The organism is Citrobacter sp. wls710 (assembly GCF_005281115.1).
In the GTDB taxonomy this organism is placed as follows: domain Bacteria; phylum Pseudomonadota; class Gammaproteobacteria; order Enterobacterales; family Enterobacteriaceae; genus Citrobacter; species Citrobacter werkmanii.
Genome location: NZ_SZXD01000062.1, coordinates 1 through 56,299 on the forward strand (window position 1 = coordinate 1; position 56,299 = coordinate 56,299).

The 56,299-nt window shown below is 50.7% G+C and carries 58 protein-coding genes, 1 tRNA gene, 1 other RNA gene and 2 pseudogenes (1 of these 62 cut by a window edge); 36 read left to right on the top strand and 26 right to left on the bottom strand.

The genetic code is table 11. The annotated features are described in order from the left end of the window. Nucleotides 1-179: 179 nt before the first annotated feature. Nucleotides 180-416, top strand: a complete 237-nt coding sequence (locus tag FDX14_RS25825; protein ID WP_473709598.1) for an AcrVA2 family anti-CRISPR protein — start codon at nucleotides 180-182, stop codon at nucleotides 414-416. On the opposite strand, the gene FDX14_RS23635 is transcribed toward FDX14_RS25825, so the two are convergent. The 3 genes from FDX14_RS23635 to FDX14_RS23645 form a co-directional block, all read right to left on the bottom strand. Then, on the bottom strand, nucleotides 410-1,171 hold the full coding sequence (locus tag FDX14_RS23635) for a lipoprotein YafT (RefSeq protein ID WP_137350368.1): 762 nt from the start codon (nucleotides 1,169-1,171) through the stop codon (nucleotides 410-412). The two genes, FDX14_RS25825 and FDX14_RS23635, sit on opposite strands and share 7 nt — an antisense overlap. 444 nt (nucleotides 1,172-1,615) lie before the next feature. Continuing rightward, nucleotides 1,616-1,753, bottom strand: a non-coding RNA gene (locus tag FDX14_RS23640) — RtT sRNA. 232 nt (nucleotides 1,754-1,985) lie between these two features. Next, a tRNA-Ser gene (locus FDX14_RS23645) sits at nucleotides 1,986-2,073 on the bottom strand. A 235-nt stretch (nucleotides 2,074-2,308) separates the two neighbouring features. Here FDX14_RS23645 and ghrA point away from each other — a divergent pair. From ghrA to FDX14_RS23670, 4 genes are all read left to right on the top strand, one after another. Then, nucleotides 2,309-3,247 (top strand): glyoxylate/hydroxypyruvate reductase GhrA, encoded by a 939-nt coding sequence (gene ghrA, locus FDX14_RS23655; RefSeq protein ID WP_137350369.1) that lies wholly within the window; start codon nucleotides 2,309-2,311, stop codon nucleotides 3,245-3,247. 86 nt (nucleotides 3,248-3,333) lie between these two features. Beyond that, nucleotides 3,334-4,071, top strand: coding sequence for a phosphatase (locus FDX14_RS23660; protein ID WP_042309259.1), 738 nt, complete (start codon nucleotides 3,334-3,336; stop codon nucleotides 4,069-4,071). Nucleotides 4,072-4,094: 23 nt separating this feature from the next. Next, nucleotides 4,095-4,649 (top strand): TorD/DmsD family molecular chaperone, encoded by a 555-nt coding sequence (locus tag FDX14_RS23665; RefSeq protein WP_042309256.1) that lies wholly within the window; start codon nucleotides 4,095-4,097, stop codon nucleotides 4,647-4,649. 101 nt (nucleotides 4,650-4,750) lie between these two features. Beyond that, nucleotides 4,751-5,233: a DUF1097 domain-containing protein gene (locus FDX14_RS23670; RefSeq protein WP_042309254.1), complete on the top strand. Its 483-nt coding sequence runs from the start codon at nucleotides 4,751-4,753 to the stop codon at nucleotides 5,231-5,233. A gap of 44 nt (nucleotides 5,234-5,277) precedes the next feature. On the opposite strand, the gene csgG is transcribed toward FDX14_RS23670, so the two are convergent. Genes csgG through csgD form a run of 4 tightly spaced genes read right to left on the bottom strand, consistent with a single transcriptional unit; the run spans nucleotide 5,278 to nucleotide 7,623 of the window. Beyond that, entirely contained in the window at nucleotides 5,278-6,111 is an 834-nt protein-coding gene (csgG, locus tag FDX14_RS23675) for a curli production assembly/transport protein CsgG (protein ID WP_003036082.1), read from the bottom strand. A 25-nt stretch (nucleotides 6,112-6,136) separates the two neighbouring features. Next, nucleotides 6,137-6,550, bottom strand: a complete 414-nt coding sequence (gene csgF / locus FDX14_RS23680; protein WP_042309252.1) for a curli production assembly/transport protein CsgF — start codon at nucleotides 6,548-6,550, stop codon at nucleotides 6,137-6,139. A gap of 25 nt (nucleotides 6,551-6,575) precedes the next feature. Continuing rightward, nucleotides 6,576-6,968 carry a curli production assembly/transport protein CsgE gene (csgE, locus tag FDX14_RS23685; RefSeq protein WP_042309250.1) on the bottom strand — a complete coding sequence of 131 codons (393 nt, stop codon included), beginning with the start codon at nucleotides 6,966-6,968 and terminating at the stop codon, nucleotides 6,576-6,578. A 4-nt stretch (nucleotides 6,969-6,972) separates the two neighbouring features. Continuing rightward, a complete protein-coding gene (gene csgD / locus FDX14_RS23690; RefSeq protein ID WP_042309248.1) occupies nucleotides 6,973-7,623 on the bottom strand; it encodes a biofilm master transcriptional regulator CsgD in 651 nt (216 codons plus the stop codon). Between the two features lie 762 nt (nucleotides 7,624-8,385). Here csgD and csgB point away from each other — a divergent pair. From csgB to FDX14_RS23720, 6 genes and pseudogenes are all read left to right on the top strand, one after another. Further along, a complete protein-coding gene (gene csgB / locus FDX14_RS23695) occupies nucleotides 8,386-8,841 on the top strand; it encodes a curli minor subunit CsgB (RefSeq protein WP_079224689.1) in 456 nt (151 codons plus the stop codon). A 40-nt stretch (nucleotides 8,842-8,881) separates the two neighbouring features. After that, on the top strand, nucleotides 8,882-9,331 hold the full coding sequence (gene csgA, locus FDX14_RS23700) for a curli major subunit CsgA (protein WP_042309244.1): 450 nt from the start codon (nucleotides 8,882-8,884) through the stop codon (nucleotides 9,329-9,331). Between the two features lie 60 nt (nucleotides 9,332-9,391). After that, the gene (gene csgC, locus FDX14_RS23705) at nucleotides 9,392-9,724 is read left to right on the top strand and encodes a curli assembly chaperone CsgC (RefSeq protein WP_042309242.1); all 333 of its coding nucleotides are present in this window, start codon (nucleotides 9,392-9,394) and stop codon (nucleotides 9,722-9,724) included. A gap of 148 nt (nucleotides 9,725-9,872) precedes the next feature. After that, nucleotides 9,873-10,193, top strand: a complete 321-nt coding sequence (locus FDX14_RS25680) for a YmdA family protein (RefSeq protein ID WP_137350370.1) — start codon at nucleotides 9,873-9,875, stop codon at nucleotides 10,191-10,193. Between the two features lie 100 nt (nucleotides 10,194-10,293). Next, a pseudogene (gene ymdB / locus FDX14_RS23715) lies at nucleotides 10,294-10,821 on the top strand (O-acetyl-ADP-ribose deacetylase); the annotation flags it as partial. Further along, nucleotides 10,769-12,257, top strand: a pseudogene (locus FDX14_RS23720) (phospholipase D family protein). The pseudogenes ymdB and FDX14_RS23720, both read left to right, overlap by 53 nt. 20 nt (nucleotides 12,258-12,277) lie before the next feature. Here the strand turns inward: FDX14_RS23720 and mdoC are convergent. Then, nucleotides 12,278-13,438, bottom strand: coding sequence for a glucans biosynthesis protein MdoC (gene mdoC, locus FDX14_RS23725; RefSeq protein ID WP_137350373.1), 1,161 nt, complete (start codon nucleotides 13,436-13,438; stop codon nucleotides 12,278-12,280). Between the two features lie 270 nt (nucleotides 13,439-13,708). Between mdoC and mdoG the strand changes: the two genes are divergently transcribed. The 3 genes from mdoG (at nucleotide 13,709) to FDX14_RS23740 (ending at nucleotide 18,069) form a co-directional block, all read left to right on the top strand. After that, a complete protein-coding gene (mdoG, locus tag FDX14_RS23730) occupies nucleotides 13,709-15,244 on the top strand; it encodes a glucans biosynthesis protein MdoG (protein WP_137350383.1) in 1,536 nt (511 codons plus the stop codon). Further along, the gene (mdoH, locus tag FDX14_RS23735) at nucleotides 15,237-17,765 is read left to right on the top strand and encodes a glucans biosynthesis glucosyltransferase MdoH (protein WP_042309231.1); all 2,529 of its coding nucleotides are present in this window, start codon (nucleotides 15,237-15,239) and stop codon (nucleotides 17,763-17,765) included. Before mdoG ends, mdoH begins: the two co-directional genes overlap by 8 nt. Before the next feature lie 76 nt (nucleotides 17,766-17,841). Then, the gene (locus FDX14_RS23740; RefSeq protein ID WP_038639644.1) at nucleotides 17,842-18,069 is read left to right on the top strand and encodes a YceK/YidQ family lipoprotein; all 228 of its coding nucleotides are present in this window, start codon (nucleotides 17,842-17,844) and stop codon (nucleotides 18,067-18,069) included. Here the strand turns inward: FDX14_RS23740 and FDX14_RS23745 are convergent, their stop codons facing one another. Beyond that, nucleotides 18,070-18,447 (bottom strand): MysB family protein, encoded by a 378-nt coding sequence (locus FDX14_RS23745; RefSeq protein WP_038643106.1) that lies wholly within the window; start codon nucleotides 18,445-18,447, stop codon nucleotides 18,070-18,072. A 689-nt stretch (nucleotides 18,448-19,136) separates the two neighbouring features. On the opposite strand from FDX14_RS23745, the gene FDX14_RS23750 reads away from it, so the two are divergent. Beyond that, on the top strand, nucleotides 19,137-20,468 hold the full coding sequence (locus tag FDX14_RS23750) for a sensor domain-containing diguanylate cyclase (RefSeq protein ID WP_079226180.1): 1,332 nt from the start codon (nucleotides 19,137-19,139) through the stop codon (nucleotides 20,466-20,468). Between the two features lie 64 nt (nucleotides 20,469-20,532). Here FDX14_RS23750 and mdtG read toward each other — a convergent pair whose 3' ends face one another. Then, nucleotides 20,533-21,753 carry a multidrug efflux MFS transporter MdtG gene (mdtG, locus tag FDX14_RS23755; RefSeq protein WP_042309229.1) on the bottom strand — a complete coding sequence of 407 codons (1,221 nt, stop codon included), beginning with the start codon at nucleotides 21,751-21,753 and terminating at the stop codon, nucleotides 20,533-20,535. Nucleotides 21,754-21,907: 154 nt separating this feature from the next. Next, the gene (locus FDX14_RS23760; protein ID WP_038639653.1) at nucleotides 21,908-22,828 is read right to left on the bottom strand and encodes a Kdo(2)-lipid IV(A) acyltransferase; all 921 of its coding nucleotides are present in this window, start codon (nucleotides 22,826-22,828) and stop codon (nucleotides 21,908-21,910) included. A gap of 220 nt (nucleotides 22,829-23,048) precedes the next feature. Here FDX14_RS23760 and trhO point away from each other — a divergent pair, with 220 nt between their 5' ends. Beyond that, nucleotides 23,049-24,101, top strand: a complete 1,053-nt coding sequence (gene trhO / locus FDX14_RS23765; RefSeq protein WP_079224684.1) for an oxygen-dependent tRNA uridine(34) hydroxylase TrhO — start codon at nucleotides 23,049-23,051, stop codon at nucleotides 24,099-24,101. Nucleotides 24,102-24,148: 47 nt separating this feature from the next. Here the strand turns inward: trhO and FDX14_RS23770 are convergent, their stop codons facing one another. From FDX14_RS23770 to mdtH, 9 genes are all read right to left on the bottom strand, one after another. Further along, nucleotides 24,149-24,724 carry a YceI family protein gene (locus FDX14_RS23770; protein WP_079224682.1) on the bottom strand — a complete coding sequence of 192 codons (576 nt, stop codon included), beginning with the start codon at nucleotides 24,722-24,724 and terminating at the stop codon, nucleotides 24,149-24,151. 1 nt (nucleotide 24,725) lies between these two features. After that, entirely contained in the window at nucleotides 24,726-25,292 is a 567-nt protein-coding gene (locus FDX14_RS23775) for a cytochrome b (protein ID WP_061381779.1), read from the bottom strand. A 262-nt stretch (nucleotides 25,293-25,554) separates the two neighbouring features. Continuing rightward, nucleotides 25,555-25,668: a YceO family protein gene (locus FDX14_RS23780; protein WP_137350374.1), complete on the bottom strand. Its 114-nt coding sequence runs from the start codon at nucleotides 25,666-25,668 to the stop codon at nucleotides 25,555-25,557. A gap of 54 nt (nucleotides 25,669-25,722) precedes the next feature. Then, the gene (gene solA, locus FDX14_RS23785; protein ID WP_137350375.1) at nucleotides 25,723-26,838 is read right to left on the bottom strand and encodes an N-methyl-L-tryptophan oxidase; all 1,116 of its coding nucleotides are present in this window, start codon (nucleotides 26,836-26,838) and stop codon (nucleotides 25,723-25,725) included. A gap of 114 nt (nucleotides 26,839-26,952) precedes the next feature. Further along, nucleotides 26,953-27,207 (bottom strand): biofilm formation regulator BssS, encoded by a 255-nt coding sequence (bssS, locus tag FDX14_RS23790; protein WP_003036154.1) that lies wholly within the window; start codon nucleotides 27,205-27,207, stop codon nucleotides 26,953-26,955. 341 nt (nucleotides 27,208-27,548) lie between these two features. Further along, nucleotides 27,549-27,794: a DNA damage-inducible protein I gene (gene dinI, locus FDX14_RS23795; protein WP_006685106.1), complete on the bottom strand. Its 246-nt coding sequence runs from the start codon at nucleotides 27,792-27,794 to the stop codon at nucleotides 27,549-27,551. 65 nt (nucleotides 27,795-27,859) lie between these two features. Further along, complete coding sequence (pyrC, locus tag FDX14_RS23800) at nucleotides 27,860-28,906, bottom strand: dihydroorotase (RefSeq protein ID WP_137350376.1); 1,047 nt, start codon at nucleotides 28,904-28,906, stop codon at nucleotides 27,860-27,862. A 105-nt stretch (nucleotides 28,907-29,011) separates the two neighbouring features. Continuing rightward, nucleotides 29,012-29,572 (bottom strand): lipoprotein, encoded by a 561-nt coding sequence (locus tag FDX14_RS23805; protein WP_079224678.1) that lies wholly within the window; start codon nucleotides 29,570-29,572, stop codon nucleotides 29,012-29,014. Between the two features lie 114 nt (nucleotides 29,573-29,686). Beyond that, nucleotides 29,687-30,895, bottom strand: a complete 1,209-nt coding sequence (mdtH, locus tag FDX14_RS23810) for a multidrug efflux MFS transporter MdtH (RefSeq protein ID WP_038639676.1) — start codon at nucleotides 30,893-30,895, stop codon at nucleotides 29,687-29,689. Between the two features lie 259 nt (nucleotides 30,896-31,154). Between mdtH and rimJ the strand changes: the two genes are divergently transcribed. The 4 genes from rimJ to murJ all read left to right on the top strand — a co-directional run bounded on the left by rimJ (nucleotide 31,155) and on the right by murJ (nucleotide 35,086). Continuing rightward, nucleotides 31,155-31,739, top strand: coding sequence for a ribosomal protein S5-alanine N-acetyltransferase (rimJ, locus tag FDX14_RS23815; RefSeq protein WP_006685101.1), 585 nt, complete (start codon nucleotides 31,155-31,157; stop codon nucleotides 31,737-31,739). A 32-nt stretch (nucleotides 31,740-31,771) separates the two neighbouring features. Next, nucleotides 31,772-32,419 (top strand): YceH family protein, encoded by a 648-nt coding sequence (locus tag FDX14_RS23820; protein ID WP_042309211.1) that lies wholly within the window; start codon nucleotides 31,772-31,774, stop codon nucleotides 32,417-32,419. A gap of 1 nt (nucleotide 32,420) precedes the next feature. Next, a complete protein-coding gene (locus FDX14_RS23825; RefSeq protein ID WP_061381776.1) occupies nucleotides 32,421-33,344 on the top strand; it encodes a Gfo/Idh/MocA family protein in 924 nt (307 codons plus the stop codon). Nucleotides 33,345-33,550: 206 nt separating this feature from the next. Next, nucleotides 33,551-35,086 carry a murein biosynthesis integral membrane protein MurJ gene (murJ, locus tag FDX14_RS23830; RefSeq protein ID WP_061381775.1) on the top strand — a complete coding sequence of 512 codons (1,536 nt, stop codon included), beginning with the start codon at nucleotides 33,551-33,553 and terminating at the stop codon, nucleotides 35,084-35,086. Nucleotides 35,087-35,169: 83 nt separating this feature from the next. Here the strand turns inward: murJ and flgN are convergent, their stop codons facing one another. From flgN to flgA, 3 genes are all read right to left on the bottom strand, one after another. Beyond that, the gene (flgN, locus tag FDX14_RS23835; RefSeq protein ID WP_069323314.1) at nucleotides 35,170-35,592 is read right to left on the bottom strand and encodes a flagella biosynthesis chaperone FlgN; all 423 of its coding nucleotides are present in this window, start codon (nucleotides 35,590-35,592) and stop codon (nucleotides 35,170-35,172) included. A 3-nt stretch (nucleotides 35,593-35,595) separates the two neighbouring features. Next, nucleotides 35,596-35,889: a flagellar biosynthesis anti-sigma factor FlgM gene (flgM, locus tag FDX14_RS23840; protein ID WP_042309206.1), complete on the bottom strand. Its 294-nt coding sequence runs from the start codon at nucleotides 35,887-35,889 to the stop codon at nucleotides 35,596-35,598. A gap of 93 nt (nucleotides 35,890-35,982) precedes the next feature. Beyond that, nucleotides 35,983-36,642 (bottom strand): flagellar basal body P-ring formation chaperone FlgA, encoded by a 660-nt coding sequence (flgA, locus tag FDX14_RS23845; protein ID WP_042309340.1) that lies wholly within the window; start codon nucleotides 36,640-36,642, stop codon nucleotides 35,983-35,985. A 157-nt stretch (nucleotides 36,643-36,799) separates the two neighbouring features. Between flgA and flgB the strand changes: the two genes are divergently transcribed. From flgB to flgL, 11 genes are all read left to right on the top strand, one after another. Further along, nucleotides 36,800-37,216 (top strand): flagellar basal body rod protein FlgB, encoded by a 417-nt coding sequence (flgB, locus tag FDX14_RS23850; RefSeq protein WP_038639692.1) that lies wholly within the window; start codon nucleotides 36,800-36,802, stop codon nucleotides 37,214-37,216. 3 nt (nucleotides 37,217-37,219) lie between these two features. Then, nucleotides 37,220-37,624, top strand: a complete 405-nt coding sequence (flgC, locus tag FDX14_RS23855) for a flagellar basal body rod protein FlgC (RefSeq protein ID WP_006685091.1) — start codon at nucleotides 37,220-37,222, stop codon at nucleotides 37,622-37,624. An 11-nt stretch (nucleotides 37,625-37,635) separates the two neighbouring features. After that, nucleotides 37,636-38,334, top strand: a complete 699-nt coding sequence (gene flgD, locus FDX14_RS23860; RefSeq protein ID WP_042309204.1) for a flagellar hook assembly protein FlgD — start codon at nucleotides 37,636-37,638, stop codon at nucleotides 38,332-38,334. Between the two features lie 26 nt (nucleotides 38,335-38,360). Continuing rightward, nucleotides 38,361-39,596, top strand: coding sequence for a flagellar hook protein FlgE (gene flgE / locus FDX14_RS23865; RefSeq protein ID WP_042309201.1), 1,236 nt, complete (start codon nucleotides 38,361-38,363; stop codon nucleotides 39,594-39,596). 20 nt (nucleotides 39,597-39,616) lie between these two features. Beyond that, complete coding sequence (locus FDX14_RS23870) at nucleotides 39,617-40,372, top strand: flagellar basal body rod protein FlgF (protein ID WP_038639704.1); 756 nt, start codon at nucleotides 39,617-39,619, stop codon at nucleotides 40,370-40,372. A gap of 13 nt (nucleotides 40,373-40,385) precedes the next feature. After that, entirely contained in the window at nucleotides 40,386-41,168 is a 783-nt protein-coding gene (gene flgG, locus FDX14_RS23875) for a flagellar basal-body rod protein FlgG (RefSeq protein WP_006685087.1), read from the top strand. A 57-nt stretch (nucleotides 41,169-41,225) separates the two neighbouring features. After that, nucleotides 41,226-41,924: a flagellar basal body L-ring protein FlgH gene (gene flgH / locus FDX14_RS23880; protein ID WP_016152630.1), complete on the top strand. Its 699-nt coding sequence runs from the start codon at nucleotides 41,226-41,228 to the stop codon at nucleotides 41,922-41,924. 33 nt (nucleotides 41,925-41,957) lie between these two features. Next, on the top strand, nucleotides 41,958-43,034 hold the full coding sequence (locus FDX14_RS23885) for a flagellar basal body P-ring protein FlgI (protein ID WP_087857787.1): 1,077 nt from the start codon (nucleotides 41,958-41,960) through the stop codon (nucleotides 43,032-43,034). Beyond that, on the top strand, nucleotides 43,034-43,984 hold the full coding sequence (gene flgJ, locus FDX14_RS23890) for a flagellar assembly peptidoglycan hydrolase FlgJ (protein ID WP_137350377.1): 951 nt from the start codon (nucleotides 43,034-43,036) through the stop codon (nucleotides 43,982-43,984). The genes FDX14_RS23885 and flgJ overlap by 1 nt, the downstream gene beginning before the upstream one ends. A 64-nt stretch (nucleotides 43,985-44,048) precedes the next feature. Beyond that, nucleotides 44,049-45,701, top strand: a complete 1,653-nt coding sequence (gene flgK, locus FDX14_RS23895) for a flagellar hook-associated protein FlgK (protein ID WP_042309197.1) — start codon at nucleotides 44,049-44,051, stop codon at nucleotides 45,699-45,701. Between the two features lie 14 nt (nucleotides 45,702-45,715). Further along, a complete protein-coding gene (gene flgL, locus FDX14_RS23900) occupies nucleotides 45,716-46,669 on the top strand; it encodes a flagellar hook-associated protein FlgL (RefSeq protein WP_061381769.1) in 954 nt (317 codons plus the stop codon). Nucleotides 46,670-46,746: 77 nt separating this feature from the next. Here flgL and FDX14_RS23905 read toward each other — a convergent pair whose 3' ends face one another. After that, nucleotides 46,747-47,946, bottom strand: coding sequence for an MFS transporter (locus FDX14_RS23905; protein ID WP_137350378.1), 1,200 nt, complete (start codon nucleotides 47,944-47,946; stop codon nucleotides 46,747-46,749). Between the two features lie 110 nt (nucleotides 47,947-48,056). Between FDX14_RS23905 and FDX14_RS23910 the strand changes: the two genes are divergently transcribed. Next, nucleotides 48,057-48,992, top strand: a complete 936-nt coding sequence (locus FDX14_RS23910) for a LysR family transcriptional regulator (RefSeq protein WP_038639724.1) — start codon at nucleotides 48,057-48,059, stop codon at nucleotides 48,990-48,992. Nucleotides 48,993-49,032: 40 nt separating this feature from the next. Here the strand turns inward: FDX14_RS23910 and rne are convergent, their stop codons facing one another. Next, nucleotides 49,033-52,260 carry a ribonuclease E gene (gene rne / locus FDX14_RS23915; RefSeq protein ID WP_137350379.1) on the bottom strand — a complete coding sequence of 1,076 codons (3,228 nt, stop codon included), beginning with the start codon at nucleotides 52,258-52,260 and terminating at the stop codon, nucleotides 49,033-49,035. A gap of 574 nt (nucleotides 52,261-52,834) precedes the next feature. On the opposite strand from rne, the gene rluC reads away from it, so the two are divergent. Next, nucleotides 52,835-53,788, top strand: coding sequence for a 23S rRNA pseudouridine(955/2504/2580) synthase RluC (gene rluC, locus FDX14_RS23920; protein ID WP_170973616.1), 954 nt, complete (start codon nucleotides 52,835-52,837; stop codon nucleotides 53,786-53,788). Between the two features lie 82 nt (nucleotides 53,789-53,870). Here the strand turns inward: rluC and FDX14_RS23925 are convergent, their stop codons facing one another. Next, nucleotides 53,871-54,455 carry a Maf family protein gene (locus tag FDX14_RS23925; protein WP_042309189.1) on the bottom strand — a complete coding sequence of 195 codons (585 nt, stop codon included), beginning with the start codon at nucleotides 54,453-54,455 and terminating at the stop codon, nucleotides 53,871-53,873. 197 nt (nucleotides 54,456-54,652) lie between these two features. Between FDX14_RS23925 and yceD the strand changes: the two genes are divergently transcribed. The 3 genes from yceD to plsX form a co-directional block, all read left to right on the top strand. Beyond that, entirely contained in the window at nucleotides 54,653-55,174 is a 522-nt protein-coding gene (yceD, locus tag FDX14_RS23930; RefSeq protein ID WP_003036239.1) for a 23S rRNA accumulation protein YceD, read from the top strand. A gap of 16 nt (nucleotides 55,175-55,190) precedes the next feature. Further along, nucleotides 55,191-55,364: a 50S ribosomal protein L32 gene (gene rpmF, locus FDX14_RS23935; protein WP_003036242.1), complete on the top strand. Its 174-nt coding sequence runs from the start codon at nucleotides 55,191-55,193 to the stop codon at nucleotides 55,362-55,364. A 122-nt stretch (nucleotides 55,365-55,486) separates the two neighbouring features. Next, on the top strand, nucleotides 55,487-56,299 hold the 5' portion of the coding sequence (gene plsX / locus FDX14_RS23940) for a phosphate acyltransferase PlsX (protein WP_072014758.1). The gene runs 267 nt beyond the window's last position; 813 of the gene's 1,080 nt are visible here — the first part of the coding sequence; it begins with the start codon at nucleotides 55,487-55,489; its stop codon lies off the right edge, out of view.

Consider the following 56,299-nt stretch of genomic DNA (forward strand, 5'->3'; position numbering starts at 1 on the left):
GGTGTCTGGAAATATAGGGGCAAATCCATTCTGATGGCGGTATCTGGAGAACATCACATATCGGATCCTGCGGGGATTGCTGATACTTTTTATAAATGCTATCCGGATGCTGTCAGTGGAATTGAAAATGTCCGCTTAATGAAGGGGAAAGAAATTCCTGACTGGCGGTAAATCAGGGTATGGCTGATAATAAGAAACGTCTTTGCCTGTTACTTAACAGTCAGAGCGGAATTGATATCGCAGGAGTCAGTTCCATTAACGGGCGGCAGGTCAGGGCCCATTTGCGTCGCGGGCAATGGCACGGTTTCTGGTCCGGAAAAAGAGATGGGTTAGAGGACAGGATATTTTCATACCGCTGGCTGCCGCCACAGGTAATTGGCGGCAGACAACGTAAAGGTGTGGCATCTGGTTACTGATAGCGATTTACCATATCCTTAACCACCGCAGCGAATGTTTTTTGCTTTAACTGAACTATTTGCTGGTCTGTCACTGATGTTTTTCCGGCTAGCGGCTGAAGGGTATTGTATTCATAGTTGACCGGAGACCAGGTCGCCCATTCTCCGGTTGCCACATCTACCAGAGCGAAACGCACCAGGTAACGCAGCGAGTCTGTACTGGACAATTTTTCGTTTCGATAATCTGACCAGACCAGGGTTTTGGTTGTGGTGTCATATTTACCTGACTGTAGTGTGTCCCAGTATACGATGACTACCTTTTGTTGTCCTTTTGCCGCAATATAGCGTAGTGCTTGCATATAGTTCATATTTTCGCTGGTGGCGGCTTCCCCTTCCTCATTTTTTACCTTATTACAGGAAATCGCTTTTTGCCGGTCCGGGATACCTGAAAATGTCGATATCCGGTAATACCGACTCATTTCCTGTTGCATAACCATCTCTGGAGCGCGGTTGCCGGACTGGACCAGGATGACAGCGGAGTTCAGCGGTACGCTGAATTTCTCACCTTCCAGTGCGGCCTGGATATCTTCTTCTGAAACGGCAAGTGTGGTCTCGTTGCCAAAGATATCTTTATCTGTTAACTGGTTGGAAGCATTTTTACTGATGCCACTCTCCTTTATGGAAACATCCTTTTTCTTTGCGTCAATTGGGGAGCGAACACAGCCACTCAATAAAAATATTGCTGCGCATAAATATATTATTGAACAGGTTTTCATATATTTTCCTGGAATGTATGATGGGAATTCATGTACTTATAAAACTCCGATTGTTATTATATCCTGTTATTGATAAATTCAGGAGGATTGTTTTTATATTCATAGGTCATATAAAATGATCTTATTTAATATTTATTGTTTATCTTTGATGTGTTTTGGGATAATTCTATTACCCGATTTTTATTTGTCTGTGGTGTTCTTGTGTGTATTAACTAACGACGATGTTGAGTTCCTCTGGAAGATAAAACAGGAGAATGTGATATGAGTTTTCTTCCTTATCATAGTAACAATTCCGTCATGCCTGCCTGGGTAACGATTGATGAAACCGTTAATAGTATAAAAAGAAAGCAAATGACGGAATTTCAGACAGTGAGATATGGCGTTATGCGCTATATGGGAACCCAGCGTCGCACTGTGGAGTGCGTACGAGCTCTTCTTAAAATATAGCGGTGAGGGGGGGGATTGACTCGCTTCGCTCGCCCTGCGGGTAGATTCCTCGCGGGCTCGTCATCTGTCCAGCTGGCTGCGCCAGCAGTCGAACCCCGGTCGGGGCTTCTCATCCCCCCCCCGCAGGCGTGCAATATGCGAAAAAAAAGCCCGTACTTGCGTACGAGCTCTTCTTAAAATATGGCGGTGAGGGGGGGGGATTGACTCGCTTTGCTCGCCCCTTCGGGGCAGCCCGTTCGCGACGCTCCCAGTCTGTCCAGCTGGCTGCGCCAGTTGTCGAACACAGGTCGGGGCTTCTCATCCCCCCGCAGGTGTGCAATATGCGAAAAAAAAAGCCCGTACTTGCGTACGAGCTCTTCTTAAAATATGGCGGTGAGGCGGGGATTCGAACCCCGGATACGTTGCCGTATACACACTTTCCAGGCGTGCTCCTTCAGCCACTCGGACACCTCACCATATTGTTGTTCCTGTGCTACCGGAACGGGCGCTAATTTAGGGAAATACCGCCCCGACGTCAATCAACTTTTTGAAAAAAGCGTGCATTTACACAAACTTCAAACAATCTGGAGCTTAAATAAGCGGGAATTGTTTTTTTTGCCAGCACCCTAAAATTTGCTACTCTGAGGTTCCCTCGAAAAATGATGATAATAAGTGCGAGAAAGTTCCGCATAGCAATGCTCAGGAGAAAAGATGGACATAATTTTTTATCACCCAACATTCGATACAAGCTGGTGGATTAATGCGCTGGCAAAAGCAATACCAGGCGCGAACGTCCGTGAGTGGAAAGCGGGTGATAATGCGCATGCTGACTATGCGCTGGTTTGGCATCCGCCGGTTGAAATGCTCGCGGGGCGAAAATTAAAAGCCGTATTTGCACTGGGTGCGGGCGTCGATTCCATTCTCAGTAAACTAAACGCTCACCCGGAGATGTTGGATACCTCGATCCCGCTTTTTCGTCTGGAAGATACGGGTATGGGCCTGCAAATGCAGGAATATGCGGTAAGTCAGGTGCTGCACTGGTTTCGTCGCTTTGATGATTACCAGGCATTAAAAAACCAGGCGAAATGGCAACCTTTACCAGAGTATACCCGCGATGAGTTCACCATCGGGATTATGGGGGCTGGGGTTTTAGGTGCGAAAGTTGCCGAGAGTTTACAGTCATGGGGGTTCCCGCTGCGCTGCTGGAGTCGTACGCGTAAATCCTGGCCTGGCGTGGAAAGCTTTGCTGGTACCGAAGAGCTGGGCGCGTTTTTGAGCCAAACTCGCGTGCTTATCAACCTTCTACCCAATACGGCAGAAACCGTGGGCATCATTAACGCAGGTTTACTCAGCCAGTTACAGGATGGCGCTTATGTGCTGAACCTGGCGCGCGGCGTTCATCTCAAAGAAGACGATCTTCTGGCATCGCTGGACAGCGGCAAGGTGAAAGGCGCCATGCTGGATGTCTATAGCCGTGAACCGCTGCCGGAAACCAGCCCGCTATGGAAACATCCGCGAGTGGCGATGACACCGCACATCGCCGCTGTTACCCGTCCGGCGGAAGCGGTGGATTATATCTCCCGTACGATTTTGAGTCTGGAAAGTGGCAAAGCCGTTACGGGTCAGGTCGATCGCGTACGGGGGTACTAATGCTAACCCGGCAAGTGCCGGGTTTCCGCTAATAAATGGCGGCGATACCTGCTATCCTTGACGGAAAATGACTACAGGAGAGAGTTATGTATCCCGTTGACCTGCATATGCATACCGTCGCCAGCACCCACGCCTACAGCACCTTAAGTGATTACATCGCTGAAGCCCGTCGCAAAGGCATCAAGCTGTTTGCCATTACCGATCATGGACCGGACATGGCGGATGCGCCTCACCACTGGCACTTTATTAATATGCGCATTTGGCCTCGAATCGTGGACGGCGTAGGGATCCTGCGCGGAATTGAAGCGAATATTAAAAATATTGAAGGTGAAATTGACTGCTCAGGTCCGATGTTTACTTCCCTGGATTTGATTATCGCAGGCTTTCATGAGCCGGTTTTCGCTCCACACGATAAAGACACGAATACGCAGGCGATGATAGCCACCATGGCCAGTGGCAACGTACACATTATCAGCCATCCCGGGAATCCGAAATATCCCGTCGATATCACTGCGATTGCTCAGGCCGCGGCAAAATATCAGGTTGCGTTGGAAATCAACAACTCTTCGTTTTTGCATTCACGTAAGGGCAGTGAGGACAATTGCCGCGCGGTTGCTGCGGCTGTGCGTGATGCCGGCGGCTGGGTCGCGTTAGGGTCAGATTCACATACCGCTTTCACCTTAGGAGATTTCGGTGAATGCCGTAAAATTCTGGATGATGTGAATTTCCCGGAAGACCGAATTTTAAACGTTACGCCAAAACGCCTGCTGACGTTTCTGGAATCGCGAGGCATGGAGCCGATCGCGGAATTTGCTGAACTGTAATTGTTACTAACTGGAATATATCAATGAATGAGTTTTCTATCCTGTGTCGTGTACTGGGCTCGCTGTTTTACCGCCAACCTCAGGACCCTATACTGGTTCCTCTGTTTACCCTGATTAGCGAAGGTAAACTTTCCGCCAACTGGCCGCTGGAACAGGACGAACTGTTGGCTCGTCTGCAGAAGAGTTGCGATATGCCTCAGTTGGCTGCGGATTACAACGCGTTATTTGTGGGAGACGATTGTGCGGTGCCGCCTTATCGTAGCGCCTGGGTAGAAGGGGCGAAAGAATCGGATGTGCGTGCATTCCTTTCTGCCCGGGGAATGCCGCTGGCAGATACGCCGGCAGATCATATTGGCACGCTGTTGCTGGCGGCTTCATGGCTTGAAGATCAGTCTGCGGAAGATGAAAGCGAAGCGCTTGAAACCTTGTTTGTGGACTACCTGTTACCCTGGTGCGGCACGTTTCTGGGGAAAGTTGAAGCGCATGCGAATACCCCATTCTGGCGTACTATAGCGCCTCTGACGCGCGATGCGATTGGTGCGATGTGGGACGAATTGCAGGAAGATACAGACGAATAAATGTGATTTTAATCACATTAAACTGCAACTCAATTTATCAACTTGCATAAATTGTGTGCGCGATCGCATTCCCATGCCGTTTTTCTGCTAAGATGCGCGGCATGAATATACTTCTCTCAATTGCAATCACAACGGGCATTCTCTCCGGGATCTGGGGATGGGTGGCCGTTTCTCTCGGTTTACTCAGCTGGGCTGGTTTTCTGGGCTGCACAGCCTACTTTGCCTGTCCGCAAGGTGGGTTGAAAGGGCTGTGGATCTCGGCGTGTACGCTGCTAAGCGGTGTTGTGTGGGCGTTGGTGATTATTAACGGCAGTGCGCTTGCCCCACATATGGATATTGTTGGCTATGTCATGACGGGAATTGTCGCGTTTATGATGTGTATACAGGCAAAGCAATGGTTGCTTTCATTTGTGCCGGGCACATTTATTGGTGCTTGTGCAACGTTTGCAGGGCAGGGAGACTGGCGACTGGTCGTGCCATCTTTGGCGTTGGGCCTGGTATTCGGCTATGCGATGAAAAATAGCGGATTGTGGCTGGCGTCACGCCGTGAAAGTCGGATATCGCCGACGTTGACCAATAAATAAAAAGCGTGAGGATCCCCTCACGCTTTTTATGCCGTAACGATCTATCAGGATTCTGGCGGTACCGACATATGGCGGTATTTAACCAGGATGTCATTATCAACTTGTTTCTTATCCTGCAAATCCCACAATCCGCGATCTATCCCGTCATTAATCAGGAAGATAACGCCGGTTTCAATTGCTGACATCAGGCAAAGCATAACCGGTTCGTTAGAGGTATAACCAATTTCACCCTCCAACAGACGCTGGTAGTCAATGAAGCGGAACACCCCAGCCTGCACTTCATAAGACAGAATGGTTTTGCTGGTATTCACCGATGAGAGGATTTCACCGGTACTGACGTTAACCACGCGCAGGTTTACCGCTATCTGGTCAAGCTGGTATTGCGTATCGGCGCCAATACCGAAATAGCGCGCGCCGACTCCCCCTGATTTAACGTTGCTTTCATAACCGATAATTGACCCTTCCACCATGACGTTTGCAGCGGTCAGGGACTGGAGTGGGATCCGGTTATTAATGGCAACCGTACCGTTTTCCTGAGCCGCGCGAATGATTTTTCGTTCGTTAAGCAAGTTCTGTAACCCCTGACGTTCCAGCGGGACGAACCAACGAGAATCTTTCAATGCGGTGACTAGCATAGCCGTGGCGCTTTGCGGAACGGCGGTAGAGAAGTTACTTGCCGGGTAAGGTTTAAACTGGCCAGTCTCATCCTGAATGTTGTATACCGACACAAATATCTTACCTGTAGGCATAGGTAGATGCGTCAAATCTTTATAGCTTTGGGCTCGGGGCATTAACGTCGGCTTAGCGGCCTCTTGAGGCGGGGCGGTTAAGCATCCGCTGAGTAAAATTACTGCCACCATGATAAGTAAGCGCTGCATGATTTTTTCCTTTCGTGGCTATAATTTAGAAATCGGTTGACTGATTTTGCAAACCCGAAACTTCAATAGTCGACGTTTTCCCTGTTTTCCTGTCCGTGACATTCAATTGCAGTTGCCCATCCCGGTTGGCGATATCAATGATAAAATCATTGGTTACCATCCTCCCCGGTTTACCGGTATTGATATTAGTGAGTAAACCACCGAGTATTTGCGACTGAATAGCTTGAGTAAAATTATCCAGTGCTGATGGGACTTCAACCCCGAAATCATCACCACTCGGATCTTTATACGAGTTCTGCGCCTGGGCGCTATTTAATAAAAAAGAACCGTTGTTTGGATTGCCACCAAAGTTTGGGTTGCGGAACTGGAACGTCATGTTTCCGGCCCAACTTAATGGTGAAATTAGCATGAGCAAAACCACTGCATGTTTGACACGCATGAAAGCCTCCGGACAAAATCATGTTTTAGAATTCATCACGCGCTAAATCGCTTGTGCTTAATAGTGTTTGATCTATTTGCCGGCGATTTAATGCTTCCTCAGTTTCTGCCAATGCGAAGACCACTATTTTGTCGAAGTCTCTTTTCGTCGGGAATAAAAAGGTCTGGAAGATAACGTCCTGATTGACCGTTATAGTAATCCAACTTCCCCAACGTGCACTGGGCCTTTCATTAATGGTTAAGTTTCCTGTGTACTCGCTTTCCCACTTGTCACTAAAGGCCCTATAAAAATCATGGCCAATGGAAGAGACCGTGTGGTCAGTCAATAGTCCGGGAACCTCCACTTCTACAGCCGCGTGTAGATTCCCGGCAGCAAGGACTAAATTTGCTGCCACAATCCAGGTCAAATAGCGTTTCATGGCTTTATCGCCTGAGGTTATCATTGGCCCACGAAACCGCCTGCGTACGATTTTTGACAGCTATCTTTTTGAAAAGGTTATAAAGATGTGTTTTCACCGTATTTTCACTGATAAATAGTGAGCGCGCGATTTCAATATTTGAGGCACCGATACGTAATTTATTAAGGATCTCTTTTTCACGGTGAGTCAGTAATGCCGACTCCGTGCTGTTGTAACGATAGTTACCGGAATGTGTGATCAGGTAGCTGGCGAGCTTTTGCGAAAAGTAGCATTCGCCGCGCAGCACACCTTGCAAGCCGCTGACTACACGTTGTTCATCTTCGGTTGCGTAAAATACACCATTGATATGCGGCCAGTTTTCAATATCCCGATAGGGATAATCATCTGGGGTATTCAACAATAAAGTCTTTATATTGTTGTTTTTTCTGCTCAAATTATCTTGCCAGTAATGGATCAGTTTTTTATCTGCCTCCATCATATCCATTAAAACAATGCAGCTGGAGGAAATATCATCCAGAGATCGTTGAATATTATGCAATTTTCCGGTTAGCGCCAGTGATTGCTTTAAGTGCTGTAATAACGCAGTTGCCTGCAGCGAAGGTTTAGTGATCAACAATAATGTATGACCATGAATACTATGGACTTCATTAAACATGATGAAACTCCACTTTTTTTAGTCGCACACCTGACAGCTGTCTCTACTAAAATAGAGGCACCAGAAGTACTGACAGATGTTGCACTGCTGTGTAGAAATAAAATATCGACCCAACGGGGTAAAAATATCAAAATAAATGGACTTCAACTGTTTTCAATCTAGCTATTACAAATCTTAAAGCAAGTGTTAAACATGTTACATAATGTAAATTTATATATTAAAATGTGATTTTGGGGTTTTAATTGAGTTTAGATTTGATAGTAAAGTTGTACATTTTAGGCTTATTGCATAGATTTAAAAAATCATACAAATTATAATATCTCATTGATTTAAAATAAAAAAAATTAAAATTTTTCGGCTTTGAATTCCTGATGAATTCAGGTTGTCTCGCCTGAGTTTAAGTTGGACAATTTTAGATTGAAAAAAATGACGCTTGTCACGACTTGTACCGATGTCTATCGCAGCACGATGCTACGAAGCCCGGAAATGGAGGGGGATGCGCTTTTTCTGCCTCTGCATAGAAATTCACTCTTAAGGCTTTAAAAGAAATTAAATTCAAGGCGGTAACGGTATTGTTTGTTGTTAATTAATACTTTGGGGTGAATCCAAATATAAAAATACCACTGGCGGGTGAGTTATTTAAAATGTTTCAGCGGACATACTCTTCATCGTAACGTGGCGTTAACAAATGTAAGTCATGTTAACAACAATTTGAGTGGTAACTAATTTAACTTCATGTACGACCAGGTCCAGGGTGACAACATGAAAAACAAGTTGTTATTTATGATGTTTACAATACTGGGTGTGCCTGGGATTGCATCCGCAGCAAGTTATGATTTAGCTAATTCAGAATATAACTTTGCGGTAAATGAATTAAGTAAGTCTTCATTTAATCAGGCAGCCATTATTGGTCAGGTCGGCACTGCGAACAGTGCAAATATTCGTCAGGGCGGCTCGAAGCTACTGTCGGTCATTTCGCAAGAAGGTTCTGGTAACCGGGCGAAAACAGACCAGACGGGATCATATAACTTTGCATATATTGATCAGGTGGGTAGTTCCAATGACGCGAGTATTAAACAAGGTTCTTATGGTAATACAGCGGTAATTATCCAGAAAGGCTCTGGTAATAAAGCAAATATTACCCAGTATGGTACACAAAAAACAGCAGTTGTGGTGCAGAGACAGTCGCATATGGCAATTCGCGTAACTCAACGCTAATCCATTAACGACTTTTAAATCAATCCGATGGGGGTTTACCATGAAACTTTTAAAAGTGGCAGCATTCGCAGCAATCGTAGTTTCTGGCAGTGCTCTGGCTGGTGTTGTTCCGCAATGGGGCGGCAATCATCATGGCGGCGGTAATAACTATGGCCCAGATTCTTCAATGAGCATCTACCAATATGGGACAGGCAACGTAGCGAATGCTCTGCAAAGTGATGCGCGTAAATCAGATGTCACCATCACACAACACGGGCGTGGAAACGGGGCTGTTGTAGGTCAAGGTGCTGATGACAGTACCATTAACCTGAAACAGACCGGCTTCCAGAACAGCGCCACTATCGATCAGTGGAATGCAAAAAATGCTGATATTAGCGTGACCCAGTTCGGTGGCCGTAACGGTGCGTTGGTTAATCAGACCGCTTCTGATTCCAATGTGCTGATTCGTCAAGTTGGCTTTGGCAACAACGCCACAGCTAACCAACACTAATTCAGTTTTCTGACTGATAATAAACAGGGCGTGAGCCCTGTTTTTTTTCGGGAGAATATGATGCATACATTATTACTCATTGCCGCGCTGGCAAATCAAATAACATTCAATACGACCCAGCAAGGCGATATGTACACCATTATTCCACAGGTGACGTTAACTCAACCCTGCGTATGTGAGGTACAAGTTCTTGCCGTCCGTAAGGGGGAGGGGGGACAAAGCCAATCGCAGCAGAAAACAAGCCTTTCGGTCCCCGCTAATCGGCCGATTGAACTAACTAAACTGAGCTTTAATATTTCACCTGGGGATTCGGTCAAAATTATCGTTACCGTTTCGGATGGGCAGTCTCTGCATCTGTCACAACAATGGCCTGACTCAACCAGTCAGCCATAATTTTTGCTGTATTTGCATTAAGGGTGTGGCTGGGAATGCGGTGCTGTTCTATGAATATAGAAACGTACAACGTTTTATTTGATCGTAGCTCGCAGCGGTGAAGGATCATTCAGATCCCTCAAGGATGACTAATCATTGAGGAACCCTTATGTGTACATTTTTTAAACGTATTTTTATCGCCAGTTTTTGTACGTTATCTTTTTTTACTCTCCCCGCAGTGGCACAGCAAATCTCGTCCGGAGGGGTTATTCATTTTCGCGGAGCAATAGTTGAAGCGCCCTGCGACGTTAGCACTCGACAACAACAGATCGAATTGTCTTGTATACGTAATGGCTCTACCCGTAATACCCTCTACAACCATCAACAGGTCACGACAGCCCCTCAGAATGTGCAGCAAATTGCCACTGTGAAAATGCATTACCTCAATGAACAGAAAAACATGGCGATTCTGAACATTGAATATAAATGAACCATTCTGGCTTAGACATGCAAACTTGTGGTTAAAAAGTGAGATTTCAAGGAAATCCCTGCTGTACACTTGATGAATCGTGTTTTGTCAGGGGGAATTTATGCATTCACGCGTGCATGTGTTACACGGCGATATTACGACGATCGCTGTTGATGTGATCGTCAACGCGGCGAATTCATCGCTACTGGGAGGTGGTGGTGTTGATGGCGCAATCCATCGCGCCGCCGGACCCGCATTGCTGGAAGCCTGCAAACAGGTTATCCAGCAACAGGGAGAATGCCCGACCGGGCATGCCGTTATCACGCTGGCGGGGGCACTTCCTGCAAAAGCGGTTATTCACACCGTAGGACCCGTCTGGCAAGGTGGAGAGCATCATGAGGCTGAACGTCTCGAAGAGGCCTATCGGAATACGCTGCAACTGGCCCTGGCCAATGGGTATCAATCCATTTCATTTCCGGCAATCAGTACCGGAGCCTACGGCTATCCCCGCGCAGCAGCGGCAGAAATAGCGGTAAACACGGTGTTGAAATTTATTACCCGTCGTACGCTTCCTGATCAAATATACTTTGTTTGTTTTGACGAAGAAAACGCTCAACTCTACAAGAGACTACTTGCCCAGCAAGGTGACAATAACGGACTGATATGACACGACTTGAGCGGGCTATCACGCCACTTTGCGCTAACCACCCTGGAGACTGTGGCATTCTTACGTTGGATGACAGCCTGGATGCCTTTGCTGCTCGTTATCGGCTGACAGAAATGGCGGAACGTACACTGGATGTGCAGTACTACATCTGGGAGAACGATATGTCCGGGCTATTGCTGTTTTCTGTCCTGTTGGCGGCGGCGAAACGTGGAGTGAAGGTCCGCTTGCTGTTGGATGACAACAACACGCCGGGTCTTGATGACACGCTGCGGCTACTGGACAGCCATCCTAATATACAAGTTCGTCTGTTTAATCCCTTTTCCTTTCGTATCCTGCGCGCCCTCGGCTATTTGACCGATTTTGCCCGGCTTAATCGGCGTATGCACAATAAAAGTTATACCGCTGACGGTGTGGTGACCATCGTGGGCGGGCGTAATATTGGTGATGCCTATTTTGGGGCGGGTGAGCAACCGCTGTTTTCCGATCTGGACGTCATGGCTATTGGGCCAGTTGTCAAAGATGTTGCGGATGATTTTGAGCGTTACTGGCACTGCCGTTCTGTTTCAACGTTACAAAACGTACTTGAGATGTCGGAGTCAGATTCCTTGCAGCGTATCGAACTGCCTGAATCCTGGTATAACGATGATATTACTCGCCGCTATCTGCACAAGCTGGAGACCAGCCAGTTTATGACCAGTCTTGATCAACAGTCGCTGCCGCTGATTTGGGCGAAAACGCGTTTGCTGAGTGATGATCCAGCCAAAGGTGAAGGGAAAGCGCCGCGCCATTCGTTATTACCGCAGCGTTTGTTTGATGTGATGGGGTCGCCTGGCGAGCGAATTGATATTATTTCCGCCTACTTTGTGCCAACTCGCGCCGGGGTAGCACAGCTTTTGAGAATGGTAAGGAAAGGCGTCAAGATTGCTATTTTAACCAATTCGCTGGCGGCGAATGATGTGGCTATTGTTCATGCGGGCTATGCGCGATGGCGAAAGAAACTGCTGCGCTACGGCGTAGAATTATACGAACTTAAACCTACCCGCGAACACGTTTCAGTGGTCCACGACCGCGGATTAACCGGTAATTCAGGGTCCAGCCTGCATGCAAAAACCTTCAGTATTGACGGCCGAAAAGTATTTATCGGCTCGCTTAATTTTGATCCCCGTTCAACGCTGCTTAATACGGAAATGGGGTTTGTGATTGAGAGTGAAGTGCTGGCTGAAGTGATCCATAAACGTTTTATGCAGAGCCAGCGTGACATGGCCTGGCAACTACGCCTCGACCGCTGGGGCAGAATTAATTGGGTGGATCGCGCTTCCGGCAGCGAACAGGTACTGAAAAAAGAACCCGCCACAGGATTCTGGAAGCGGGTTCTGGTGAAGCTTGCATCTGTGTTACCCATTGAGTGGCTGCTCTGAACCACGTAATGAGAGAAAAATTAACCGGCCACAGCTTTATTTTTATCTTGCTTAACGGGCGGTTTACCCGAGAAGAGAAACTTCAGCACCGGTATGCGTAAATGGATTTCGTACAGTATCACCGCAATCCCGACCACAAACAGCAGGCCGCAGAAAAAGCCCAGCAGATTCGATGAGATATGCGGTGTGATATACGCGCCAAAAAGCAGCGTCAAAGGGTGGTGCACTAAATAGATAAACAGCGACGCGTTGACAAAATAGGTTACGCGGGCCGACTGGAAATTCAGCAAACGGTGGCCAAGTGAAAAGACGACGTTCACCATCCACAGTCCCATGACCATGGTGATGACATATTCGGTTTCATACATCCACGCGTCGCCATTGCCATAACGTTGATTGAGCAGGTAGGCGACAAACGCCAATGCGGCGCCTATCGTACAGCCGCGCGATGGCGTGGTGAACAGCGCTTTCAGAGTAGGATTGATAAACGCCAGTGCGCCGAGCATAAAGAAAGGCACATAGAACAGCGTCTGCATAACAATAAAATTAAACATGCCATCGCTGAGAATTGAAGGGTAGAGGATGAAAATCGCCCTCCTGACGGCGGCATAACCGACACCCAATAAAATAAAAATCAGCGTTAATTTGCTCATCGACACAGAAGAGGGGTTCGCACCTTCGCTACGCATTGTCTTATTTTTCATCTGGGTAAATACCCACATGCTTACGGTCGTTAAAACTACCAGAACCAGTAAAAACCACAGATGGGAAATAAGCTCCCAGGCCAGCGTGTTGTACTTTTCGTACCCGCTGAGAGTATGCCAGCTGTCTGCTTTGCCCTTCACGTATTGCAGCATGATAAATTGCGGCAGCGTCAGCAATGGAATCGCCGTCAGCATGGGGATTCCCACGCGTTCTACACGTACCTTCCACCACCGCTTTAGCGGATAGCGCAAAAATAACATGTACGAAAAGTAACCCGAAATAACAAAGAAGACCTGCATGCGAAACGCATGGATAAAATCGTTAAAAAGGGTCAACCACCACGACGGCTCTGCGCTGTTCACGTGCCAGGTATGGGTGGAATAGATCAGAGAAATATGGAAGGGGATCCCTAACAACATTAGCCAGGCACGGATGGAGTCAAGAAAATATTCACGTGGTGGTGATACAGAGCTCATAGACAGTTACGTATTCTCAGACTTTTCGTCTTATCCCTAAGACGAATAATGGTTACATTCGAGGCCAACCCTACACGAAGTCCAACAACCTGTCTCCAGGATAAGCACGCAAAGTGAAAACAGCAGACAAAGCTGCTTAAAGCATGAGCCAGCGCGCGAACAATACAGGGATTCAGTTGTCGGAATGCCCGATTATCCATTAAAATGGATCGGATCAATATAAGCACACAAAGGGGGAAGTGCTTACTAATTATGAAACATAAACTACAAATGATGAAAATGCGTTGGTTGGGTGCAGCAGTCATGTTAACGCTGTACACATCATCGAGCTGGGCGTTCAGCATTGATGATGTTGCAAAACAAGCTCAATCCTTAGCCGGTAAAGGCTATGAGGCGCCAAAAAGTAACTTGCCCTCCGTTTTCCGCGACATGAAATATGCGGATTATCAGCAGATCCAGTTTAATCGCGATAAAGCCTACTGGAGCAATCTCAAGACCCCATTTAAGCTCGAATTCTACCACCAGGGTATGTACTTCGACACGCCGGTCAAAATCAACGAAGTTACCGCCACTGCGGTGAAAAGAATCAAATATAGCCCGGATTACTTTAATTTTGGCGATGTTCAGCATGATAAAGACACGGTAAAAGATCTCGGTTTCGCCGGGTTCAAGGTGCTGTATCCGATCAACAGCAAAGATAAAAACGATGAAATCGTCAGCATGCTCGGTGCCAGCTATTTCCGTGTTCTCGGCGCAGGCCAGGTCTACGGTCTTTCTGCGCGCGGTCTCGCGATCGATACCGCTCTGCCTTCTGGTGAAGAATTTCCCCGCTTCCGTGAGTTTTGGATCGAACGTCCGAAACCGACTGACAAACGTTTAACCATCTACGCCTTGCTGGATTCTCCGCGCGCAACCGGAGCGTATCGCTTTGTCATTATTCCGGGGCGCGACACGGTTGTTGATGTTCAGTCCAAAGTTTACCTGCGCGACAAAGTGGGCAAGCTGGGCGTGGCGCCGTTAACCAGTATGTTCCTGTTCGGCCCAAACCAGCCATCTCCGGCAACGAACTATCGTCCGGAACTGCATGACTCTAATGGTTTGTCTATTCACGCTGGCAACGGCGAGTGGATTTGGCGTCCGCTGAACAACCCGAAACATCTCGCGGTGAGCAGCTTTACCATGGAAAACCCGCAAGGTTTCGGTCTGTTGCAGCGTGGTCGTCAGTTCTCGCGTTTTGAAGATATTGACGATCGTTACGACCTGCGTCCGAGCGCCTGGATCACGCCAAAAGGTGACTGGGGCAAAGGTAAGATTGAGTTAGTTGAAATTCCGACTAACGATGAAACGAACGATAATATCGTCGCGTACTGGACGCCGGATCAACTGCCTGAAGCGGGCAAAGAGATGAACTTCAAGTACTCCCTGACGTTCACGCGTGATGAAGACAAGCTTCATGCGCCGGAAAATGCCTGGGTACAGCAGACTCGTCGTTCTACGGGTGATGTTAAACAATCCAATCTGATTCGTCAGCCAGACGGTACTATCGCGTTTGTGGTGGATTTTACCGGCGCAGACATGAAAAAGCTGCCGCAGGATACCCCGGTTACCGCACAAACCAGCATTGGCGACAACGGCGAGATCGTTGAAAACACCGTGCGTTACAACCCGGTCACTAAAGGTTGGCGTTTGATGCTGCGCGTGAAGGTGAAAGACGTGAAGAAAACCACTGAAATGCGAGCAGCTCTGGTCAATGCCGATCAGACGTTGAGTGAAACCTGGAGCTACCAGTTACCTGCCAATGAATAAGACAACTGAGTATATTGACGCAATGCCGCTTTCGGATATCGAAAAAGCGGCACTGCCGAAAACTGACATCCGCGCCGTTCATCAGGCGCTGGATGCCGAGCATCGTACTTACTCGCGCGAAGATGATTCACCGCAGGGTTCAGTGAAAGCTCGCCTTGAGCAAGCATGGCCAGATTCTCTGGCGAAAGAACAGTTGGTTAAGGACGATGAAGGACGCGATCAGCTTCAGGCGATGCCAAAAGCAACGCGTACTTCGATGTTCCCCGATCCCTGGCGTACCAACCCGGTTGGTCGTTTTTGGGATCGTCTGCGTGGACGTGATGTGACTCCGCGTTATCTTTCGCGTTTGACGAAAGAAGAACAAGAGAGCGAGCAAAAATGGCGTACCGTTGGCACAATCCGCCGCTATACGCTGTTGATCTTAACGCTGGCGCAAACGGTCGTAGCAACCTGGTATATGAAGACAATCCTTCCGTACCAGGGTTGGGCATTCATAAATCCGGTCGACATGATGGGGCAGGACCTGTGGGTGTCCTTTATGCAACTGCTGCCCTACATGCTACAGACCGGCATTCTGATTTTGTTTGCCGTACTTTTCTGTTGGGTCTCTGCGGGGTTCTGGACCGCGCTGATGGGCTTCCTGCAACTGCTGATTGGGCGAGATAAGTACAGTATCTCCGCCTCAACGGTAGGGGATGAACCACTGAATCCTGAACACCGTACCGCACTGATTATGCCTATCTGTAACGAGGACGTTGACCGCGTATTCGCGGGGCTGCGCGCCACGTGGGAGTCGGTTAAAGCAACGGGCAACGCTGAGCATTTTGATGTTTACATCCTGAGCGACAGCTACAACCCAGATATCTGCGTAGCGGAACAAAAAGCGTGGATGGAACTGATTGCTGAAGTGCAGGGCGAAGGGCAGATTTTCTACCGTCGTCGTCGTCGTCGTGTGAAGCGCAAAAGCGGGAACATCGATGACTTCTGCCGCCGTTGGGGGAATCAGTACAGCTATATGGTAGTGCTCGACGCTGACTCCGTGATGAGCGGAGACTGTCTCAGCGGTCTGGTACGTCTGATGGAAGCAAATCCGAACGCCGGGATTATCCAGTCTTCGCCGAAGGCTTCCGGTATGGATACGCTGTATGCGCGTTGCCAGCAGTTCGCGACCCGTGTTTATGGCCCGTTGTTTACCGCCGGGCTTCACTTCTGGCAGTTGGGTGAATCGCACTACTGGGGTCATAACGCCATCATTCGCGTGAAGCCGTTTATTGAACACTGTGCGCTGGCGCCGTTACCAGGTGAAGGCTCATTTGCCGGTTCGATCCTCTCCCATGACTTCGTGGAAGCGGCATTAATGCGTCGTGCCGGCTGGGGCGTGTGGATCGCTTACGATCTGCCGGGTTCTTATGAAGAGCTGCCGCCAAACCTGTTGGATGAACTCAAGCGTGACCGTCGCTGGTGCCACGGTAACCTGATGAACTTCCGTCTGTTCCTGGTCAAGGGGATGCACCCGGTTCACCGCGCGGTGTTCCTGACCGGCGTTATGTCCTATCTGTCAGCGCCGTTATGGTTCATGTTCCTCGCGCTGTCTACCGCCTTGCAGGTAGTCCATGCGTTGACGGAGCCGCAGTATTTCCTGCAACCGCGGCAGCTATTCCCGGTATGGCCGCAATGGCGACCTGAACTGGCGATCGCGCTGTTTGCCTCCACCATGGTGCTGCTGTTCCTGCCGAAGCTGCTGAGCATTTTGCTTATCTGGTGTAAAGGGACGAAAGAGTACGGTGGATTTATTCGCGTCACGCTGTCGCTGCTGCTGGAGGTTCTGTTCTCTGTGCTGCTGGCGCCGGTGCGTATGCTGTTCCATACCGTTTTCGTGGTGAGCGCATTCCTCGGTTGGGAAGTGGTGTGGAATTCGCCGCAGCGTGATGACGATTCAACCCCGTGGGGGGAAGCGTTTATGCGTCACGGTTCTCAGCTACTGCTGGGGCTGGTGTGGGCTGTGGGTATGGCCTGGCTGGATCTGCGTTTTCTGTTCTGGCTGGCGCCGATTGTCTTCTCGCTGATCCTCTCGCCGTTTGTTTCCGTAATTTCCAGTCGTTCTACGGTTGGGTTACGAACCAAACGTTGGAAGCTGTTCCTGATCCCGGAAGAGTACTCTCCGCCACAGGTGTTGGTGGATACAGATAATTACCTGGTGATGAACCGTAATCGTACGCTGGACGACGGCTTTATGCATGCGGTGTTTAACCCGTCGTTTAACGCGCTGGCGACGGCAATGGCGACTGCGCGCCACCGCGCCAGTAACGTTCTTGAGATTGCACGCGACCGTCATGTGGAGCAGGCGCTGAACGAAACGCCGGAGAAACTGAATCGCGATCGTCGCCTTGTGCTGTTAAGCGATCCGGTGACCATGGCGCGTTTACATTATCGCGTCTGGAATTCACCTGATAAGTATTCTTCGTGGGTGAATTACTATCAGGGTCTGACCCTGAATCCGTTAGCGCTCAGGAAAAAATAAGCGTTCTGTAATGTGAAAATACCGGCCTGGTGCCGGTATTTTTTTATACTTAATAAAAAGAGTCATGGGGTACCAGATGCGAATAGTGGCAGTGGCGATAATGGTCTTGTTCCTGAGCGGATGCGGCAGCATTATTAGCCGGACCATCCCAGGACAAGGGCACGGCAACCAATACTATCCAGGCGTACAGTGGGATGTCCGGGATTCCGCATGGCGCTACGTCACCATCCTCGACCTGCCGTTTTCGCTGGTGTTTGATACGCTGCTGTTACCGCTCGACATTCACCATGGACCTTACGAGTAATTATCGCTCATCCCATTCATCGGCTGCGGTCTGACCCTCTTCGGTATCAAGGGGAGGCTCCAGCTGAAATTCACCTTCGTCCCATTCGTGAAGCGTGTTTTCTTCCTGCCACTCCTGACGAATTTCAATCTCATCATAATCACCATCAAAAACGCTTTGCGCCGCTTCACCGCTTAGCATTGGCAGACATTCACCATCGACATCATCCTCATCGGCAAAGAATTCTGCTTGCCACATAATGTCGCCATCCTGTAGCACGTATTTTTGTACGCTTAGCTGCTGAACACTGGCATCGTCAGCCTCCAGCCCCGGGTTATCTGCCAGAAACACTTCACGAGCAGCATCAATAGCCTCTTCCAGCGTGGCATAAAAATACATGTCATTCTTTGCCATAATCTTCTCCTAAGGTGAACAATAAATGGTGATGATTCAATCTATAGACCTCGATCCGCGGAGCGTCAAACCCATTGACTGCAGAGCTAACCCAAATGAATGCCAGCCGTTGGTAGCGACGACAAGGTTTTATGATGACGTCTTCGATTGGTATGGAAAAATTTACAATGCGAGATACTGAAGTTGGCGTAATGGACGACCGCGAATTTGAGAAAAAAAGGTAATGTGTGTGGTTAGCTGTGGCGTAATGAAAATCAAATAAATAAACGATACTGTTATATAAATGAATCTTCAGATTTAATACGTATTTATTCGAGTTTTTGATTGTGCCAATGCCCATTGTTCTGATGAGAGGATGTCTAACCTTATTAAAATAAAGGAAAAAATATTTATTAATGTGAAAAAATCACAGAGGTAATTATTGAGGGGTACTGAACTCAAGAAGCGTAAAAGTAATGACTAAGTATCCGCCATGTGCAACATCTGTTAATGGCGTGAGGCGTTTTAAAAAAAGATACTTAATAATAGATGATTAATACCGGGTGTTATAAATGGATAAAAAATCATTAAATAATAAATGAATAAATATCACTGAAGTTGTACGGCTATATAGATTGCAAATGCTTATGCTTTATTATATAAAATGCCAACTCAAGAATACTCCTAAGGATGTTATGGAAAACAGTAATTCAAATAACAGGAAGTTGATGGCGTTCTATATAACTTGCTTAATCAGCTATATTCTTGGTGGGTTATGTCTTACGCAGTTTAAATTAACAATACAGAGCGTTCCGCAAACAATATATTTGATTATCATAGTAGGCTTGTTCTTTTTATATGGAATTATTTTCCTTTTTATGTTGTTTCAGTATTTATGCAGGAAAGATCTAACGTGTCTTATGATCTTAGGCATGGCGTTTCTTAGCAATAATATTTTCTTTGTGGAAACTATTTATATCGTTCAGGATTTAATTAATGATCACACTTCGATAGAAAAAAGAACTAACGATATCGCTATATTCTATTATTTTCGCCAACTTAGTTTTATTGCCTTGTTATTTGTATCCTTGAAATCTTATAAAGCATCTTCGACAGTAATTGAAACTAAAGAAAGAGAACCATGCTATATAGCGGTAGCGTTTTTAATAATGTTGGCTATCGCTGTACTGGCGCATAGCCTGGCCAGTTATAATCCGGGCATGACCCTTGAGATTACGAGCTTAAAACCCGACAACGTAACCGTACACTGGCATATTGGCTACATTTATTCACTGATTGTTGCCTGGGGGATGGTTCTGCTATATTTGGTCATTAAAACTAAAACACATAATATTTTATGGAAAAGTATCGGCTTACTGTGTTGCTCAGGAATATTAACTAATGTACTGCTATTAAGCTTAGATGAATATAGTATGTATATTTGGTATATCAGCAGAGGGATTGAGGTGATCAGTACCCTTTGTATAATATCGATATTAATGTATAACACTTTTATTATTCTAAAAAAAGAAACGGATTCGGCTATCAAAGATGCCATGACCAAAATATACAACCGAAAGCTGTTCTATAGATCGTTAAAAACATCGCTAGCGAAAGGCGTGGTTTGCGTAATGGTCCTGGATATCGACAAATTTAAACGAATTAACGATACCTATGGGCATCAGGAGGGGGATCGGGTAATAATAAGTATTGTTGATATAATCAACAAGTCAATTAGAGACTCGGATATCTTTGCACGCATTGGCGGTGAAGAGTTTGCTATTCTTCTTAAGTGCAAGGATAAAGATGAAGTTCTTGTCGTTGCAGAACGAATCAGAAGAAATGTTGAGCATGGAACGACCATACCCAATGCCTATGATTTAAAAGAAAAGATGACGATCAGCATCGGTGTATATTGTAGCAAAGCTGATGATGATTCGGCGGATAAAGTTGTTTCTTATGCCGATGCTGCGTTGTATGACGCCAAAAACTCTGGCAGGAATAAGGTGTGTTACTATTATCATTAAAAGTAAAATGAATACTGCCTGAAAACGCAAAGTTTACTCTTCGGATTCAGGCAATATAGACAAATCATCCAGCGAGCTCAACGCTTCGGCGACGGCGCAGGCTATTCCACGAGTAGATCGCGTTAAACAGTACAACCCCCGCGGTCACGCAGAAAACCGCGCGAAAGCCGTAATTGGCGGATATTGCCGCCCCCATTAATGGTCCCGTTACGTTACCGATGTCGCGAAATGACTGGTTGTAACTGAAAATACGCCCGGCAACTTGATTGGTTGAGTTATAGACCAGCAGCGTTTGCACCGCCGGGAGCAGAGCGCCATCGGCAGCACCCAATAAAAAACGCAGAACGCCCAATTGCCAGGGCGTATGTACAAATGACATTGGAATCAGCAATAGCACGGAAATAATCAGTGCGACGATCAGGATCTTCTCCGGGCCAATCCGGTCACCGAGTTTGCCAAGCCTTGGGGCACTGATTAACGCCGCTACGCCGGGTACGGAGGCAATCATCCCACTAATGAACGCGATATTACTGACGTTTCCGGCTAATTCCCGCACGTATAACGTCAGGATTGGCGCAATGGAACCGGTCGCCACCTGAATGATTAAGGTGGTGACAAACAGGCTCAGCACCAATTTGGGATTTTTTAACGAGGCCACGACTTCACGTATGTGCAGCATCTCTTTCTTGCTTACCGGCTGAAAACGCTCGCGGATAAAAAATAGCGTCAGGATAAAACAGACCAGCAGTACGCTGGCGGTAATGAAGAATACGGGACGCAATCCATACTGGTCAGCGAGTAGTCCACCTGCCAGCGGCCCGAGCAGTGCGCCACTGACGCCGCCGGTAGAGAGCGTTCCCAGCGCCCAGCCGCTTTTATTGCGTGGAACCTGGGTGGCGATCAACGCATTGGCGTTGGGAATGAAACCGCCGAGCAGACCCAACAGCGCGCGCAAAACCAGGAACTGCCAGATATTTTGCGCCAGCCCCATCAGCAGCATCACAATAGCCATACCCAACGCGGAACGCAGCAGCATGATTTTTCGCCCTTTGCGGTCGGCAAGGCCACCCCAGAAAGGGGAGGCGATAGCTGAAAACAAAAAGGTGATGCTGAACACCAGACCTGACCACATGTTCAGGGCGCTATGGCCCGTGACGCCGAGACTCTCAACGTACAAGGGCAAAAAGGGCATGACCAGGCTAAATGCTGCGCCGGTTAAAAAACAACCCAACCAGGCAACGGTGAGGTTGCGTTTCCAGTTTATGGGGGCATCTGAGGGTGACATAACGATCCGCAGTGTGAGGCGCTGTATGCGCTATCGATTGAATATAAGTAAGCAGACTAATTATGCGCCCGGTTGATAGTTGCTGCAATGCGGATAGCAGTTAAACCTAAAGCGAGTAAGGAGGGGTTGCAGCCCACTGGACTGCAACCGCGTGTTAGTACAGGGAAGGGGCGCCTTCAGGACGAGTCTTGAAGCGACGATGCAGCCACATATACTGTTCTGGGGCCATCATGATGCATTGTTCAACGATCTTATTCATCCATGCAGCCGTGGTTTCCGCGTCGTCTAACGGCGGTGAACACTCTGGCGGTAGCATAATCAGTTGATACCCTTTACCGTCGGGCTTACGGCGAGGAACAAATGGCACCAGGCAGGCATTCGACATGCGTGAAAGCATCCAGGTCCCGGAGGTCGTAGCGGCCTGTTCAACGGCAAACAGCGGTACAAACACGCTGGCGCGAGGGCCGTAGTCATGATCCGGTGCGTACCAGACCACTTCGCCTTTTTTCAACGCTTTAATCATTCCTTTCAGGTCTTTACGATCAAGCATTGATTTATTAGAGCGCATGCGGCCCCAGGTCTGTAACCAGTCGAGCAGTGGGTTGTCATTAGGACGATACACACCGATACCTGGCTCCTGCAAACCAAACTGACGCGCACCCAGTTCCAGGGTCAGAAAGTGTAGGCCGACTAACAGGATCCCCCGCTTTTGCGCCTGAACGTCACGGATATGTTCCATACCAATCACTTCTGTCCAGCGTGAAATGCGCTTATCGGACCAAAACCAGGCCATCCCGGTTTCCATCACGCCCATGCCGACGGACTCGAAGTTCCTGACGACCATCTGCTGGCGTTCCTGCTCACTCATCTGCGGGAAGCACAGCTCCAGATTACGTGAAACGATTTTTGCCCGGCGTTTCATCAAACGTAACGCCAGACGACCTAATGCACAGCCCAACTTATAAAGTACCGGGTAGGGTAACTGCACGATTAACCAAAGGATGCCAATACCCAGCCAGGTTAACCAATAACGTGGATGCAGTAGTGCAGCCGAAAACTTGGGTAAATTCGTCATGTCTATCCTGTCTTCAAACGACCAATTCCCTGTATTGTCGCATTTTTTCGCGCGTATCAAAAATTTGTGACGGGAGAACGGTGATTAAATCGGCAATTGTTGTTGTGTTTTTATCGTGAAGTATGAAATGTAGCGTAAAATGTGTGGATGTAAATTGGCGATATTTGCTTTATGATGCCGCCGATTTTCATTTACTCCCAATTTGCAGGATACGTACACCATGCCAGTGTTACACAACCGCATTTCGAACGACGCGCTCAAAGCCAAAATGCTGGCCGAGACTGAGCCGCGCACGACGATCTCGTTTTATAAATATTTCACCATCGATGACCCGCAACATACGCGTGATGCGCTGTACCAACTGTTCACTGCGTTGAATGTGTTCGGGCGTGTATATCTTGCCCATGAAGGCATTAACGCGCAAATTAGCGTGCCGCAAAGCAACGTGGATGCATTCCGCCAACAGCTGTATGCGTTCGATCCTGCCCTGGATGGATTACGCCTTAATATCGCCCTGGACGATGACGGAAAATCATTCTGGGTGCTACGCATGAAAGTTCGCGAACGCATTGTGGCGGATGGGATTGATGATCCTGACTTTAACGCCAGCGACGTGGGTGACTACCTGAAGGCGGCTGAAGTGAACGCCATGTTGGACGACCCTGACGCGGTATTCATTGATATGCGCAACCACTATGAATATGAAGTGGGGCACTTCGAGAATGCGCTGGAGATCCCGGCAGACACGTTCCGTGACCAGTTGCCGAAAGCGGTTGAAATGATGCAGGAGCATAAAGATAAAAAGATCGTTATGTACTGCACGGGCGGGATCCGCTGTGAGAAGGCCAGCGCCTGGATGAAGCACAACGGATTTAGCAAAGTCTGGCACATTGAGGGGGGTATTATTGAATATGCCCGCAAGGCGCGTGAACAGGGGCTTCCGGTACGTTTCATCGGCAAAAATTTCGTTTTTGATGAGCGTATGGGCGAAAGGATCTCTGAAGATGTTATCGCGCATTGTCATCAGTGCGGAACCGCATGCGACAGCCACACTAATTGTAAAAATGATGGCTGCCATCTGCTGTTTATTCAGTGCCCGGCTTGCGCGCAGCAGTATAAAGGCTGCTGCAGTGAGCTGTGCTGCGAAGAGAGTGAGTTGCCAGAAGAAGAGCAACGACGTCGTCGCGCCGGGCGTGAAAATGGCAACAAAATCTTTAATAAATCCCGCGGTCGTCTGAATACCAAACTGGGTATTCCGGATCCCGCGCAATAAAATTTTGCCGGATGATGGCTGTCACCTCATCCGGCAACACTCATACGTTACTTCTGCTGCACACCTTCCACTGAGATGATTAAATCGACTTCCTGCGAAGCAGGGCCGAGATCGGTGGTGATGTTGAAGTCCTTCAGCTTAATTTTGCCTTGCGCTTCAAAACCGGCGCGCGTGCCACCCCATGGATCGCCACCCTGACCGATCAGTTTCGCATCCAGTGTAACCGGTTTGGTGACGCCGTTCAGGGTCAGATTACCGGTGATATCGAGGTCGTTCCCCTCTTTCTTCACGCTGGTGGAGCTAAAGGTCGCCTGCGGGAATTTGGCCACGTTAAGGAACTCTGCGCTGCGCAGGTGTTTGTCACGTTCGGCGTGATTGGTGTCAACACTGTTGGTGTTGATGGTGACGTTGACCTTATCGGCAGCAGGATTTTTTTCATCAAAGGTGAATGTACCGTCGAAATCTTTAAACGTGCCATACAACCAGCTGTAACCCAGGTGCTGAATACGGAAATTAACAAAGGCATGCTGTCCCTCTTTGTCAATTTTGTAATCTGCCGCCATGGCTGAGCCGGCCGTGAATAACAGAGAGGCGAGTGTCAATCCCAGCAGGTTTTTTTTCATTTTAAGCTCCATAGTCAGATGACGATTTTCCCAACATGCGCTTCAGGGTATCGTCGTGATCGATAAAGTGATGTTTCAGGGCCATAAGCCCATGAAGAAGCGATAAAACCACCACGCTCCATGCAAGCCACAGGTGCAAGCTGCCGGCAAGGTCGGCCTGAGCGCCCGCGTTGGCAAGAGTGGCGGGAATATCGAACCAACCAAATACGCTTATCGCTTTGCCATCTGCGGTCGAGATCAGATAACCGCTGATAACAATCGAAAAGAGCAGGGCGTACAGTGTAAGGTGGCCCATTGCCGCTGCGATGCGGGTTAAGCGGGAATAGCTTGTCAGCGCAGCAGGAGGAGGGGAGAACAACCGCCAGACAACGCGGATGACCAGCCCCATCATGAGCAGGATTCCGATGCTTTTATGCAGTTCAGGGGCCTGGTGATACCAGCCATCGTAATAGCTGAGCGTGACCATCCATAAACCCAACGCAAACATGCCATATACAGCAATCGCAACCAGCCAATGTAACGCGACTGACACCACGCCATAGCGCTGTGGACTATTAGTGTATTGCATAAGAACACCGCGAGATATTTCAGGAGTGAATAAAAATGGCGTGTAAAAGACATTAATGCAACTAATAAATAACAATGGTGATGATATTTATTTTTAAATCAATTAAATTGATTGAGTATGAACATAATCATCAAATGATTAGAGGGAATGTGCGAGGGGATGGCTTTATTACACGGTGCGAATGGGGTTTTTCTTGTTCAGTTTATTGCAATGAAAATTAAGTAAGCATCAGTTTTTGTCAATTAATGTCAGCGAGCTACGATCAGAAAAACATAATATATATCACATCCATCATTGCCAGCAGCGACCATAAAATAATGTAGAGCATAAGATGCTCACGAATATTATTTACCAGATAATGAAAGATGCGCCGCATCAATGTTATTCCTGTCATTAAAAATGGCCTCACCATGAGGCCATTAATGCATTATTACTTAAAGCGACTCAACCTGAATGGCGTCAGGTCAAAGGCTGGCGCTTTGTCCTGCGCAAAATCTGCTGCGATTTCCCCCAGTACGGAGGCAAACTTAAAGCCATGCCCGCTCAGTCCGGTGATGATCAGGGTATTGTCATGCTCAGGTAGCGTATCAATGATAAAGTCTTCATCCGGCGAATTATCGTAAGTGCAGGATGCGCCGTGCAGACAACAGCCAATGCCTGGCAGAACTGTACGCAGGAATGGGAAAGCTTCGGAGCCATCGCTGGCCACAGCGGCAAACGGCTTGCGCTCTTCGGCAGCGTGAATTACCTGTCCGCCATTGTGCTTACCAATTTTCAGTTCGTCGTTTTCTGCCGGAAAACCGTAGTACTGATCGCCATTTGGCAACTCGCCGGTAAAGGCCGGGAAGTTATTTTTAACGCTATAGCGGCCATCGGCCTGATACCATGCGAACACTTTGCGCACTGGCTGTATCGGCAGTTCCGGTACTAATGCCTGCACCCATGTCCCGGCACTGACCAGGGCTTTTTTGGCGTGGTAGTCACCGTCGGCGGTTTCTACCGTGACGCCATCATCACTATGATGAATAGCCGTGACCGGGCATTTAAACAGCTGTGCGCAGCCAGCTTCTTCAGCCAGGCGGATCCAGCTTTTAATCGCTAACTCACTACGCAAAAAGCCCGACTCAGCTTCAAACAGACCAATATAATTTTCAGGTACGCGAATCTCGGGCCAGCGAGCCATGATGGCGGCGGCATCAAGATGTTCGACGTTGAGTTGCCACTGTTTCGCGCTTTGCGCTGCGGTAGCTAAGAAGGTTGAATCAGCCGGACCTAGGTTGATCACACCGGAGCGAACAAAAATCGGTTCTTCATTTTGGGTCGAAAGTTCATCCCACAATGTCTGCGCGCGCAGCACTAGCGGAACGTATTTTTCACCTTCGCCATATGCATGACGAATTAATCGTGTGTCGCCGTGGTGGCTCCCCTGTTGATGCGGTGGCATATGCGCATCGATCATCAGAACGTTCAGACCGGCGCGAGTGGCATAGTATCCGGCTGCGGCACCCACGGAACCGCTGCCAATAATGATTAAGTCGTATTTCATCCGCTTCTCTCTGCAATCGCGATAGTAGCAGGGTAAATAACTGACCCGGAATATTCAACCTGGAAATAAGAAAGGCACCGTTAAGGTGCCTTTTGATGGTTGGATGTATCAGATTTAATGGCGCTGATACTCATTTACCTGGTAATCGCCGGATTCAATTTTGGCGATTCCTGCTTCTAATATCGAAATAAATTGCCTGGCAACATCAGTGGTTAACCAGAGCGTTTGTCCAACTTCAGTCCCATCCGGGTCCGGTCGATTCGGGGTCTGGTAGTGCAAACGCAGCATCAGCGCATCGTAGCTATCAACGGTGCTGATGTCCCATCCTACAAGCGGATGAGTCTGAATGACTTCATTATTCTTTTCCATCATGCCCCCTAATTCGTGTTACTAGACAACGGTTTTCGAGGTTCAATGCATTTTTTTTCTGAAGCAACTTCAGTATATCAATAAATAAGGGTATTCATTGAAAATTTAAAGAGGGCTGCGCATAAATTTTTGGTTTTCAGCGTTATCTGACTAATAAAACAACATGTCATTCATTTTTTTTTAGCAAGTTGCACAATTATTTTGTTGTTCTGGTTAAAAGATGACCAGGAAATTAATATTAAATTAAATGCCGGCAAGGTTGAATCTGCATTTGTTTTAAAAACTGTGCGTATAAAAAAGCCGGGGCGACCCGGCAAACAAACATCACTGCATATCATTATTTATTCGTTGATAAACCAGTCATCCGCGCTTTCCCAGGTCTCCTGCAGGATCTCGCTGATGCGTTCTTTATCCTCTTTGGTCGCGCCAATTACCGACAGATTGTTAGCCCCGGCATAACGGACAGTAACGTTACCTTCGTTATCCGGAAAATGATGATGAATACGACGGGAGAGTTCACCTGCCAGTGCGTCAATCGCACCGGCAGGCAAAGGTGAAGTTTTGGCAATAGTGACTTCAATACGCATAATAGCCCCCTGTTGAATATACTGTTTATTTATACAGTTATTCAAATCAGTTGGCTACACTTTTTTTAGCTTTTTACTGACCAGTGTACCATTTCGCCACCCAGGAAAGGCACCAGTGTGTCATCTGCCAGCGCAATGCTCTCCGGGACATGGTGCTCCACGCGTTCAAGCTCAATAAAAGTCTCATTCACCGGCAGACCATAGAATTGCGGACCATTGAGTGAGCAGAAGGCTTCAAAATGGCTCAGCGCATTCATCTCTTCAAATACGGTGGCATAGCTGCCCAGCGCGGTCGGGGCGTTAAAACACCCGGCACAGCCGCAACTGGATTCTTTGCGATGACGCGCATGTGGCGCTGAGTCGGTACCAAGGAATGCACGGCTAAATCCGCTGGCGACCAGTTCACGCAGCGCCTGTTGGTGGACGTTACGTTTAAGGATTGGCAGACAATACAGGTGCGGGCGAATGCCGCCGACCAGCATGTGGTTGCGGTTAAACATTAAATGCTGTGGCGTAATAGTGGCGGCGAGAAGCTCGTTACCGTCGCGCACATATTCGGCAGCATCTTTAGTGGTGATATGTTCAAACACCACTTTCAGCGCAGTCAAACGCTGACGCAGCGGTTCCATCACTGTCTCAATAAAGCGTGCTTCGCGATCGAAAATATCAATATCCGCATGCGTCACTTCACCATGCACCAACAGCGGCATACCCAATTTTTCCATCCGTTCCAGCACCGGCATGATGGCGTCAATAGAGGTTACGCCATGCGTTGAGTTGGTGGTGGCATTAGCCGGGTAGAGTTTCGCGGCGGTGAACACGCCTTCGTTGAAACCACGCTCCAGCTCATTGGGATCCAGCGTATCCGTTAAGTAGCAGGTCATTAAAGGTGTGAAGTCGTGTCCGGCAGGTACCGCGTCAAGAATGCGTTGGCGATAAGCGATAGCTGCATCTACTGTGGTGACGGGCGGTGCCAGGTTCGGCATGACAATGGCGCGGCCGTAAATTTCACTGGTATAGGGCACGACAGTTTTTAACATGTCGCCATCGCGAAAGTGAAGATGCCAGTCGTCTGGGCGGCGGATCTTTAAAACCTGGGATGGTGCAGTCATCAATATGCTCCGGCTGAGGATTGTCTTTTTTGCCGGAAACAAAGGATAAGCGGAAACGTTTTCGTTTGCACGAAAAAAAAGGGCGCATCAGCGCCCTCTGGTTTATTAGTCGGTGAAGGGGATAATGATTTCGCCCGGTTTCACTTCTATACCTTTCGCCAGTTTTTTCGCCAGCGCTTCACCCTGGCTGCTGTCATCCTGCAGAATGTAGGCAGGTTGTTGGTTAAAGTAATTACGCAGCGATTGGTTTAAATACGGCATCAGCGTTTGCAGTACCGACTGCATTTTTTCTGGTGTCACGGTCGCGTCCACGACTTCCATCTCTTGCAAATAAATCGCGCCTTTCTCTTTATTGAAGACCGGTAAGGCTTTGAGCTTCAGCTTCATGGTGGCTTTCTGACTGCCAAACAGGGAATTCATGTCCAGGTTGGCATCACCCGTCAGAGTCACTTTATTAGGCTCTTCACGCCCTATCTGACTGGCCAGATTGCTCAGTACGATGTGTGCTTCAGCAACGCCGGGCAAACCGATATCTTTTGAAAAGTTATTATGCTTCGCCAGCGCCTGATTAATCTCTTGCTCGCTAACCGTGTATTGCGTAAGTTGATTACAACCAACCAACAGGCCGCCGACAATCAGTGCAGCGGCAAAAAAAAGCTTTTTCATGGGGTTCCTCAACATGATGCTTGTGGCGTAATCGTGACACAAAGCATCATCGAGTACCAGCGCCCCGGGCACCAGCAGAAAAAACTGAAAAGTGCCCGAGCGTCGGATTAGCTATCAGGCGTCGGGTTCCAGCATGCCGCGCGTTGGGCGTTTGTGGCTGAATTGCCAGCCCAAAGCCAGGAAGGTGATGAAGCCGATAATACCGAGCATCATCCATGGCAATTCAGGCTGCGCCAGGGCTTTGCCCATATCAAACAGCCAGCCGCCGCCGACATAACCAATTGCGCCGCCGATGGCGAGGCCCAGTCGGCTGAAGCCCATGTAACTTCCTCGAGCCCGTGCATTGGCCAGCGAGGCGCTCAGGGTCTCACGCGCCGGTTCGGCGATGATCGAGCCAATATAGAAGGTGCAGATCAGCGTGAATAGCTGCTGTAGATTGCCGACCAGACCGATGGGCATCATGCTGAGAGACATTACCAGCAGACCGGCCATCAGGCGATGTTCAAGGCGAAAACGTTTTTCACTCCAGCGGGCAATCGGGTAGAGCAGCGTTAACGAGAGGCATGCTTCGATGGCATACATCCATTTCACCGCGGCAGGCGAGCCAGCGATGTCGTTCACCATGATTGGCAGCATTAACATCACCTGTACCGCCAGCATGTAATAACCCGCCAGCGTCAGAACATAGGTGACAAAACGTTTGTCATGCATCACGTGGCCCATCCCTTCGCGCACCGGAATTTTCACCGTCGACAATTTCCATGCCGGGAGTAGCCAGGCGTTAAACGCCGCGCACAGAACAAACAAAATGGCTCCTGTCGCGCAGACCAGGCGAAAATCGTACTGTAGCAGCCAACTGCCAAGTAATGCGCCAACCACGGCGCCTGCGCTATCCTGCATCATCAGGATAGAGAAAAAACGCCCGCGCTTTTCCGGGCGGATCAGTTTGACCACCAGCGCCGAGCGGGGAGGGTCGAACAGCGTGCCGCCCAATCCGGAGAGAAAACAGGAAAACCATAGCAGCCACGGCTCGTGGGCAATACCCATGGTGGCGAACCCGGCGGCGCGCATCAGCATACCGGTGACGATCATTGGTTTTGCGCCGAAACGGTCAGCAATAGCGCCGCCAAAAATACCCAGACCCTGCTGAATAAATTGACGCAATCCTAACGCGATCCCGACCATAACGGCAGCCCAGCCCATTTGGTCGACGAAGCGAATTGAGATCAGCGGGAAAACGACGAAGAAACCCAGCACGACCAGCATATTATCGATGAGAAGGAAGTATTTACCCAGGTTCCTTGCCTGCGAGACTTGCGACATTTCCCCTCCCGGGAAAAACTCGTCACTCTGGTTAGAGTTTAAAAGATAAGCACCTCCTATTCTGCGGTGTCGTCATCGCTTTTCCCACCCTTGGCGGGACAATATTTTTTTATCAAAAGTCCGTCTTGATAGAGAGTTTTCATCAAAATGTGTGAATAATTCAAAAAATGGCAATTTGCTCTTTTCAAAGGGCATATTTGCACAGGTATAGTATCGCGAATAGCGTATTGAAGACGTTACGGGAAGGAGTAGGTATAGAATGTTTGGCTATCGCAGTAACGTGCCAAAAGTGCGCTTAACCACGGACCGCCTGGTCGTGCGTTTGGTGCACGAGCGTGATGCCTGGCGTCTGGCAGATTATTACGCAGAAAATCGTCATTTCTTAAAACCCTGGGAACCTATTCGCGATGAAAGCCACTGTTATCCCTCCGGCTGGCAGGCGCGTCTGAGTATGATCTCTGAGTTTCATAAACAAGGCACCGCGTATTATTTTGCGCTGCTCGATCCGGAAGAAAAAGAGATTATCGGCGTCGCGAATTTCTCGAACGTAGTGCGGGGATCTTTCCACGCCTGTTATCTCGGCTATTCCATTGCGCAAAAGTGGCAGGGGCAGGGGCTGATGTACGAAGCCTTAACCTCGGCCATTCGTTATATGCAGCGCACGCAGCATATTCACCGCATTATGGCGAACTATATGCCACACAATAAACGTAGTGGTGACTTGCTGGCCCGACTGGGTTTTGAAAAAGAAGGGTATGCCAAAGATTACCTGCTGATTGACGGGCAGTGGCGTGATCACGTGCTGACGGCGTTGACCACATCAGAATGGACCCCTGGCCGCTAAGTTTCAGGTTAGCCTGAGTAATGGAGAAAACGATGAAATACGAATTAACCGCCACCGAAGCACGCGTGATTGGCTGTTTGTTAGAGAAACAGGTCACCACGCCGGAACAATACCCGCTTTCTGTCAATGGCGTCGTCACCGCCTGCAATCAAAAAACGAATCGTGAACCGGTGATGAATCTATCGGAATCGGAAGTGCAGGATCAGCTTGATAACCTGGTGAAGCGGCATTTTCTGCGTACGGTGAGCGGCTTTGGAAATCGCGTCACGAAATATGAGCAGCGTTTCTGCAACTCTGAATTTGGCAATCTGAAACTCAGTGCGGGCGAGGTGGCGCTGGTTACCACGCTGTTGCTGCGTGGCGCGCAAACGCCGGGCGAACTGCGAAGCCGTGCATCGCGAATGTACGAATTCAGCGATATGGCTGAAGTGGAGTCGACGCTGGAAAAACTGGCGACCCGTGAAGATGGTCCTTATGTGATCCGTCTGGCGCGCGAGCCGGGTAAACGTGAAAGTCGCTATATGCACCTGTTTTGCGGTGATGTTGATGAGCCCATCGCTGCGGCAGATGAACTCCCGGTTGCGTCTGGCGATCTGCAGGCGCGCGTTGAAGCCCTGGAAACAGAAGTCGCGGAACTTAAGCAGCGGCTGGATTCTTTGTTGGCGCACCTGGGAGACTAACGTGAATAAATTACGTATCGGCGTTGTCGGTCTGGGTGGCATTGCACAAAAAGCCTGGCTGCCCGTACTGGGCAGTTCCGCTGACTGGACGCTGCAAGGCGCGTTTTCGCCTTCGCAGGAAAAAGCGCTGCGTGTCTGTGAGACCTGGCGCATACCCTACGTTGACTCCCTGGTGAATCTGGCGAAAACCTGCGACGCGGTTTTCGTCCATTCCAGCACCGCGACGCACTTTGCGGTAGTCAGTGAACTCCTGAATGCCGGGGTCCATGTGTGTGTGGATAAACCGCTGGCGGAAAACCTGCGTGAGGCTGAACAACTGGTCGAGCTGGCCGCGCGGAAAAAACTGACGTTGATGGTCGGCTTTAACCGCCGATTTGCGCCACTGTATCAGGATCTTAAGGCGCATCTGGGCAATGCAGCGTCTGTACGTATGGATAAGCATCGTTCGGACAGCGTGGGACCGCATGACCTGCGTTTCACCCTGCTGGACGATTATCTGCACGTGGTCGATACCGCGCTGTGGCTGGCGGGCGGGAACGCGCAGTTAAATAGCGGCACTCTGCTGACTAATGACTCTGGCGCAATGCTTTATGCCGAGCACCATTTTTCTGTCGATCAGCTACAGATTACAACCAGCATGCATCGCCGGGCCGGTAGCCAGCGTGAGAGCGTTCAGGCGGTGACCGATGGGGGCCTGATTGACGTCACGGATATGCGGGAATGGCGGGAAGAACGCGGGCAAGGTGTTGTACACAAGCCGATAGCAGGCTGGCAAACGACCTTAGAACAGCGAGGTTTTGCCGGATGTGCGCGGCATTTCATTGAGTGTGTGCAAAATCAGACGGTTCCTCAGACGACAGGCGAGCAGGCGCTACTGGCCCAGCGTGTTGTCGAAAAGCTATGGCGGGAGGCGATGGCTGAATAACCCCCTGTAACAACTGGCGGTAGTAATTCATTGTAATCCAGGTACTATATGCCAACTCAAAATAACACCTCTTTTCAACCATAGGCTGGCTTGTAGGCCTGATAAGACGCTGCGGCGTCGCCATCAGGCACAGTGACATAGTGACATTGCCGGATGGCGATGTTGGTTATACGGGGATTTGCCTCAGGGTCTGGAATACAACATAGATGAATTTATTAAAGTCGCTGGCAGCCGTCAGCTCGATGACGATGTTTTCACGTGTGCTGGGTTTTGCGCGTGATGCGATTGTCGCCAGAATCTTTGGCGCAGGGATGGCGACCGATGCCTTTTTTGTGGCCTTCAAACTTCCAAACCTGCTGCGCCGAATTTTTGCTGAAGGCGCATTTTCTCAGGCGTTTGTGCCTATTCTGGCTGAATACAAAAGTAAGCAGGGTGAAGATGCTACCCGCGTGTTTGTTGCCTATGTATCCGGGCTGCTGACGCTGGCGCTGGCCGTGGTGACGGTTGCCGGGATGCTGGCTGCGCCGTGGGTGATTTTAGTCACTGCACCTGGGTTTGCCGACACCGCTGACAAATTTGCGTTGACTACCCAACTGCTGCGGATCACCTTTCCTTATATCCTGCTGATTTCACTGGCCTCGCTGGTCGGCGCAATCCTTAACACCTGGAACCGCTTTTCTATTCCGGCGTTTGCGCCGACCTTTTTGAATATCAGCATGATCGGTTTTGCGCTGTTTGCCGCGCCTTATTTTAATCCTCCGGTGCTGGCGCTGGCGTGGGCCGTGACCGTTGGTGGCGTGCTGCAGCTGGTTTATCAACTGCCACATCTGAAGAAAATTGGCATGCTGGTGCTGCCCCGCGTGAACTTCCGCGATGCGGGGGCGATGCGCGTCGTCAAGCAAATGGGGCCGGCGATACTCGGGGTTTCCGTCAGCCAGATTTCACTGATCATCAATACCATATTCGCCTCGTTTCTGGCCTCCGGCTCGGTTTCATGGATGTACTATGCCGATCGTCTGATGGAGTTTCCGTCCGGCGTGCTTGGCGTGGCGCTGGGGACCATTCTGCTGCCATCGCTGTCCAAAAGCTTTTCCAGCGGGAATCATGATGAGTATTGTCGTCTGATGGACTGGGGGCTGCGTCTGTGTTTTCTGCTGGCATTACCCAGCGCCGTGGCATTGGGCATTTTGGCTAAACCGCTGACGGTTTCTCTGTTCCAGTACGGTAAATTTACCGCCTTTGATGCCGCCATGACCCAGCGCGCGCTGGTGGCATACTCGGTCGGTTTGATTGGTTTGATCGTGGTGAAAGTTTTGGCCCCTGGCTTTTACTCGCGCCAGGATATTAAAACGCCGGTGAAAATTGCGATAGTGACGCTGATTATGACTCAGGTGATGAACCTGGCGTTTATCGGGCCGCTGAAGCATGCCGGGCTGTCGCTGTCGATTGGTCTGGCGGCATGTCTGAACGCTTCACTGCTTTACTGGCAACTGCGTAAACAGAAAATCTTTACCCCGCAACCGGGCTGGGCCTGGTTCCTGGCGCGTCTGGTGATTTCCGTACTGGTGATGTCAGCGGTGCTGTTCGGGATGCTCAATATTATGCCGGACTGGTCGCAGGGAACGATGTTGTGGCGTTTACTGCGTCTGATGGCCGTCGTGGTGGCTGGGATTGCAGCTTACTTCGCCGCACTTGCTGTGCTGGGCTTTAAAGTGAAAGAGTTTGTGCGCCGGACGGCGTAACAGACATTGCCGGATGGCGGCGTTACGCCGTATCCGGCCTGCAGAACGCGCTGGCCTGAAAGCTGCGAACGATCAGGCTGGCATTAAATAGAGAATTTTTTCCCGCCGCGGTGCGCAGCAGAGGTTTGACCGTTTGCGCCATACAGCGCCGGTTCCTGGTGCGGTTTCAGCACTTGAATCGCTTGTTGATTACGCTCAATCTGCCCTTCCAGCAGCCAACCGTTGTGCTGGTTGAGGTCACGCAAATGCTGCGTTTTTTGGGTGATCGTCTGCCAGCGTTCAGCAATCTCATCGTTGGCGCTGCGCGTGGCGTCATGCTCCAGACGGCGCTGCTGCTCCAGATAATCAAGGGTTGCCAGCAAAGAGCTTTTTTCTTCTGTAATACGCTGTAGCTGGCTGCCGTTGATATATCCTGCGGAAAGCTGCTGCTGCTCAGCATCCATTACCGTTTTCAGGTCATTGAGGACGGTTGTCATCTGATCAAGTATTTCTGACAAACGAGTCATACTTTATTTACTCTGTAAGTAGCTCTGTGCCTCGCGAATAAGCGAGTCGGCAATTTTTCCGGTATCCATTTTCAACTCACCGTTACGGATCGCAGTTTTCAATGCTTCGACGCGTTCCATATTGATGTCATTGGTGCCGGGCTGCATCAGTTTGGCCTGGGCGTCGCTCAGCATGACGCTGGTGCTGTTTGTCGCGGTGGTTTTTTCCTTCCGCGCTTTTTGTACCGGCGCATCGCTGGTTTCACGTGGCTGAACGGTACTGACTGGCTTCAATGGTGAGGTACGATCAATGCTCATTTTGTTTATCCTCATCGAGGGGTTACGCTATAGCGGCCCGCTGTAATCATTGGTTGTTTATCTATCGGCACACGCTAAAAAATCTTTAACCTATTATAGGTTAATAAGAATATTCCCATCAGAATCGACGATGCCGCTCACCACCTGGCCTGAAATCATCCGCACTCGCGCATTCTGTGCGACGGCGGCATTATTCAGCGCTTTACCTTCGGCATTCACCCGAAAACCATCGCCGTTGGCGATAACCAGTACGCGTTGACCGGCTTTGATCCGCCAGGCCTGGCGCAACATTGAAAGCTGTATCGGCTGACCTGGAACGAGATCGCGTAGACTCACCGCGTCCTGCACCTGATTCAAATCTAACACGGCGCGCGGCGGCAGTTGGTCCAGCCGACCTCGCTTTAACGTCACGCTGGCCGAGGTCAGCGCGCTGCCCCGAGCGACGGGCGCGGCGGCAACCACGTAGTTTCCCGTGGCCTGCACATTCACCTGCAGATAACGTTTCTCGTTGGCGCAGCGGGCCAGCACGTTCACATTCCCCCACAGTTTCGCGTTGCCTGACACGCTTAATGCGGGTTGTTCGCAGCTGGGCAGTAGGTTAGGCGACGTACGGATAGTGACGACCACCTCATCGCTAAATCCGGCCAGACGTTGGGAAAACCATGTCGTCAGCTGTGAATTCAGGTCTTGCGCCAGCGTCATAGGGCTGAACAGCAGTGCTGCCACAACTATTCCACGTTTAAACGTTTGCATCAAAACCTCGCGCTTTTTCAGGTAGTGGCAGGATTTTACCTGTGTGACGCAGTCATCAACGCAACAAATAGCGACGCATTTTGCGTTTATTCCGGCGATAACGCGCGCGTAATGGGATTTAAGCTGTCGGCTGAATTTTGTCATTTGCGGAGGAGATATGCTCGATAAGCTCGACGCCGCCTTACGTTTTCAACAGGAAGCGCTGAATTTGCGCGCCCAGCGCCAGGAAATATTGGCCGCCAACATTGCCAATGCCGACACGCCGGGGTATCAGGCGCGCGACCTGGATTTCGCCAGTGAATTGAAAAAAGTCATGGTGCGTGGACGGGAACAAACCGGCGGCGTCTCGTTGACGCTGACCTCTGCACAACATATTCCGGCCCAAACCGCTTCTGCTCCCGCTACGGAATTGCTCTATCGCATTCCTGACCAGCCGTCTCTGGATGGCAATACGGTGGATATGGACCGGGAGCGTACGCAATTTGCCGACAACAGTCTCAAATATCAAATGGGGCTGACCGCGCTGGGTGGACAAATCAAAGGCATGATGAATGTGCTGCAAGGAGGGAACTAATTCGTGGCGCTGTTAAATATTTTTGATATCGCAGGCTCTGCGCTGACGGCGCAGTCTAAGCGCCTGAACGTGGCGGCCAGCAACATGGCGAATGCGGATAGCGTTACCGGACCCGACGGTCAGCCGTATCGCGCCAAGCAGGTTGTTTTTCAGGTTGATGCCGCGCCAGGTGCAGCTACAGGCGGCGTAAAAGTGGCTGACGTTATCGAAAGCCAGGCGCCGGATAAGCTGGTCTATGAGCCGGGTAACCCGCTGGCCGATGCGAACGGCTACGTAAAAATGCCGAATGTGGACGTCGTCGGCGAGATGGTTAACACCATGTCAGCCTCGCGTAGCTACCAGGCAAACGTCGAAGTGCTCAACACCGTGAAAAGCTTGATGCTCAAAACGCTTACGTTAGGCCAGTAAAGGAGGCGCATATGTCTATTGCTGTAACCATGAATGACCCGAGCAATACAGGCGTTAAAGCCGCCACCGGGAATAGCTCCCTGACGGGCAGTAATGCCGCTGACCTGCAAAGCAGTTTTCTGACGCTGCTGGTCGCACAGTTGAAAAACCAGGACCCAACCAATCCGCTGCAAAACAACGAACTGACCACCCAACTGGCGCAAATCAGTACCGTAAGTGGGATTGAGAAACTGAACACCACGCTGGGGTCTATTTCCGGGCAGATCGATAACAGTCAGTCGCTGCAGGCCAGTACGCTGATTGGTCACGGCGTAATGATCCCCGGCACCACCATCCTGACCGGTAAAGGTACGGAAGAGGGTGCGAAAACGACCACGACGCCGTTTGGCGTTGAGCTGCAACAGCCGGCAGATAAGGTCACCGCAACGATTACCGATAAAGACGGCAAAGTGATACGCACTATTGATATCGGCGGCTTGAAAGCCGGTGTTCATACCTTTACCTGGGACGGCACCATGACCGATGGCACGGATGCGCCAAGCGGTTCTTATAACGTCTCAATTGCTGCCAGCAATGGCGGAACGCAACTGGTGGCGCAGCCGCTTCAGTTTGCGCTGGTGCAGGGTGTTATTCGCAGTAACGGCGGTAATACGCTGGACCTGGGCACCTATGGAACCACCACCCTCGACGAAGTACGGCAAATAATCTAAGCCCACACACTTATCAGGAGTAAGTCATGGCCTTTTCTCAAGCGGTCAGCGGTCTGAACGCTGCAGCGACCAACCTCGATGTCATTGGTAATAACATCGCCAACTCCGCTACCTACGGTTTTAAATCTGGTACGGCTTCTTTTGCCGATATGTTCGCCGGTTCTAAAGTGGGACTGGGGGTTAAAGTTGCGGGTATTACCCAGGATTTTACCGATGGTACTACCACCAACACCGGACGCGGACTGGATGTGGCTATCAGCCAGAACGGATTTTTCCGCATGGTAGACAGCAACGGCTCTGTATTCTACAGCCGTAACGGTCAGTTCAAGCTCGATGAAAACCGCAATATCGTCAACATGCAGGGGCTGCAACTGACAGGTTATCCTGCTACCGGTACACCGCCGACAATACAGCAAGGTGCTAACCCGGCGCCGATCACTATTCCGAATACGCTGATGGCGGCGAAAACCACGACTACCGCGTCAATGCAGATCAACCTGAACTCCACTGACAAGGTGCCAACCAAAACTCCGTTTAGTCCAAGCGACGCGGACTCCTACAACAAAAAAGGCACCGTTACCGTTTTCGATAGCCAGGGTAACGCCCATGACATGAACATTTTTTATGTCAAAAACGCAGAGAGCAACACCTGGGAAATTCATACTCAGGATGCTTCAACTGGCGAAGCTGCAAAACCAGCCGGGTTTATGAAGTTTAACAACAATGGTGCGTTTTTAGGGATTAGCGCCACGGCAACTGGTACGCCAGGAGCAACGGACATCAACATCGAAACAGGGCAGATTAACGGTGCAGATACCGCAAAATTCTCCCTGAGCTTCCTGAACTCCATGCAGCAGAACACCGGCGCCAACAACATCGTCGCCACGAATCAGAACGGCTACAAGCCGGGCGATCTGGTCAGCTATCAGATTAACAATGACGGTACCGTGGTCGGTAATTACTCCAACGAACAGCAACAGGTACTGGGCCAGATCGTGCTGGCAAACTTTGCCAACAACGAGGGGCTGGCGTCTCAGGGCGACAACGTCTGGGCTGCTACACAGGCTTCTGGCGTGGCGCTGCTGGGTACCGCAGGCGAAGGTAACTTCGGCAAACTGACCAACGGTGCGCTGGAAGCATCAAACGTGGATTTGAGTAAAGAACTGGTGAATATGATCGTCGCTCAGCGTAACTATCAGTCGAACGCGCAGACTATCAAAACCCAGGATCAGATCCTCAACACGCTGGTCAACCTGCGCTAAGCGCCTGACGGGATGGCTTAATGGATCACGCAATTTATACCGCTATGGGCGCGGCCAGTCAGACGCTGAATCAACAGGCGGTGACGGCCAGCAACCTGGCAAACGCCTCCACGCCAGGGTTTCGTGCGCAGCTCAATGCGCTGCGTGCGGTTCCTGTAGAAGGATTGTCTTTACCGACGCGTACGCTGGTAGTGGCCTCCACGCCAGGGGCCGACATGACGCCGGGCCAGATGGACTATACCTCCCGCCCGCTGGACGTGGCGTTGCAACAGGACGGCTGGTTGGCTGTCCAGACCGCGGACGGTAGCGAAGGGTATACCCGTAATGGTGCCATTCAGGTAAGCCCTACGGGTGAACTGACTATTCAGGGGCATCCGGTAATCGGTGAAGCCGGGCCGATAGCCGTACCGGAAGGTTCCGAAGTCACCATTGCGGCTGACGGGACGATCTCGGCGCTTAACCCTGGCGATCCGGCCAATACGGTTGCGCCTGTTGGGCGTTTGAAACTGGTCAAGGCGACGGGGAATGAAGTGCAACGTGGTGATGACGGTATGTTTCGTCTGACCCAGGCCGCGCAGGCTACCCGTGGTGCGACGTTACAGGCCGACCCCAGCATTCGCGTTATGTCGGGCGTGCTGGAAGGCAGTAACGTTAAGCCGGTTGCCGCGATGAGCGACATGATCGCCAACGCTCGCCGTTTCGAAATGCAAATGAAGATTATCAGTAGCGTGGATGATAACGCGGGCCGCGCCAACCAACTGCTGTCGATGAGTTAACACAGGACATTTTATGATCAGTTCATTATGGATCGCCAAAACCGGCCTGGATGCGCAGCAAACCAACATGGATGTGATTGCCAACAACCTGGCAAACGTCAGCACCAACGGATTTAAGCGCCAACGTGCGGTGTTTGAAGATCTGTTGTATCAGACGATTCGCCAGCCTGGCGCCCAGTCTTCTGAACAAACAACACTGCCTTCCGGTTTGCAGATTGGTACCGGTGTGCGTCCGGTGGCAACCGAGCGTTTACACAGCCAGGGTAACCTGTCGCAAACCAATAACAGTAAAGATGTGGCGATTAAAGGCCAGGGCTTTTTCCAGGTCATGCTGCCTGATGGTACGTCAGCTTATACCCGTGACGGTTCTTTCCAGGTGGATCAGAACGGTCAACTGGTGACCGCGGGTGGTTTTCAGGTTCAGCCTGCCATCACTATCCCGGCTAACGCGCTCAGCATCACCATTGGACGTGACGGGATAGTCAGTGTGACCCAACAGGGTCAGGCTGCGCCTGTTCAGGTCGGGCAGCTTAACCTGACCACCTTTATGAACGACACCGGCCTGGAAAGTATTGGTGAGAATCTGTACACCGAAACGCAGTCATCCGGCGCGCCAAATGAGAGTACACCGGGGCTGAACGGCGCGGGTCTGCTGTACCAAGGGTATGTTGAAACCTCTAACGTCAACGTGGCGGAAGAGCTGGTAAACATGATCCAGGTTCAGCGCGCTTACGAAATCAACAGTAAAGCGGTATCGACTACCGATCAGATGCTGCAAAAACTGACGCAACTCTAAAGTGGGGTCCGGTGGGTTGAGAGCCTCACCGGCACACGGATTTTGAAGATGACCGCAATGCGAAAATACGCGCTTCACCCATACCCAATTTTAGCCCTGCTGGTGGTTTCACTGACAGGGTGCGCCTGGATCCCAGCCACGCCGCTCGTGCAGGGCGCGACGTCTGCTCAACCCGTTCCAGGCCCGACGCCGGTGGCGAATGGCTCAATCTTCCAGTCGGCGCAGCCGATTAACTACGGTTATCAGCCGCTCTTCGAAGACCGCCGTCCGCGCAATATTGGCGATACGCTGACCATCGTATTGCAGGAAAACGTCAGCGCGAGCAAAAGTTCCTCGGCAAACGCCAGCCGCGACGGCAAGACCAACTTTGGTTTTGATACAGTACCGCGCTACCTGCAAGGGCTGTTTGGTAACGAACGTGCCGACGTAGAAGCCTCCGGTGGGAACACCTTTAACGGTAAAGGCGGCGCGAACGCCAGCAATACCTTCAGCGGTACGTTGACCGTGACGGTCGATCAGGTACTGGTGAATGGCAATTTACATGTCGTGGGTGAAAAACAGATCGCCATTAATCAGGGCACTGAGTTCATTCGCTTCTCCGGGGTTGTTAACCCACGCACCATCAGTGGCAGCAACTCCGTACCGTCAACTCAGGTTGCGGATGCGCGTATTGAGTACGTCGGCAACGGCTACATCAATGAAGCGCAAAATATGGGCTGGTTGCAGCGTTTCTTCCTTAACTTGTCGCCGATGTAAGCGAGGTACCCGGTGTTTAAATCTCTTGTTGGAATGGTACTGGTACTGGCAACCGCCTTTGCGCATGCCGACCGTATTCGTGACCTGACCAGCGTGCAGGGCGTGCGGGAAAACTCGTTGATAGGTTACGGGCTGGTGGTCGGGCTGGATGGTACTGGTGACCAGACCACACAGACGCCGTTTACGACGCAAACGCTCAATAACATGCTGTCGCAGTTGGGGATCACCGTACCAACCGGCACCAATATGCAGCTGAAAAACGTGGCGGCGGTGATGGTTACCGCGCAGTTCCCAGCTTTTGGTCGCCAGGGGCAAACCATTGACGTGGTGGTCTCTTCCATGGGTAACGCCAAAAGCCTGCGCGGCGGCACGCTGCTGATGACCCCGCTGAAAGGGGTCGATAGTCAGGTATATGCCTTGGCGCAGGGGAATATTCTGGTTGGCGGTGCGGGCGCGGCTGCGGGTGGCAGTAGCGTGCAGGTTAACCAGCTCAATGGTGGACGCATCACCAATGGCGCGACCATCGAACGTGAGTTGCCCAGCCAGTTCGGCGGTGGCAACACCATTAATCTGCAGCTCAATAATGAAGATTTTACTATGGCGCAGCAGATTACCGACACCATTAACCGCTCGCGTGGCTTTGGTAGTGCAACGGCGCTGGATGCCAGGACCATACAAGTGCGTGTGCCAAGCGGCAACAGTTCGCAGGTACGTTTCCTTGCCGACATCCAGAATATGGAGGTGAACGTCACGCCGCAGGACGCGAAAGTCATTATCAACTCGCGTACGGGATCTGTGGTCATGAACCGTGAAGTCACGCTGGATAGCTGTGCCGTGGCGCAGGGTAACTTGTCGATTACGGTAAACCGCCAGGCAAACGTCAGCCAGCCGGATACGCCGTTTGGCGGCGGACAGACCGTGGTGACGCCACAAACGCAGATCGATCTGCGCCAAAGCGGCGGCTCGCTGCAAAGCGTACGTTCCAGCGCCAATCTGAACAACGTCGTGCGCGCGCTGAATGCGCTGGGGGCGACGCCGATGGATCTGATGTCCATTCTGCAATCGATGCAGAGCGCGGGTTGCTTACGCGCCAAACTGGAAATCATCTGATGATTGGTGACAGCAAACTGCTGACCAGCGCCGCCTGGGATGCGCAAGCACTGAACGAACTGAAAGCGAAAGCTGGTCAGGATCCGGCGGCGAATATTCGCCCCGTGGCCCGTCAGGTTGAAGGGATGTTCGTACAGATGATGCTGAAAAGCATGCGTGAAGCGTTGCCGAAAGATGGCGTGTTTAGCAGCGATTCAACGCGTTTGTATACCAGCATGTATGACCAACAAATTGCGCAGCAGATGACCGCAGGTAAAGGTCTGGGACTGGCTGAAATGATGGTTAAGCAGATGACGCAAGGGCAAGCGCAACCTGCTGATGATGTGCCACAGGTGCCGATGAAGTTCCCGCTGGAAACGGTGACCAGTTATCAAAACCAGGCGCTGACGCAACTGGTACGCAAAGCCATCCCGAGGGCGACGGAAAGTAATGATGAGCCGCTATCGGGCGACAGTAAAGACTTCCTCGCTCAGCTGTCGCTGCCGGCAAAACTGGCGAGTCAGCAAAGCGGCGTTCCGCATCATCTGATTCTGGCGCAGGCGGCGCTGGAGTCCGGATGGGGCCAGCGGCAAATTCGCCGGGAAAACGGCGAACCGAGCTTCAACATTTTTGGCGTGAAGGCTTCGGGAAGCTGGAAGGGACCAACAACCGAAATCACCACCACCGAATATGAAAACGGCGAGGCGAAAAAGGTGAAAGCCAGATTCCGCGTCTATAGCTCTTACCTTGAGGCGCTGTCGGATTATGTCGGGCTGATTTCCCGTAACCCGCGCTATGCGGCGGTGACCGCAGCCGCAACCGCTGAGCAAGGGGCGCAGGCCCTGCAAAATGCCGGTTACGCTACCGACCCTAACTATGCGAAGAAATTAACCAGCATGATCCAGCAGTTGAAATCGATGAGTGAAAAGGTGAGCAAAACTTACAGCACCAACATCGATAATCTCTTTTAAATAGCTCAAGTCTACCGATCTGCTGCCGATAATAACGAGTATTGAAGGATTACAAGGAACCTCCATGTCCAGCTTGATTAATAACGCGATGAGTGGACTCAGCGCAGCGCAGGCCGCGTTGAACACTGCCAGTAATAACATCTCCAGCTATAACGTCGCCGGATATACACGGCAAACGACAATTATGGCGCAAGCGAACAGCACGCTGGGTGCGGGGGGCTGGGTAGGCAATGGCGTCTATGTTTCTGGCGTACAGCGCGAGTATGACTCGTTTATCACCAATCAGCTGCGGGCAGCGCAAAACCAGAGCAGCGGTCTGACGACGCGTTATGAGCAAATGTCGAAAATCGACAACCTGCTGTCCAGCAAAACCAGTTCGATTTCAACCTCAATGCAGGATTTTTTTACCAGTCTGCAAACTCTGGTCAGTAATGCTGAAGACCCGGCGGCACGCCAGGCGCTGATTGGTAAAGCTGATGGTTTGGTGAATCAGTTTAAAACGACCGATCAGTATCTACGCGATCAGGATAAGCAGGTTAATACCGCTATCAAAGCCAGCGTCGATCAGATCAACAACTACGCGAAACAAATCGCCAGCCTTAACGACCAGATTTCTCGTATGACTGGTGTCGGGGCTGGCGCATCCCCTAATGATTTGCTCGATCAGCGCGACCAACTGGTCAGTGAACTGAACCAGATTGTCGGCGTGGAAGTCAGCGTTCAGGACGGCGGCACTTACAACGTAACCATGGCGAATGGTTATTCACTGGTACAGGGCAGCAATGCGCGCCAACTGGCGGCAGTGCCCTCCAGTGACGATCCTTCGCGTACCACCGTTGCGTATGTAGATGGTGTTGCCGGAGCGGTTGAGATCCCTGAGAAATTGCTGAATACCGGTTCATTGGGTGGACTGCTCACCTTCCGTTCGCAGGAGCTGGATCAAACGCGTAACACGCTGGGCCAACTGGCGCTGGCATTTGCCGATGCGTTTAACACCCAGCATAAAGCAGGTTTTGATGCCAACGGCGATAAGGGCGAGAATTTCTTCGATATCGGCAGCCCGGTAGTGCTCAGCAACACGAAGAATAAAGGGACTGGTTCGCTTGATGTCAAAATGACGGACAGCTCTGCCGTGCAGGCAACAGATTATAAAATTGTGTTTGATGGCAAAGACTGGCAGGTGACTCGACTTGCCGACAACACCAGTTTTAAAGCCACCGTCACCGGTGGGAAAATGTCTTTTGACGGGATGGAGATCACCGTTAATGCTGGTGCGAAAGCGAATGACAGTTTCACCGTGAAACCGGTGAGCGACGCCATTATAGAAATGAAAGTCAAGGTGACAGACGAGTCGAAAATCGCCATGGCGTCAGAGAAAAATACGGATCCTACTGCAGATACAGGTGCAAGCGATAACCGTAACGGTCAGAAACTGCTGGATCTGCAAACCAAAGAAACTGTTGGTAATAAAACCTTTAACGACGCTTACGCCACCCTGGTGAGCGACGTGGGCAACAAAACGGCGACGCTGAAAACCAGCAGTACCACGCAAAACAATGTGGTCAAGCAACTTTATAACCAGCAACAGTCGATTTCCGGGGTAAACCTCGACGAAGAATACGGTAATTTGCAGCGTTATCAGCAGTATTACCTGGCTAACGCACAGGTATTGCAAACTGCGAATGCGTTGTTTGATGCATTGATTAATATTCGCTAAGGGAGAGGGACACAATGCGTATCAGCACCCAGATGATGTACCAGCAGAATATGCGTGGCATCACTAACTCTCAGGCTGAATGGATGAAGTTCGGCGAGCAGATGTCGACCGGCAAACGCGTGATCAGCCCGTCTGACGATCCGATTGCCGCCTCGCAGGCCGTCGTGCTTTCTCAGGCTCAGGCGCAGAACAGCCAGTATACGCTGGCGCGCACATTCGCTACGCAGAAAGTCTCGCTGGAAGAGAACGTACTGAGCCAGGTAACAACGGCTATTCAGGCTGCGCAGGAGAAAATTGTTTATGCCGGGAATGGTACATTAAGTGATGATGACCGTGCATCGTTGGCCACTGATTTACAGGGGATCCGCGATCAACTGATGAACCTGGCGAACAGCACCGATGGCAATGGTCGCTATATTTTTGGCGGCTACAAAACAGAATCCGCGCCGTTTGCGCAGGCTGATGGTTCCTACAGTGGCGGTACCACAAATGTGACCCAGCAGGTTGATGCTTCCCGTACCATGGTCATTGGTCACACGGGCGATAAAATCTTCGCCAACCTGACCAGCAACGCCGTACCGGAACCACCGGGTAGCACTCAGGAAAAGAACCTGTTCAAAATGCTGGATAGCGCGATTGCAGAGCTAAAAATTCCTATTGCGGGTGATGATGTGGCAAAGGAGAAAGCCGCAGCAGCTATCGATAAAACCAATCGTGGCCTGAAAAACTCACTGAATAACGTGCTTTCCGTTCGCGCAGAATTAGGTACCCAGCTTAGTGAATTAAGCTCGCTGGATTCATTGGGAGCCGATCGTGCGTTAGGGCAAACCCAACAGATGAGTAACCTGGTGGATGTCGACTGGAATGCGGCGATTTCATCCTACGTCATGCAGCAGGCCGCACTTCAGGCTTCTTATAAAACATTTACCGACATGCAGGGAATGTCGTTATTCCAGCTTAATCGGTAATAACCCTTTTTGAACATATCTTGAAACTGGGTATGTTTGTCTGCCCGCTCCCTTAACACCCCGGAGCGGGCATTTTTTTAGGCTACCGTTGTTTTACTAATCGCCAGATTTCCCGTCAGTCTTATCACCAGCGCCAGCGCACCACTGATGGTTGCCAGCGTCACCACACCTTCCCAGTTTGCCAGCGCATAGACCTGACTCCCGAGAACCGACCCCAGCGCCATACCAATGAACACCATAGTAAACAGCAGCGCATTCAGACGACCCCGGGCCTGAGGCTCCAGGCTATAAACCAGGTTCTGGTGGGCAACCAGGCTGGATTGCAATCCGAGATCAAAACCGATCGCCGAAAGAGCAATCAGCAGCCATTGTCCTTGTACTGGTAGAGCAGGTAACAAGAACATCAGTGCGAAGGAGACGGTTACCAGCAAAGCACCTAACTGCGTCACTTTTGCTGCGCCCACTTTATCGGCAAGATGACCTGCCAGCGGTGCAGCAAGCGCACCGGCGGCTCCCGCGATACCAAACGCGCCCGCCATAGCGCTACCCATGTGGTAATGTTCAGATAACATCACCGCCAGCGTGGACCAAAAAGCGCTAAAAGCTATGGACAGAAAGCCCTGTGCCAGCGCCGCGCGGCGCAATGCGGGATACCGTTGCCAGAGCTGCGCCATAGAGAGCATCAATGACGGATAGCTCAGTGTGGAATGGGCCGTAAAACGAGGCAGCGCCTTCCACATAATTACGGTAATCATGGCAATACTGGCGGCGGCAAGTTGGTACATCTCACGCCAGCCAAACGCTTCACCCACCAGTCCGCTGACGGTACGCGAGAGTAAAATCCCCAACAGCAGACCAGTCATCACCGTGCCCACCGTTTTTCCCTGTTTACCTTCCGGCGCCAGAATAGCCGCCGCGGGAACGATATCCTGCGCCATCGTTGCCGCCATGCCCATCAACAGGCTCACTATTAGCAGTGAATGCAACTGCCCGGTAAAACTGCATGCCAGAAGCAATAGGGCAAGAGAGATACTTTTCAGCAGGATTAATGTCCGGCGGTCATAACGATCGCCCAATGGCAATAAAAACAAAATACCAAGCGCGTATCCCGCCTGGGTCAGCGTTGGAACCAGTCCCATGCCGGTGATACTTAAGTTCAGATCCTGACCCATTAAAGGCAGAAGGGGCTGGGCATAGTAGATAGCAGCGACACTGAATCCGGCACCTGATGCCAGAACGAAAATGACCCAACGGGAAAGTGCGGTGTGTGTGTTCACAAATGATTCCTCAATCACAGGATGTGCGGCTATTTTTATCCTTCTGCGGGTGGTGCGGTAGCGAGCGCAGTGGTAAAACAGTTATACGCCGGGCGTATGAAGAAAATGATATGATAAAAACTGAACGTATAGATAGGGTGGAGCTAATGCGCACGTTTGTGCGCATCGTTGAAGCAGGATCGCTTTCGGCAGCGGCAAAACAGATGGGAACAACGCAAGCGACCGTAAGCCGACGGTTACAATCCCTGGAAACCCTGCTGGGTGTGAAACTGATCATGCGTACCACGCATGCGATGAAATTAACCGACGATGGAGAGCGTGGTTACCAGCACGCCAAAAATATCATCGATGCCTGGCTGGCGCTGGAAGATGGACTTAATGTCACGGAAGATGAACCTGTGGGGACGTTGCGCGTACGGGCGCCGCATGCGTTTGGACAGCAACAGCTCCTTGAGCCGCTTTTGCAGTTTCTTTCGCGCTATCCACAGTTATCGGTGGAGTGGATGCTTAACGACAAAACCGTTGATTTTCTCAGCGATAATATTGATTGCGCGATTCGGGTTGGCGCGGAAGTCGATCCGGCCACGGTTTCAGTTTTACTGGCTGAAGTTCCCCGTAGCATGGTGGCGAGTCCTGTATTGCTGGAGCAATATGGTGAAATTTCGCACCCTGAGCAGTTATCCGTGCTGCCGTGGATTGCAGTAAACACGTTTTTTCAGCATAGCGTTTCGTTGCTACACCAGGCGCGCAATGAACCTGTCACGCTGACTATTTCACCCAGATTAAGTACTGACAGTATTTATGTGGCAAGAAATGCCGCGCTGGCGGGGCTGGGGGTGACGATTGTTTCAAGCTGGATGGTTGAAGAAGATATCGCCAACGGACGTTTAGTTATGCTGCTACCCGAGTGGCGGGCAGCCTCGTTGCCGGTGCATCTGGTTTATCCCTGGGCGCGTTACTATCCGACACGGTTGCGCAAATTTTTAGCGTTAATGAAGGATGTTATGCCGCAATTAACCGGGATGAAACGCGTAGAGCCGATATAAAAAAGCCGACCCTAAGGTCGGCTTTGAGGTTGATTATGGCTTATTCAACCGGCTGCGGGCGTGTTGCTGGCGCAGTGGCCTGATGCGTGGCGCTGTGTCCACCCGCAGCGCCTTTACCTTCAAAGGTGAACGCCGGGCGCTGCCAGTCGCTATGACGCGGCGCTTCTGGCACATATTCCGGCGCCGGAGCGCGGGTCATCGGCGCAGTCGCATGGCTGTGAAGGTGCTCGGCGTCAACGCTTGTTGCGACAACTTCAGCCTTAACGACCTCAGCTTCTGCAACCGGCGCGGCAACAACTTCCTGCGGCGCAGCGACTTCTTCCACAGTCGGCGCTACTTCCGCAACTTCTTCAACCACCTCCGGCTGGGAGACGACGATTTCCGCAGGCTCTTCAACCGCGACTTCAGCTACAGGTTCAGCTTCAGCGGCGATTTCTTCAGCTACAGGCGCGTCAGATTCAGCGATAATTTGCGGTTGTTCTTCTACCGGGGTCGCAATGACTTCCGGATGCGTGGTTTCAACAACGGCAATCTGAGGTTCCGCTACAACTTCCTCCGGCTGCACGGCTTCAACCGGCGCAGGAGTGTCCACAATGTGCTCAACGGCAGCCGCGGCAACCTGAGGCTCTACCGCGACAGAAGCAGTTTGCTCCTGGCGAATTTCCTGCTCGCGTTGGTCTCCAAACTGCTGCTCCTGCGGACGAGCAATAGGGTAGCTGATCCATACTTTACCGGACGCTAATTCAGGAGAAGCACAGGCGACGGTTAGCGGCATTGGAGACTGAACCGGATAACGCTCGTCACGATAACGACGACGACGCTGTCCACTTACGCGCAGATGGCGAGGGGAACGGCGGGAACGACGCGGCATACCGTTGGAGTCACGCGCTTCGCTGTTGTCTTCCTGCTCAGGTGCGACAACGGCTGGCAGATCAACTTTCGCCAGTTCGGTACGCGGAGCCTGTACGGACTGCTCAACGGGTTGAGCGACAACGACCTCAGCTGCCACCGCGGCAGTTGCCACTTCGGCTTCAACCGCCGCGCTGTCCGTGTAACGAACTTTTTGGTTCAACTGACGCTGTTTACGACGAGTCTGAGGCTGACGTACGCGCTCTTCCTGCTCGGTATCCTGCGCTGGCTGTTCAGCCAGGTTCAGCTCTTTAACTTCCTGCTGCGCCTGACGCTTGTCATCGTTGCGGCGGCGGTTGCGCTCACGACGTGGAGTCTGCTGCTCATCACCTGATTTCGCTTTGTCTGCGACATCACTGGACTGCTGGCGATTATCGCGTGCTTCCGCATTTTGCTGCTGGGCCTGACGACGGTTACGACGATTGTCATCGCGGTTTTCGCCGTTTTCAGCACGTTCGTTACGGTTATCACGATCGCCACGGCTATCGCGGTTATCACGACGATCGTTACGATCGCGGCGATTATTTTGACGCGGTTTACGGCGGTCCTGCTGACGTTCCGTCTTCTCTTCAGCTTTCGGTGCAGGTTGTTCAACCGGCTTCGCTTCTTCGTTACCGCCGAAGATAGACTTCAGTGCGCTGAAGAAACGGCTAATCAGACCTGGCTGAGAGGCTGTTGCTGCGGTGGCGGCAGCAGCTTTAGGCGCGGCGGCTTTAACAACGGGCTCTTGCACGGTTGGAGCTGGCGGCACGTCTGGCATAGCAAAGGTCGCGAGTGCTGGTTGCTCTGGCTGCTTACGCTCGACATACTCTTGTTCTGACGGCAGTTCCATTGCTTCTTCGTGCAACTTCGGCAGCAAGTAGCTCAGGGTTGGCGTTTCTTCGCCTTTGCGGACGCGCAGCACGGAATAGTGCGGGGTTTCCATCTGATCGTTTGGCACGATCACACAGCGTACGCCATTCTGACGCGTTTCTATAGCGTTGACCGCAGTACGCTTTTCGTTGAGCAGATAAGAGGCAATCGGCACAGGAACGATAGCGTGAACTTCCTGGGTATTCTCTTTCAGTGCTTCTTCTTCGATCAGACGCAGAATAGACAGCGACAGCGATTCGTTATCACGCACGGTGCCGGTGCCGGAGCAGCGCGGGCAGACATGATGGCTGGACTCACCCAGTGACGGGCTCAGACGCTGACGGGACATTTCCAGCAGGCCGAAACGAGAAATATGGCTGATCTGAATACGCGCTCGGTCCTGACGCACGGCCTCACGCAGACGGTTTTCCACCGCACGCTGGTGGCGAACCGGTGTCATATCGATAAAGTCGATAACAATCAGGCCGCCGAGGTCGCGCAGACGCAGCTGACGAGCAATTTCATCGGCTGCTTCCAGGTTGGTGTTGAATGCGGTTTCTTCGATGTCGCCACCGCGCGTAGCGCGTGCGGAGTTGATATCGATAGCGGTAAGGGCTTCAGTGCTGTCGATGACGATGGAGCCGCCGGACGGCAGACGCACTTCGCGCTGGAACGCAGACTCAATTTGAGATTCAATTTGGTAGTGGCTGAACAGCGGGATTTCACCGGTGTACAGTTTGATTTTGCTGCTGAAATCAGGACGACCCAGCGCGGCGATGTGCTGACGCGCCATCTCCATGACTTTTGGGTTATCGATGAGAATTTCGCCGATGTCCTGACGTAAATAGTCACGGAACGCGCGAACGATGACGTTGCTTTCCTGGTGGATCAGGAATGGAGCAGGGCGGCTGTCAGCGGCTTTTTGAATGGCTTCCCAGTGTTTCAGGCGGAAGCTCAGGTCCCACTGCAGCGCTTCGGCGGATTTGCCGACGCCTGCGGTACGCACGATAAGCCCCATGCCATCAGGCAATTCCAGGCTTGCCAGCGCTTCTTTTAATTCGGTACGATCGTCGCCTTCAATACGACGGGAGATGCCGCCCGCGCGCGGGTTGTTCGGCATCAGAACCAGATAACTACCCGCCAGGCTGATAAAGGTGGTCAGCGCAGCGCCTTTATTGCCGCGTTCTTCTTTATCGATCTGAACGATGACTTCCTGACCTTCACGCAACACATCTTTAATGTTGGGACGACCATGGGAGTTGTAGTTAGCGGGGAAGTATTCGCGGGCAATTTCTTTTAACGGAAGGAAACCGTGACGTTCAGCGCCGTAATCAACAAAAGCAGCTTCCAGACTCGGTTCAATACGGGTAATTTTACCTTTATAGATGTTGGCTTTTTTCTGTTCGTGTCCAGGACTTTCGATATCCAGATCGTACAGACGTTGCCCATCTACAAGGGCTACACGCAACTCTTCCTGCTGAGTCGCGTTAATTAACATTCTTTTCATCGTAACTTACTCATTATTCTTACATTGACGACTAAGCTGCGGGCAGAGTAATGCCTTTCCGGGTGTGAACCGATGGCCTCGTGTCTATTCGCGTCGCCAACCTCACGGTTATCGTCAGCTCAAAGAGGCGCAGAGTGTCGGTTGCCTGTATTTCATACGGAAACACAGCGCAATTATCAGGGGAACAGTCTGGGTGTTACTCTCCAGAAAAGCTTCCTTATTACCGGTAAGGACTGCAACCCGCAGCCCGCTAACTGCCTGAAAGATCAATACGTCTTACGCCATTGCTGCGTTGATGATCGGTCGGGCAAAATTGGGTCATTCCGGAAAAGGTCTTGTTTTAACAAGATTCAACACGGAAACAACCTCATTATTCCACTGCTAACCTTGTTATAGCAAGATGACTTTTGCCATTTATCACCCGGTTACTCACAGTTTTTTCACTTCCGCGTAGTGATTGGTTTAATAACCACCAAATCGGCTATGTCAAACTTAAGTAATAGGGTATAGCAGTTAATATAAGCATAGAAAAATGTGTGGCGCGAATCTTGATGGCTATTTAAAATCGGCCCCCATGAAAACAGAGACTCCAGCCGTAAAAACAGTTGCCATTACTGCCGACGAAGCAGGGCAACGCATTGACAACTTTTTGCGTACTCAACTCAAGGGTGTGCCGAAAAGTATGATTTATCGCATTTTGCGTAAAGGCGAAGTGCGGGTGAATAAAAAGCGCATTAAACCCGAGTACAAACTCGAAGATGGGGACATCGTGCGTATTCCACCTGTGCGTGTCGCCGAACGTGAAGAAGAGACTATTTCCCCAAATCTGCAGAAGGTTGCGGCGCTGACTGATGTCATTTTATATGAAGATGATCATATTCTGGTGCTTAACAAACCTTCAGGAACGGCCGTACATGGCGGAAGCGGATTAAGCTTTGGTGTTATTGAAGGCTTACGCGCGTTACGTCCGGAAGCGCGTTTCCTCGAACTGGTGCATCGCCTGGACCGGGATACCTCCGGTGTGCTGCTGGTTGCTAAAAAACGCTCAGCCTTACGTTCGTTACATGAACAGCTGCGTGAAAAAGGGATGCAAAAAGACTATCTGGCGCTGGTGAGAGGCCAGTGGCAGTCGCATGTCAAAACCGTGCAGGCGCCGCTGTTGAAGAACATTTTGCAAAGCGGCGAGCGTATCGTGCGGGTGAATCAGGAAGGCAAACCGTCGGAAACACGCTTTAAGGTGGAAGAGCGCTATGCGTTTGCCACGCTTGTGCGCTGTAGCCCGGTCACAGGGCGCACGCACCAGATCCGTGTGCATACCCAATATGCCGGGCATCCGATAGCCTTTGACGATCGCTATGGCGACCGTGAGTTCGATAAACAACTCGCGGATACCGGACTGAACAGGCTGTTCCTTCACGCCGCGGCGTTAAAATTCACCCATCCGGGGACGGGCGAAGTGATGCGTGTTGAAGCGCCGCTGGATAAGCAGTTGAAGCGCTGCCTTGAGGTGTTACGCAGCAAAGCCTGATGCGCGTTGCTTATCAGGCCTACAATCGCGTTATGTGCTGTAGGCCTGACAAGACGCATCGCGTCGCCATCAGGCAGATTAACTAGGCGTTCAGCGGGTTCATCTCTTCCCGGCGCAGCATTTGACACAATGCGATCAGCGGCAGGCCGATCAGCGTATTTGGGTCGCGGCCCTCAAGACGCTCAAAGAGAGCAATACCTAACCCCTCACTTTTAAAACTACCGGCACAATGTAGCGGGCGTTCTTTGCGCAAGTAATCATCAATTTCCGCTTCGCTTAAATGCCGAAAATGAACATCGAACGGCTCGACCTCAGTTTGTAAATGTCCGGTAGCTGAATTATAAAGCGCCAGTCCGGTGTAAAACGTCACAATATTGCCACGGGCTTTGAGTAATTGTTGGCGCGCATTTTCTTCTGTTAATGGTTTGCCGGTTATTTCACCATCAAGAACACAAATTTGATCGGAGCCAATAATCAGATGCGCTGGATAACGGTGAGCGAGAGATTGCGCTTTTTGTTGCGCCAGTCGCGAGACTAAATGGCGTGGTGCTTCGCCGGGTAACGGCGTTTCATCCACCTCGGGAGCCGCGCATTCGAACGGAATTGCCAGTTTTTCAAGTAAAGCGCGACGCCAGGGAGAGGTCGAGGCAAGTATAAGTTGAGGCATATTTTTCCCCTCGCATATAGCGTATTGATGAGAGCCATTTTAAACTATGGACTTCGTCCTACAAGCTGGCTGTATTGGCTTGTCTTGAGCGATTTTAAGTCGATGACCCGCAATGTGTGCGAATTATTGGCAAAAGGCAACCTCAGGCTGCCTTTTTCTTTGACTATATGACGTTACAAAGTTAATATGCGCGCCCTATGCAAAAGGTAAAATTACCCCTGACTCTTGATCCGGTTCGTACGGCTCAAAAACGCCTCGATTATGAAGGTATCTATACTTCTGATCTGGTTGAGCGCGTCGCTGATTCTGTAGTCAGTGTGGACAGTGATGTGGAATGCTCCATGTCGTTCGCTATCGATAACCAGCGCCTTGCCGTTATAACCGGCGATGCAAAAGTGTCGGTTACGCTCGAATGTCAGCGTTGCGGGAAACCGTTCCCACTTCATGTTCACACAACATATTGTTTTAGTCCTGTCCGTTCTGACGAGCAGGCTGAAGCACTCCCGGAAGCGTATGAGCCGATTGAGGTTAACGAGTTCGGTGAAATCGATCTGCTTGCAATGGTTGAAGATGAGATTATCCTCTCCTTGCCGGTAGTTCCGGTGCATGATTCTGAACACTGTGAAGTGTCCGAGGCGGACATGGTCTTTGGTGAATTGCCTGATGAAGCGCAAAAACCAAACCCATTTGCCGTATTAGCCAGCTTAAAGCGTAAGTAATTGAGGAGTAAGGTCCATGGCCGTACAACAGAATAAACCAACCCGTTCCAAACGTGGCATGCGTCGTTCTCATGACGCTCTGACCGCAGTCACCAGCCTGTCTGTAGACAAAACTTCTGGTGAACAACACCTGCGTCACCACATCACTGCCGACGGTTTCTACCGTGGCCGTAAGGTAATCGCTAAGTAATCACGCATGACTCAATGGATTTCCCGCTTCGGTGAGAAAGACAGAGAGCGCAAGCGTGATGAAGCTTAGTGAGGCTTTCCCCGGGTAACTGGGGAAACACCTAACCGGGCAGCGACGATACCTTGACACGTCTAACCCTGGCGTTAGATGTCATGGGGGGAGATTTTGGCCCTACCGTGACAGTGCCTGCAGCATTGCAGGCACTGAATTCTAATTCGCAACTCACACTTCTTTTAGTCGGGGATCCCGATACAATCACGCCATTACTTGCCAAAGCTGACTTCGAACAACGTTCACGTCTGCAGATTATCCCTGCTCAGTCAGTTATTGCCAGTGATGCCCGGCCCTCGCAAGCTATTCGCGCCAGTCGTGGAAGCTCAATGCGTGTTGCCCTGGAGCTCGTGAAAGAAGGTCGAGCGCAAGCCTGTGTGAGCGCCGGTAATACGGGCGCGCTAATGGGACTTGCGAAGTTATTGCTCAAACCTCTTGAGGGCATTGAGCGTCCTGCGCTGGTGACGGTTTTACCGCATCAACAAAAGGGCAAAACGGTGGTGCTGGATTTAGGCGCTAACGTGGATTGTGATAGCACGATGTTGGTGCAATTTGCCGTCATGGGTTCCGTCCTGGCAGAAGAAGTCGTTGGGATTGCTAATCCTCGCGTTGCGTTGCTCAACATCGGCGAAGAAGAAACTAAAGGTCTCGACAGTATTCGGGATGCTTCTGCAGTGCTAAAAACAATCCCTTCCATTAACTATATAGGCTATCTTGAAGCCAATGAGTTACTGACTGGCAAAACCGATGTGCTGGTCTGTGACGGCTTTACCGGCAATGTCACATTAAAGACGATGGAAGGGGTTGTCAGAATGTTCCTTTCACTGCTGAAATCTCAGGGTGAGAGCAAGAAACGGTCGTGGTGGCTGCTTTTATTAAAACGT

Bases quoted from the DNA above. Each gene is read 5' to 3' on its own strand.
- FDX14_RS25825 (WP_473709598.1), top strand. From the start codon at position 180: ATGGCTGATAATAAGAAACGTCTTTGCCTGTTACTTAACAGTCAGAGC.
- FDX14_RS23635 (WP_137350368.1), bottom strand. From the start codon at position 1,171: ATGAAAACCTGTTCAATAATATATTTATGCGCAGCAATATTTTTATTG.
- ghrA (WP_137350369.1), top strand. From the start codon at position 2,309: ATGGACATAATTTTTTATCACCCAACATTCGATACAAGCTGGTGGATT.
- FDX14_RS23660 (WP_042309259.1), top strand. From the start codon at position 3,334: ATGTATCCCGTTGACCTGCATATGCATACCGTCGCCAGCACCCACGCC.
- FDX14_RS23665 (WP_042309256.1), top strand. From the start codon at position 4,095: ATGAATGAGTTTTCTATCCTGTGTCGTGTACTGGGCTCGCTGTTTTAC.
- FDX14_RS23670 (WP_042309254.1), top strand. From the start codon at position 4,751: ATGAATATACTTCTCTCAATTGCAATCACAACGGGCATTCTCTCCGGG.
- csgG (WP_003036082.1), bottom strand. From the start codon at position 6,111: ATGCAGCGCTTACTTATCATGGTGGCAGTAATTTTACTCAGCGGATGC.
- csgF (WP_042309252.1), bottom strand. From the start codon at position 6,550: ATGCGTGTCAAACATGCAGTGGTTTTGCTCATGCTAATTTCACCATTA.
- csgE (WP_042309250.1), bottom strand. From the start codon at position 6,968: ATGAAACGCTATTTGACCTGGATTGTGGCAGCAAATTTAGTCCTTGCT.
- csgD (WP_042309248.1), bottom strand. From the start codon at position 7,623: ATGTTTAATGAAGTCCATAGTATTCATGGTCATACATTATTGTTGATC.
- csgB (WP_079224689.1), top strand. From the start codon at position 8,386: ATGAAAAACAAGTTGTTATTTATGATGTTTACAATACTGGGTGTGCCT.
- csgA (WP_042309244.1), top strand. From the start codon at position 8,882: ATGAAACTTTTAAAAGTGGCAGCATTCGCAGCAATCGTAGTTTCTGGC.
- csgC (WP_042309242.1), top strand. From the start codon at position 9,392: ATGCATACATTATTACTCATTGCCGCGCTGGCAAATCAAATAACATTC.
- FDX14_RS25680 (WP_137350370.1), top strand. From the start codon at position 9,873: ATGTGTACATTTTTTAAACGTATTTTTATCGCCAGTTTTTGTACGTTA.
- mdoC (WP_137350373.1), bottom strand. From the start codon at position 13,438: ATGAGCTCTGTATCACCACCACGTGAATATTTTCTTGACTCCATCCGT.
- mdoG (WP_137350383.1), top strand. From the start codon at position 13,709: ATGATGAAAATGCGTTGGTTGGGTGCAGCAGTCATGTTAACGCTGTAC.
- mdoH (WP_042309231.1), top strand. From the start codon at position 15,237: ATGAATAAGACAACTGAGTATATTGACGCAATGCCGCTTTCGGATATC.
- FDX14_RS23740 (WP_038639644.1), top strand. From the start codon at position 17,842: ATGCGAATAGTGGCAGTGGCGATAATGGTCTTGTTCCTGAGCGGATGC.
- FDX14_RS23745 (WP_038643106.1), bottom strand. From the start codon at position 18,447: ATGTATTTTTATGCCACGCTGGAAGAGGCTATTGATGCTGCTCGTGAA.
- FDX14_RS23750 (WP_079226180.1), top strand. From the start codon at position 19,137: ATGGAAAACAGTAATTCAAATAACAGGAAGTTGATGGCGTTCTATATA.
- mdtG (WP_042309229.1), bottom strand. From the start codon at position 21,753: ATGTCACCCTCAGATGCCCCCATAAACTGGAAACGCAACCTCACCGTT.
- FDX14_RS23760 (WP_038639653.1), bottom strand. From the start codon at position 22,828: ATGACGAATTTACCCAAGTTTTCGGCTGCACTACTGCATCCACGTTAT.
- trhO (WP_079224684.1), top strand. From the start codon at position 23,049: ATGCCAGTGTTACACAACCGCATTTCGAACGACGCGCTCAAAGCCAAA.
- FDX14_RS23770 (WP_079224682.1), bottom strand. From the start codon at position 24,724: ATGAAAAAAAACCTGCTGGGATTGACACTCGCCTCTCTGTTATTCACG.
- FDX14_RS23775 (WP_061381779.1), bottom strand. From the start codon at position 25,292: ATGCAATACACTAATAGTCCACAGCGCTATGGCGTGGTGTCAGTCGCG.
- FDX14_RS23780 (WP_137350374.1), bottom strand. From the start codon at position 25,668: ATGCGGCGCATCTTTCATTATCTGGTAAATAATATTCGTGAGCATCTT.
- solA (WP_137350375.1), bottom strand. From the start codon at position 26,838: ATGAAATACGACTTAATCATTATTGGCAGCGGTTCCGTGGGTGCCGCA.
- bssS (WP_003036154.1), bottom strand. From the start codon at position 27,207: ATGGAAAAGAATAATGAAGTCATTCAGACTCATCCGCTTGTAGGATGG.
- dinI (WP_006685106.1), bottom strand. From the start codon at position 27,794: ATGCGTATTGAAGTCACTATTGCCAAAACTTCACCTTTGCCTGCCGGT.
- pyrC (WP_137350376.1), bottom strand. From the start codon at position 28,906: ATGACTGCACCATCCCAGGTTTTAAAGATCCGCCGCCCAGACGACTGG.
- FDX14_RS23805 (WP_079224678.1), bottom strand. From the start codon at position 29,572: ATGAAAAAGCTTTTTTTTGCCGCTGCACTGATTGTCGGCGGCCTGTTG.
- mdtH (WP_038639676.1), bottom strand. From the start codon at position 30,895: ATGTCGCAAGTCTCGCAGGCAAGGAACCTGGGTAAATACTTCCTTCTC.
- rimJ (WP_006685101.1), top strand. From the start codon at position 31,155: ATGTTTGGCTATCGCAGTAACGTGCCAAAAGTGCGCTTAACCACGGAC.
- FDX14_RS23820 (WP_042309211.1), top strand. From the start codon at position 31,772: ATGAAATACGAATTAACCGCCACCGAAGCACGCGTGATTGGCTGTTTG.
- murJ (WP_061381775.1), top strand. From the start codon at position 33,551: ATGAATTTATTAAAGTCGCTGGCAGCCGTCAGCTCGATGACGATGTTT.
- flgN (WP_069323314.1), bottom strand. From the start codon at position 35,592: ATGACTCGTTTGTCAGAAATACTTGATCAGATGACAACCGTCCTCAAT.
- flgM (WP_042309206.1), bottom strand. From the start codon at position 35,889: ATGAGCATTGATCGTACCTCACCATTGAAGCCAGTCAGTACCGTTCAG.
- flgA (WP_042309340.1), bottom strand. From the start codon at position 36,642: ATGCAAACGTTTAAACGTGGAATAGTTGTGGCAGCACTGCTGTTCAGC.
- flgB (WP_038639692.1), top strand. From the start codon at position 36,800: ATGCTCGATAAGCTCGACGCCGCCTTACGTTTTCAACAGGAAGCGCTG.
- flgD (WP_042309204.1), top strand. From the start codon at position 37,636: ATGTCTATTGCTGTAACCATGAATGACCCGAGCAATACAGGCGTTAAA.
- flgE (WP_042309201.1), top strand. From the start codon at position 38,361: ATGGCCTTTTCTCAAGCGGTCAGCGGTCTGAACGCTGCAGCGACCAAC.
- FDX14_RS23870 (WP_038639704.1), top strand. From the start codon at position 39,617: ATGGATCACGCAATTTATACCGCTATGGGCGCGGCCAGTCAGACGCTG.
- flgG (WP_006685087.1), top strand. From the start codon at position 40,386: ATGATCAGTTCATTATGGATCGCCAAAACCGGCCTGGATGCGCAGCAA.
- flgH (WP_016152630.1), top strand. From the start codon at position 41,226: ATGCGAAAATACGCGCTTCACCCATACCCAATTTTAGCCCTGCTGGTG.
- FDX14_RS23885 (WP_087857787.1), top strand. From the start codon at position 41,958: ATGGTACTGGTACTGGCAACCGCCTTTGCGCATGCCGACCGTATTCGT.
- flgJ (WP_137350377.1), top strand. From the start codon at position 43,034: ATGATTGGTGACAGCAAACTGCTGACCAGCGCCGCCTGGGATGCGCAA.
- flgK (WP_042309197.1), top strand. From the start codon at position 44,049: ATGTCCAGCTTGATTAATAACGCGATGAGTGGACTCAGCGCAGCGCAG.
- flgL (WP_061381769.1), top strand. From the start codon at position 45,716: ATGCGTATCAGCACCCAGATGATGTACCAGCAGAATATGCGTGGCATC.
- FDX14_RS23910 (WP_038639724.1), top strand. From the start codon at position 48,057: ATGATAAAAACTGAACGTATAGATAGGGTGGAGCTAATGCGCACGTTT.
- rne (WP_137350379.1), bottom strand. From the start codon at position 52,260: ATGAAAAGAATGTTAATTAACGCGACTCAGCAGGAAGAGTTGCGTGTA.
- rluC (WP_170973616.1), top strand. From the start codon at position 52,835: ATGAAAACAGAGACTCCAGCCGTAAAAACAGTTGCCATTACTGCCGAC.
- FDX14_RS23925 (WP_042309189.1), bottom strand. From the start codon at position 54,455: ATGCCTCAACTTATACTTGCCTCGACCTCTCCCTGGCGTCGCGCTTTA.
- yceD (WP_003036239.1), top strand. From the start codon at position 54,653: ATGCAAAAGGTAAAATTACCCCTGACTCTTGATCCGGTTCGTACGGCT.
- rpmF (WP_003036242.1), top strand. From the start codon at position 55,191: ATGGCCGTACAACAGAATAAACCAACCCGTTCCAAACGTGGCATGCGT.